The 57,176-nt window shown below is 67.9% G+C and carries 49 protein-coding genes and 3 pseudogenes (1 of these 52 only partly in view); 33 read left to right on the forward strand and 19 right to left on the reverse strand.

From position 1 onward, the window contains the following. Positions 1 to 147 precede the first annotated feature (147 nt). Together NBG84_RS14865 and NBG84_RS14870 are read right to left on the reverse strand one after the other, a co-directional pair. A complete protein-coding gene (locus NBG84_RS14865; protein WP_250919902.1) occupies positions 148 to 1,611 on the reverse strand; it encodes an SDR family NAD(P)-dependent oxidoreductase in 1,464 nt (487 codons plus the stop codon). Positions 1,612 to 1,737: 126 nt separating this feature from the next. Next, positions 1,738 to 2,466: a (2Fe-2S)-binding protein gene (locus tag NBG84_RS14870; RefSeq protein WP_250919903.1), complete on the reverse strand. Its 729-nt coding sequence runs from the start codon at positions 2,464 to 2,466 to the stop codon at positions 1,738 to 1,740. 210 nt (positions 2,467 to 2,676) lie between these two features. Here NBG84_RS14870 and NBG84_RS14875 point away from each other — a divergent pair, with 210 nt between their 5' ends. Next, positions 2,677 to 3,759: a DMT family transporter gene (locus NBG84_RS14875; protein ID WP_250919904.1), complete on the forward strand. Its 1,083-nt coding sequence runs from the start codon at positions 2,677 to 2,679 to the stop codon at positions 3,757 to 3,759. Here NBG84_RS14875 and NBG84_RS14880 read toward each other — a convergent pair. Then, complete coding sequence (locus tag NBG84_RS14880) at positions 3,640 to 4,962, reverse strand: transglycosylase family protein (RefSeq protein WP_250919905.1); 1,323 nt, start codon at positions 4,960 to 4,962, stop codon at positions 3,640 to 3,642. The genes NBG84_RS14875 and NBG84_RS14880 overlap by 120 nt on opposite strands. A 606-nt stretch (positions 4,963 to 5,568) precedes the next feature. Here NBG84_RS14880 and gndA point away from each other — a divergent pair. After that, positions 5,569 to 7,011 carry an NADP-dependent phosphogluconate dehydrogenase gene (gene gndA, locus NBG84_RS14885; RefSeq protein WP_250919906.1) on the forward strand — a complete coding sequence of 481 codons (1,443 nt, stop codon included), beginning with the start codon at positions 5,569 to 5,571 and terminating at the stop codon, positions 7,009 to 7,011. Positions 7,012 to 7,390: 379 nt separating this feature from the next. On the opposite strand, the gene NBG84_RS14890 is transcribed toward gndA, so the two are convergent. The 4 genes from NBG84_RS14890 to NBG84_RS14905 form a co-directional block, all read right to left on the reverse strand. After that, on the reverse strand, positions 7,391 to 8,101 hold the full coding sequence (locus tag NBG84_RS14890) for an aspartate/glutamate racemase family protein (protein WP_250919907.1): 711 nt from the start codon (positions 8,099 to 8,101) through the stop codon (positions 7,391 to 7,393). A gap of 125 nt (positions 8,102 to 8,226) precedes the next feature. After that, positions 8,227 to 8,616 (reverse strand): GNAT family N-acetyltransferase, encoded by a 390-nt coding sequence (locus NBG84_RS14895; protein ID WP_308312069.1) that lies wholly within the window; start codon positions 8,614 to 8,616, stop codon positions 8,227 to 8,229. Between the two features lie 67 nt (positions 8,617 to 8,683). Beyond that, positions 8,684 to 9,100: an aspartate 1-decarboxylase gene (panD, locus tag NBG84_RS14900; protein WP_250919909.1), complete on the reverse strand. Its 417-nt coding sequence runs from the start codon at positions 9,098 to 9,100 to the stop codon at positions 8,684 to 8,686. 626 nt (positions 9,101 to 9,726) lie between these two features. Beyond that, on the reverse strand, positions 9,727 to 9,882 hold the full coding sequence (locus NBG84_RS14905) for a DUF6131 family protein (RefSeq protein WP_250919910.1): 156 nt from the start codon (positions 9,880 to 9,882) through the stop codon (positions 9,727 to 9,729). A gap of 229 nt (positions 9,883 to 10,111) precedes the next feature. Between NBG84_RS14905 and NBG84_RS14910 the strand changes: the two are divergent. The 4 genes and pseudogenes from NBG84_RS14910 to NBG84_RS14925 all read left to right on the forward strand — a co-directional run. Beyond that, positions 10,112 to 10,572: pseudogene (locus NBG84_RS14910) on the forward strand (SRPBCC family protein); the annotation flags it as partial. A 364-nt stretch (positions 10,573 to 10,936) separates the two neighbouring features. Beyond that, on the forward strand, positions 10,937 to 12,121 hold the full coding sequence (locus tag NBG84_RS14915) for a zinc-dependent alcohol dehydrogenase (protein ID WP_250919911.1): 1,185 nt from the start codon (positions 10,937 to 10,939) through the stop codon (positions 12,119 to 12,121). Positions 12,122 to 12,182: 61 nt separating this feature from the next. After that, a pseudogene (locus tag NBG84_RS14920) lies at positions 12,183 to 12,380 on the forward strand (SDR family oxidoreductase); the annotation flags it as partial. A 105-nt stretch (positions 12,381 to 12,485) separates the two neighbouring features. Then, positions 12,486 to 12,932, forward strand: a complete 447-nt coding sequence (locus tag NBG84_RS14925; RefSeq protein ID WP_250919912.1) for a hypothetical protein — start codon at positions 12,486 to 12,488, stop codon at positions 12,930 to 12,932. A gap of 137 nt (positions 12,933 to 13,069) precedes the next feature. On the opposite strand, the gene NBG84_RS14930 is transcribed toward NBG84_RS14925, so the two are convergent. Continuing rightward, positions 13,070 to 13,525 carry an SRPBCC family protein gene (locus NBG84_RS14930; RefSeq protein ID WP_250919913.1) on the reverse strand — a complete coding sequence of 152 codons (456 nt, stop codon included), beginning with the start codon at positions 13,523 to 13,525 and terminating at the stop codon, positions 13,070 to 13,072. 203 nt (positions 13,526 to 13,728) lie between these two features. Between NBG84_RS14930 and NBG84_RS14935 the strand changes: the two are divergent. Both NBG84_RS14935 and NBG84_RS14940 read left to right on the forward strand, forming a co-directional pair. Continuing rightward, a pseudogene (locus NBG84_RS14935) lies at positions 13,729 to 14,295 on the forward strand (APC family permease); the annotation flags it as partial. Between the two features lie 278 nt (positions 14,296 to 14,573). Then, on the forward strand, positions 14,574 to 14,750 hold the full coding sequence (locus NBG84_RS14940) for a hypothetical protein (RefSeq protein ID WP_250919914.1): 177 nt from the start codon (positions 14,574 to 14,576) through the stop codon (positions 14,748 to 14,750). On the opposite strand, the gene NBG84_RS14945 is transcribed toward NBG84_RS14940, so the two are convergent. Next, positions 14,737 to 15,627, reverse strand: a complete 891-nt coding sequence (locus NBG84_RS14945) for an RNA polymerase sigma factor SigF (RefSeq protein ID WP_250919915.1) — start codon at positions 15,625 to 15,627, stop codon at positions 14,737 to 14,739. The genes NBG84_RS14940 and NBG84_RS14945 overlap by 14 nt on opposite strands. Positions 15,628 to 15,864: 237 nt before the next feature. Between NBG84_RS14945 and NBG84_RS14950 the strand changes: the two genes are divergently transcribed. Beyond that, positions 15,865 to 16,083: a DUF6479 family protein gene (locus NBG84_RS14950; RefSeq protein WP_250919916.1), complete on the forward strand. Its 219-nt coding sequence runs from the start codon at positions 15,865 to 15,867 to the stop codon at positions 16,081 to 16,083. Between the two features lie 271 nt (positions 16,084 to 16,354). Continuing rightward, positions 16,355 to 16,768: an ATP-binding protein gene (locus NBG84_RS14955; protein WP_250919917.1), complete on the forward strand. Its 414-nt coding sequence runs from the start codon at positions 16,355 to 16,357 to the stop codon at positions 16,766 to 16,768. Between the two features lie 98 nt (positions 16,769 to 16,866). Here NBG84_RS14955 and NBG84_RS14960 read toward each other — a convergent pair whose 3' ends face one another. Then, positions 16,867 to 17,139 carry a hypothetical protein gene (locus NBG84_RS14960; protein ID WP_250919918.1) on the reverse strand — a complete coding sequence of 91 codons (273 nt, stop codon included), beginning with the start codon at positions 17,137 to 17,139 and terminating at the stop codon, positions 16,867 to 16,869. 8 nt (positions 17,140 to 17,147) lie between these two features. On the opposite strand from NBG84_RS14960, the gene NBG84_RS14965 reads away from it, so the two are divergent. Both NBG84_RS14965 and NBG84_RS14970 read left to right on the forward strand, forming a co-directional pair. After that, positions 17,148 to 17,420: a hypothetical protein gene (locus NBG84_RS14965; RefSeq protein WP_250919919.1), complete on the forward strand. Its 273-nt coding sequence runs from the start codon at positions 17,148 to 17,150 to the stop codon at positions 17,418 to 17,420. Continuing rightward, positions 17,417 to 18,307, forward strand: coding sequence for a hypothetical protein (locus NBG84_RS14970; protein ID WP_250919920.1), 891 nt, complete (start codon positions 17,417 to 17,419; stop codon positions 18,305 to 18,307). The genes NBG84_RS14965 and NBG84_RS14970 overlap by 4 nt, the downstream gene beginning before the upstream one ends. Positions 18,308 to 18,457: 150 nt before the next feature. On the opposite strand, the gene NBG84_RS14975 is transcribed toward NBG84_RS14970, so the two are convergent. After that, positions 18,458 to 18,934 (reverse strand): GNAT family N-acetyltransferase, encoded by a 477-nt coding sequence (locus NBG84_RS14975; protein WP_250919921.1) that lies wholly within the window; start codon positions 18,932 to 18,934, stop codon positions 18,458 to 18,460. Between the two features lie 422 nt (positions 18,935 to 19,356). Between NBG84_RS14975 and NBG84_RS14980 the strand changes: the two genes are divergently transcribed. The 4 genes from NBG84_RS14980 to NBG84_RS14995 all read left to right on the forward strand — a co-directional run bounded on the left by NBG84_RS14980 (position 19,357) and on the right by NBG84_RS14995 (position 24,163). After that, positions 19,357 to 20,736: a serine hydrolase domain-containing protein gene (locus NBG84_RS14980; RefSeq protein ID WP_250919922.1), complete on the forward strand. Its 1,380-nt coding sequence runs from the start codon at positions 19,357 to 19,359 to the stop codon at positions 20,734 to 20,736. A 455-nt stretch (positions 20,737 to 21,191) separates the two neighbouring features. After that, positions 21,192 to 22,442 (forward strand): nucleotide sugar dehydrogenase, encoded by a 1,251-nt coding sequence (locus NBG84_RS14985; RefSeq protein WP_250919923.1) that lies wholly within the window; start codon positions 21,192 to 21,194, stop codon positions 22,440 to 22,442. Positions 22,443 to 22,481: 39 nt separating this feature from the next. Further along, on the forward strand, positions 22,482 to 22,655 hold the full coding sequence (locus tag NBG84_RS14990) for a hypothetical protein (RefSeq protein WP_250919924.1): 174 nt from the start codon (positions 22,482 to 22,484) through the stop codon (positions 22,653 to 22,655). Continuing rightward, entirely contained in the window at positions 22,652 to 24,163 is a 1,512-nt protein-coding gene (locus NBG84_RS14995; RefSeq protein ID WP_250919925.1) for a glycosyltransferase family 2 protein, read from the forward strand. Before NBG84_RS14990 ends, NBG84_RS14995 begins: the two co-directional genes overlap by 4 nt. 387 nt (positions 24,164 to 24,550) lie before the next feature. On the opposite strand, the gene NBG84_RS15000 is transcribed toward NBG84_RS14995, so the two are convergent. Then, complete coding sequence (locus NBG84_RS15000) at positions 24,551 to 26,020, reverse strand: FGGY family carbohydrate kinase (RefSeq protein ID WP_250919926.1); 1,470 nt, start codon at positions 26,018 to 26,020, stop codon at positions 24,551 to 24,553. Positions 26,021 to 26,363: 343 nt separating this feature from the next. Here NBG84_RS15000 and NBG84_RS15005 point away from each other — a divergent pair, with 343 nt between their 5' ends. The 3 genes from NBG84_RS15005 to NBG84_RS15015 all read left to right on the forward strand — a co-directional run bounded on the left by NBG84_RS15005 (position 26,364) and on the right by NBG84_RS15015 (position 29,309). Then, the gene (locus NBG84_RS15005) at positions 26,364 to 27,359 is read left to right on the forward strand and encodes a hypothetical protein (RefSeq protein WP_250920066.1); all 996 of its coding nucleotides are present in this window, start codon (positions 26,364 to 26,366) and stop codon (positions 27,357 to 27,359) included. A gap of 51 nt (positions 27,360 to 27,410) precedes the next feature. Further along, positions 27,411 to 28,940: an amino acid permease gene (locus NBG84_RS15010; protein WP_250919927.1), complete on the forward strand. Its 1,530-nt coding sequence runs from the start codon at positions 27,411 to 27,413 to the stop codon at positions 28,938 to 28,940. 132 nt (positions 28,941 to 29,072) lie between these two features. After that, positions 29,073 to 29,309, forward strand: coding sequence for a hypothetical protein (locus NBG84_RS15015; RefSeq protein WP_250919928.1), 237 nt, complete (start codon positions 29,073 to 29,075; stop codon positions 29,307 to 29,309). Here NBG84_RS15015 and NBG84_RS15020 read toward each other — a convergent pair. Further along, positions 29,302 to 29,721, reverse strand: coding sequence for a DoxX family protein (locus tag NBG84_RS15020; RefSeq protein ID WP_250919929.1), 420 nt, complete (start codon positions 29,719 to 29,721; stop codon positions 29,302 to 29,304). The two genes, NBG84_RS15015 and NBG84_RS15020, sit on opposite strands and share 8 nt — an antisense overlap. Positions 29,722 to 30,110: 389 nt before the next feature. After that, positions 30,111 to 30,533 (reverse strand): hypothetical protein, encoded by a 423-nt coding sequence (locus tag NBG84_RS15025; protein ID WP_250919930.1) that lies wholly within the window; start codon positions 30,531 to 30,533, stop codon positions 30,111 to 30,113. A gap of 842 nt (positions 30,534 to 31,375) precedes the next feature. Here NBG84_RS15025 and NBG84_RS15030 point away from each other — a divergent pair. After that, positions 31,376 to 32,284, forward strand: coding sequence for a glycoside hydrolase family 19 protein (locus tag NBG84_RS15030; RefSeq protein ID WP_250919931.1), 909 nt, complete (start codon positions 31,376 to 31,378; stop codon positions 32,282 to 32,284). 443 nt (positions 32,285 to 32,727) lie between these two features. Next, positions 32,728 to 32,970, forward strand: a complete 243-nt coding sequence (locus NBG84_RS15035; RefSeq protein ID WP_250919932.1) for a DUF6411 family protein — start codon at positions 32,728 to 32,730, stop codon at positions 32,968 to 32,970. 209 nt (positions 32,971 to 33,179) lie between these two features. Here the strand turns inward: NBG84_RS15035 and NBG84_RS15040 are convergent, their stop codons facing one another. After that, positions 33,180 to 34,394, reverse strand: a complete 1,215-nt coding sequence (locus tag NBG84_RS15040) for a phospholipase D-like domain-containing protein (RefSeq protein ID WP_250919933.1) — start codon at positions 34,392 to 34,394, stop codon at positions 33,180 to 33,182. 519 nt (positions 34,395 to 34,913) lie between these two features. Here NBG84_RS15040 and NBG84_RS15045 point away from each other — a divergent pair. From NBG84_RS15045 to NBG84_RS15070, 6 genes are read left to right on the forward strand one after another with little or no spacing between them, the layout of a single operon-like run. Continuing rightward, entirely contained in the window at positions 34,914 to 35,768 is an 855-nt protein-coding gene (locus NBG84_RS15045) for an RsbRD N-terminal domain-containing protein (protein WP_250919934.1), read from the forward strand. Next, on the forward strand, positions 35,765 to 36,133 hold the full coding sequence (locus NBG84_RS15050) for an STAS domain-containing protein (RefSeq protein ID WP_250919935.1): 369 nt from the start codon (positions 35,765 to 35,767) through the stop codon (positions 36,131 to 36,133). Before NBG84_RS15045 ends, NBG84_RS15050 begins: the two co-directional genes overlap by 4 nt. After that, positions 36,130 to 36,552 (forward strand): ATP-binding protein, encoded by a 423-nt coding sequence (locus NBG84_RS15055; protein ID WP_250919936.1) that lies wholly within the window; start codon positions 36,130 to 36,132, stop codon positions 36,550 to 36,552. Before NBG84_RS15050 ends, NBG84_RS15055 begins: the two co-directional genes overlap by 4 nt. Then, positions 36,540 to 37,622: an ATP-binding protein gene (locus NBG84_RS15060; RefSeq protein WP_250919937.1), complete on the forward strand. Its 1,083-nt coding sequence runs from the start codon at positions 36,540 to 36,542 to the stop codon at positions 37,620 to 37,622. The genes NBG84_RS15055 and NBG84_RS15060 overlap by 13 nt, the downstream gene beginning before the upstream one ends. Beyond that, positions 37,619 to 39,103, forward strand: a complete 1,485-nt coding sequence (locus NBG84_RS15065; RefSeq protein ID WP_250919938.1) for a sensor histidine kinase — start codon at positions 37,619 to 37,621, stop codon at positions 39,101 to 39,103. Before NBG84_RS15060 ends, NBG84_RS15065 begins: the two co-directional genes overlap by 4 nt. Further along, positions 39,100 to 40,707 carry a SpoIIE family protein phosphatase gene (locus NBG84_RS15070; protein ID WP_250919939.1) on the forward strand — a complete coding sequence of 536 codons (1,608 nt, stop codon included), beginning with the start codon at positions 39,100 to 39,102 and terminating at the stop codon, positions 40,705 to 40,707. The genes NBG84_RS15065 and NBG84_RS15070 overlap by 4 nt, the downstream gene beginning before the upstream one ends. Positions 40,708 to 40,928: 221 nt before the next feature. On the opposite strand, the gene NBG84_RS15075 is transcribed toward NBG84_RS15070, so the two are convergent. Continuing rightward, entirely contained in the window at positions 40,929 to 42,614 is a 1,686-nt protein-coding gene (locus NBG84_RS15075) for a peroxidase family protein (protein ID WP_250919940.1), read from the reverse strand. Positions 42,615 to 42,708: 94 nt separating this feature from the next. Here NBG84_RS15075 and NBG84_RS15080 point away from each other — a divergent pair, with 94 nt between their 5' ends. From NBG84_RS15080 to NBG84_RS15095, 4 genes are all read left to right on the forward strand, one after another. After that, a complete protein-coding gene (locus NBG84_RS15080; protein ID WP_250919941.1) occupies positions 42,709 to 44,907 on the forward strand; it encodes an alpha/beta hydrolase family protein in 2,199 nt (732 codons plus the stop codon). Positions 44,908 to 44,945: 38 nt separating this feature from the next. Further along, positions 44,946 to 45,200, forward strand: a complete 255-nt coding sequence (locus tag NBG84_RS15085; RefSeq protein ID WP_250919942.1) for a hypothetical protein — start codon at positions 44,946 to 44,948, stop codon at positions 45,198 to 45,200. Between the two features lie 133 nt (positions 45,201 to 45,333). Next, positions 45,334 to 46,257 carry an LLM class F420-dependent oxidoreductase gene (locus tag NBG84_RS15090; RefSeq protein WP_250920067.1) on the forward strand — a complete coding sequence of 308 codons (924 nt, stop codon included), beginning with the start codon at positions 45,334 to 45,336 and terminating at the stop codon, positions 46,255 to 46,257. Positions 46,258 to 46,790: 533 nt separating this feature from the next. After that, positions 46,791 to 47,285: a DUF5709 domain-containing protein gene (locus tag NBG84_RS15095; RefSeq protein ID WP_250919943.1), complete on the forward strand. Its 495-nt coding sequence runs from the start codon at positions 46,791 to 46,793 to the stop codon at positions 47,283 to 47,285. Between the two features lie 217 nt (positions 47,286 to 47,502). Here the strand turns inward: NBG84_RS15095 and NBG84_RS15100 are convergent, their stop codons facing one another. Together NBG84_RS15100 and NBG84_RS15105 are read right to left on the reverse strand one after the other, a co-directional pair. Beyond that, positions 47,503 to 47,736, reverse strand: coding sequence for a hypothetical protein (locus NBG84_RS15100; protein ID WP_250919944.1), 234 nt, complete (start codon positions 47,734 to 47,736; stop codon positions 47,503 to 47,505). Positions 47,737 to 48,419: 683 nt separating this feature from the next. Next, on the reverse strand, positions 48,420 to 52,040 hold the full coding sequence (locus NBG84_RS15105) for a carboxypeptidase regulatory-like domain-containing protein (protein WP_250919945.1): 3,621 nt from the start codon (positions 52,038 to 52,040) through the stop codon (positions 48,420 to 48,422). Between the two features lie 591 nt (positions 52,041 to 52,631). Here NBG84_RS15105 and NBG84_RS15110 point away from each other — a divergent pair. Next, entirely contained in the window at positions 52,632 to 52,955 is a 324-nt protein-coding gene (locus NBG84_RS15110) for a hypothetical protein (protein ID WP_250919946.1), read from the forward strand. Between the two features lie 166 nt (positions 52,956 to 53,121). Here NBG84_RS15110 and NBG84_RS15115 read toward each other — a convergent pair whose 3' ends face one another. Next, on the reverse strand, positions 53,122 to 54,159 hold the full coding sequence (locus NBG84_RS15115; RefSeq protein WP_250919947.1) for a polysaccharide deacetylase family protein: 1,038 nt from the start codon (positions 54,157 to 54,159) through the stop codon (positions 53,122 to 53,124). 750 nt (positions 54,160 to 54,909) lie between these two features. Here NBG84_RS15115 and NBG84_RS15120 point away from each other — a divergent pair. After that, positions 54,910 to 57,176: the 5' portion of an AMP-binding protein gene (locus NBG84_RS15120; RefSeq protein ID WP_250919948.1), read on the forward strand. It continues 910 nt past the right edge of the window; only the first 2,267 of its 3,177 coding nucleotides appear in the window; it begins with the start codon at positions 54,910 to 54,912; its stop codon lies off the right edge, out of view.

Genomic DNA, 57,176 nt, shown 5'->3' on the forward strand with positions numbered 1-57,176 from the left:
TGGGCGGACCAGACCGCTCAGCAGCACTGATACAGGCGGACCCCGGTGTCCGCGCGGAGCGGGATACGGGGGTCCCACGGCTCATCACCGCCTGGATCTCGGCTCTAGCGAGCCACAAGGAGGCCGGTTCGCACGAAGAGGTACGAGTTACCAGTTCGCGGGCGCGTAGTCCTTGAGGAAGCAGCCGTAGAGATCTTCGCCGGCCTCGCCACGGACGATGGGGTCATAGACCCGAGCCGCGCCGTCGACCAGGTCGAGGGGGGCGTGGAAGCCCTCGTCGGCCAGTCGCATCTTGTCGGGGTGCGGACGCTCGTCGGTGATCCAGCCGGTGTCGACGGCGGTCATCAAGATGCCGTCGGACTCGAACATCTCCTGGGCGCTGGTGCGGGTGAGCATGTTCAGCGCGGCCTTGGCCATGTTGGTGTGCGGATGCCCGGCGCCCTTGTAGCCGCGGCTGAAGACGCCCTCCATCGCGGAGACGTTCACCACATAGGTCCGCGGGCCGGCCGCCGCCGACATCGCCGAGCGCAATCGGCTGATCAGGATGAACGGTGCGGTCGAGTTGCAGAGCTGGACCTCCAGCAACTCCATCGGCTCGACCTCGGAGACGGTCTGCACCCAGCTGTTGGTGTGGTGCAGATCGGGGACCAGGCCACCCGCGTCGATCGCGGTACCCGCTTCGATGCGGGCGGGCGTCGCAGAGCCGGAGACCAGCGCGAGCCCGGTGACGTCAGCGGCGCTCAACCCCTCGCCGGCGGCCGAGGGCAACGCGGCCACGGAGTTGACCGCGCCACTTCCAAAGGTGCCGATGACCTGCGCGGGTGGCAGCTCACCCGCGGGCAGCGGGGCGCTTTCGGCGGCGATGAGCTCCCGGTACGCCTGCGGTGAGCGACGCACGGTCTGTGCGGCGTTGTTGATCAGGATGTCCAACGGCCCCGCGGCGGCCACCGAGTCGGCGAGCGCCACGACCTGCGCCGGATCACGGAGGTCAATGCCGACGATCTTGAGCCGATGAATCCACTCATCACTGTCCGGCATCGCCTTGAAGCGTCGGATGGCATCGCTCGGGAAACGGGTGGTGATGGTCGTGTGCGCACCGTCCCTCAGCAGCCGTAGCGCGATATACATACCGATCTTGGCGCGCCCACCGGTGAGCAGGGCACGCTTGCCGCTCAGATCGGTACGGGCGTCCCGGCGGGCACGGTTCTCGGCCGCGCACGCCTGGCACAGCTGGTGGTAGAAGGCATCGACCTCGGTGTAGCGGGTCTTGCAGATGTAGCAGGACCGGGGACGCTGGAGTATCCCGGCGATCTCACCCAGGACGGAGGAAGAAGGCAGCAGGCCTTCGGTCTCATCGTCGATCCGCTCGGCGGAACCCGTGGCGGTGGCCTCGGTGACCGCCCTGTCATGGGCGGTCTTGGCGGCCCGGCGCTCCTGTCGGCGGCGTTGCTTGACCGTGCGGTACACGCCGGCCGTGGCGCGTCGCACGGCAATGGCGTCCGGGTGGTCGACCTCCAGTTTGTCCAGCTCGTCAAGCACGCTGAGGCAGACGGCAAGCCGCTCGGGGTCGATGCCTGGCCCGTACACCAAGCTGTCCTCTGTCACCGTCATGACCGCAGTCGTTCCTCTATCGCTCATACGCTGGGGGTTTCAAAAGCGCAACTTTACTGAGCAAAAGGGTGACGGCAAAATGCACCGTTCGCCCCCGTGGGGAGACGAACGTCATCCTCCGGGCGATCAGGGTGTCGGGCGCACCGGCGGGTGGTCGAAGACACAGTCCCCGCAGAGCCCGCCGCCGGGGGCGCGGTAGTACAGACAGCAACTGCCCCGGCGCATCGATGAGCCACGGACGGTGCCGGCGAGGTCGGGATGGCGAAGGAGCTCACCGGCCAGGAGGGCGGCCCGCTCGGCCACATCGACTCTGCCCCCTCGACGGGCCCAGCCGTCGATCTGGCGTACCGCCCCGGCGAGCGCCGAGCCGGCGTTGCCCCACAGCAGCCGTCGGGAGACGGGGGTGTCACGGCGCAGCGCCTCGGCGAGCGGTACGAGGTGGGCGTACTGAACGGTGTCCCGAATGCGCGCCGCGGTACCCGGCATCGCGCGCGGTGCGACCGGACGGCTCGGTTCCAGCAACCAGAGGTCATCCGGTGCGCCACGGCCTGGGGCCCAGACGAGCCGCTCGGGGTCGAGGGAGGGCAGTGCCCCGTAGAGCGCCGCCGCCCCCAGGGCGATGGACCAGAGGCGGGCAGCGAGCCCGAGCTGGGCGATCGAGGCGGCGACCCGCCGCTCCGGGACGGCCAGCTTGGCCATGACCGTGTCGACACGGAGGGTGAGGAGGGAGTCATCGCCCGAGTAGATCCGAGCGAGGGGCGCACCCGTCGCCGCGGGGGCAGTCGGTGCCTCGGTGGGCGTCGAGCTTCGCAGGGCGAAGAAACCACCGATCGAACTGAGTTCCCGCAGATCCACGTGCCCTGGCCGCACTCCGTCACCCCTTACGGGTTACCCCTCGGTCACCTTAACCATGGTCGAGGTTGCCCTTTTCTCTGGCACCCCCTCTGACCTGCATAACAGTCGCGCATGGGACTTTTGGCCTACGCTCGTACTCCGTCGGCAGTACGTCCAATTGACTGCTCAAGGACGACGACGTGAGCGCCGAACAGGGAGATTGTGGTCTGTATGAGTTCCCTCGTGCTGGCCGTGCTCCTGTCGCTGGTCTCCGCGGTCGCGTACGCGGCCGGGGCGATCATGCAGGAGCATGTCGCCGCAGCCACTCCCGCCCGGCCGTACGCCCCCCTGCATCACGCCGGGTGGTGGTTCGCCGTGTCCCTCAACGGCTTCGGGGCGGTGCTGCATGTGGTGGCGCTTGCCTATGGGCCACTGAGCCTGGTCCAGCCACTGGGCGCGCTGACCATAGTCTTCGCCCTGCCGATGGCGGCCCTCTTCGTCCGGCGCAAGGCAGGCGCGACAGCCTGGCGCGGGGCACTGATGGCGACGGCCGGCCTCGCCGGTCTGCTGGCGCTCGCCGGCGACGCGGGCTCCCACACCCTGGGCACGGGTCAGCGGGGCGTACTCGCCGCGGCGACCCTCGGCGCTATCGCCCTGATCTTCCTGGTCGCCCAGACCATTCACCGGCCGGTGTTGCGGAGCGTGCTGCTGGCCGCGGCGGCGGGCGTGGCGTTCGGTATCGCTTCGGTGTTCACCAAAACGGTCGCGATGAGCTGGGAGTGGGCCCGACCGCTGGTCCAGTGGCCGAGTCTGGCGCTGATCTCGGTGTTGGCGATCGGTGGACTGCTGCTGTCGCAGGCCTCCTACCGGGGCGCGGGCCTCGCCGCCCCCTTGGCCACCGTCACCGTCGTCAACCCGGTGGTGGCCGCGGCCGTGGGGATCACCATGTTCGGTGAGGGCTTCCGCTACGGCGTACTGGGCACGGTGCTGGCGCTGGGATTCGGAGCACTGGCCACCAGCGGTCTGATGCTGCTCACGAGCGAGCGGTTGAGCGCCGCTGGTGGCACGGCTGGTCCGGCCGAGTCAGCGGCGCCGCAGGACGACCCGACCGAGACTGATCCAAGCGAGGTTCCGACCGGGCGGACGGCACTGCCCCGTCCGTCCGCCGAGCCGGAGCTGCTGGCTGTGGTGATCTCAGAGCGAGACGCCACCCGCCCTGAGGTAGGCCAGGGGGTCGATGTCGGACCCGTACCCAGGCCCCGTACGAACCTCGAAGTGGAGATGCGGTCCCGAGCTGTTGCCGGTGGATCCTGAGCGGGCGATCCGCTGACCGCTGGCCACCTCCTGGCCGGCTCGTACGCTCAGCGCCGACAGATGGGCGTACTGGCTGTATCTGCCGTCGTTGTGCCGGATGACGACCTGATAGCCGTAGGAGCCGCCCCAACCCGCCGAGATGATCCGTCCCGAGGCGACCGCCTTCACCGAGGTACCCGTGGGGACGGGGAAGTCAACGCCGGTGTGGTAGCCGCTGGACCAGGCCGAACCCGTCTTGCGGTACGGGGTTCCGGTGGAGGAGTCGACCGGGGCGCTCAGCCTGGATGTGCGGGCGGGCTTGCTCGCGCTGGCCGGCCTGGCCTCCTGCTTCTTGACCGTCTGCTTCTTGGGGGGCTGCTGCTGCGGCGCCTGCTGTTTCGACGGCTTCTGCTGCGGCGGCTGCTGCTTGGGGGTCTGCTGCCTCACCCCCGGACGCGGCTTGGTCTCGCGCTTGTCATCGGCCTTGTCGGGCTGGGTCCCCGGACGGTCCTTGGTCGGGGCCTGCATCCGGACCACGAGTCGCTGCCCGGGGTGGATCATGTCCGGGTCGGAGCCGATGACGGGCCGGTTCTGGCTGTACAGCCGCTGCCAGCCGCCCTTGACCTGCTCGCTCTTCGCGATCTTGGAGAGCGAGTCGCCATGAGTCACGGTGTAGCCCTCACGCTGGGTGGGGACCGCGGTCGGTGTGGCCTTCGGCTGTGCGGCGGGCGCGGCGGCACGCGGGGCGGCCGCCTTCTTGGGGGAGGTCCGCTCGCTCTGGGCGGCCGCACGATCGCCCCGGTCGGCCGACTGGCCACGATCCGGTGAAACCTGCGGGGCATCTCCACCGCGGGTCAGACCCGCGCGGACCGAGCAGGTGGGCCAAGCCCCGGGGCCCTGCCCCTTGAGGACCCGCTCGGCGATGAGGATCTGCTGATCCTTGCTCGCGAGATCCGCCCGCGGGGCGTACTCACGGCCGCCGTACTCCTCCCAGGTGGCCTGCGAGAACTGGAGACCGCCGAAGTAGCCGTTGCCGGTGTTGATGGTCCACTGATTGGTGGACTCACACGCGGCGACCTTCTCCCAGACATCCACCGAGGCGGCCTGCGCTGGTCCCGCCCCGATCAGCGGAAGCGCCATTCCCGCACCGCTGGCGGTGACAGTGAGGGAGGCTCGGTTGATGCGGCTCGGCTGGTATCGGCGGTGCCGACCTGTTGCGGCCATGGCAGTACTCCCCCATTGAACAGATTGGTCAGATCACAAAAAGATCACGCTCAAGCCGTCAACTTAAATGCTCCATATGGGTGATGACAAGAGCTCAGCCCGGGGCGCACCGAGGCAGAGGGGGCGGGAACACCCCCAAGTACCCGTCAAACAAAGGCCCTTGGTTCAGCGGGACGGTCAGCTGAGAGCCGAGGAGCGCATCACGGCGAGAGCGGACTCGACGGGGAGCGTACCGCCGGGACAGGCGTCGGATCGGGCGAATGATGTCTTCAACCGGTCCGGGCCTCGGCGAAGGCAGGCCCGAGTTCGGCCCAGACGGGCCGGGGCTCCGCACAGGACCCCGTGGAACCGAGGCAGCCCTGCGGAGCGGCTGAGACGTCCAGGGAGCACCGATGCCCTGGCGCCGCAGGCCCACAAGGCCACCACCGCCACGAGCACGCCTGGGCACGGCCGCAGACCACTTCCGCAGAGCACCTGGGCGATGCTCTCCTTGCCGCCCCCGAAATGCGCCGAACGTCCGGTTCCTCGAAGATCGGTGAGTGGCTGCGTCCGCGCGTACGCGTATGGGAAGGCGGACGGGTTCGCCAACGGACCGGGAGCGAAAGCATGAGTGGAACAGCCCAGATCGGTGTGACGGGACTGGCGGTGATGGGCCGCAACCTCGCCCGGAACTTCGCCCGAAACGGCTTCACGGTCGCCGTGCACAACAGGACGACCGCCAGAACACGGGAGTTGGTGGACGCGTTCGGCGGCGAGGGCGCCTTTGTCGCTGCCGAGTCACCCGAGGACTTCGTAGCGGCCCTGGAGCCCCCGCGACGGCTGGTCATCATGGTGAAGGCGGGCGATCCCACGGACGCGGTGATCGAGGAGTTCGCTCCGCTGCTGGAGAAGGGCGATGTCATCATCGACGGCGGCAACGCCCACTTCGCCGACACCAGACGTCGGGAGCAGGAGTTGCGCCGGCGCGGCATCCACTTCGTGGGCACCGGAATCTCGGGCGGCGAGGAAGGCGCGTTGCACGGACCGAGCATCATGCCCGGCGGGTCCGTCGAGTCATACGCCTCGCTCGGACCGCTGCTGGAGCGGATCGCCGCCAAGGCCCCCGACGGTACGCCCACGGTCACACACATCGGGCCGGACGGCGCGGGCCACTTTGTGAAGATGGTCCACAACGGCATCGAGTACGCGGATATGCAGCTCATCGGCGAGGCGTACCATCTGCTGCGCTCCGTCGCGGGGTTCTCCCCCACCCGCATCGCCGACACCTTCCGCGGCTGGAACGCCGGGCGGCTCGACTCCTATCTGATCGAGATCACGGCCGAGGTGCTCGCCCATACGGACGCGGCGACGGGCCGACCGTTCGTGGATGTCGTTCTGGACCAGGCGGAGCAGAAGGGCACCGGTCGCTGGACCGTGCAGATCGCCCTTGATCTCGGGGTACCGGTCTCCGGCATCGCCGAGGCGGTCTTCGCCCGCTCGCTCTCGGGGCACGCGGACCTCAGATCAGCCTCGCGCGGGCTACCGGGACCGACTCCCGCACCCTTGAGCGGGGATGCGGCGGACCGGTTCGCGGCGCGCGTGGAACAGGCGCTGTACGCGTCCAAGATCGTCTCGTACACCCAGGGCTTCCACCAGATCAGGGCGGGCAGCGACCTCTACGACTGGGATATCGACCTGGGTGCGGTGGCCTCGATCTGGCGGGCCGGTTGCATCATCCGGGCCGCGTTCCTGGACCGCATCCGCGGCGCCTACGACACACGGCCCGATCTGCCGAGCCTGCTCTCGGACGCGGAGTTCACGGCTGAGATCGGAGCAGCACAGGACGATTGGCGCGAAGTGGTGGCGACCGCAGCCCGGCAGGGCATCCCCACGCCCGGCTTTTCGGCCGCTCTCGCGTACTACGACGCGCTAAGGGCCGAACGGCTGCCCGCTGCGCTCACCCAGGGGCAGCGGGACTTCTTCGGGGCACACACCTATCGGCGCATCGACCGCGAGGGGGTGTTCCACACCCTGTGGGGTGGCGACCGCTCAGAGGTCGCGGTCGGCTGAACACGGTACTCGGGCTGGTGTGGGGGTACCGGGCCAGTTGGCCCGGTACCCCCACACCCGTTCATCTGCCGAGTCTGCGGATCAGACCGGACCCGGGGCAGGCTGCGGCTCGGGGGGCTGGGGCTGAGGGCTGGGGGTCGGCGCGGGTGGAATGGGGTCAGGTGCGGGCCCCGGTGGTGGTGACGGGGTGGGCACCGGCCCAGGAATCGGCCCTGGAGTCGGCCCTGGCGGCCCCGGGGTCGGGACGGGCGAGGGGGGTACGGGTGGTTGGGTCATACCAGACCTCCATAGTGCGAAGTCATGCGTTCCCACTCTCTCCCCATCCGCGTTCCCCCGCCTGCGGGACCCACACCCGCTTTCCCCCTGCTTCACCCATGACCTACCCCGTCGGGGTCAGGGACGGGTGCGGGCCCGTTGGTGGCACCGCTGACCGCGCGGCCAGAACCGCCGCACGCAGACCCGGGCGCGGACTGGAGAGCACGGGGACGCTGGTGGTGACCCGCTCGGCGACATCCGCCATGGATGCCTGCGCCAGCACGATGACATCGGCGGCGGGGCCGATCTCATCGACGGCGGCGGCCACGGCGTCGAGATAGCCGTCCCGATCACCTGTCTGGAACCGCTCCCAGGCCCCCTCGACCAGTACGGTCCGTAGCTGGGGCCCGCCGTCCGCCTGACCTGCGGTGGCCATGGGGCGCGGTGACCTGGTGACCTCGTCGGTGATCAGTGCGGCCGTGGGCTCGACCGTGCTGTGCAGCGCGGCGACCACGGCGATCCGGCGGGAACGAGCCGCGACAGCGGCCATCGGACGATCGACCCGCAGCACCGGCACACCCAGCTCTGACGCGCTCGCTTCGGCGATGGCCCCCAGGGTGGAGCAGGTGCAGAGGATCGCGGTCGCACCCTGGGCGACCGCGCCGGCGAGTACCTCGGCCACCTGCGGGCCGACGGCATCCGCCCCCTCGGTGACGGCTCGATCCAGCAGGTCCTGATGTACCAGGTGGAGCAGCTCAACACCGGGATGGTCCTGGTCTCGCAGGGTGTCGAAGACAGGGACATGGACCGGGGAGGTGTGCAGCAGGGCGAGCATGGACGCAGCGTAGCGGCCGCTCCTCCCCGCAACCGGGGGTGGCATCCTGGTCCAGGATGCCACCCCCGGTCAGCCCCATACGCCCTCGCGCTGGTGGCGCTGGTCAGGGCCGATGGCTTTCCGGCTCACCACTGCTGCGGGCTCTTTCCGAGTTGCTCCTTGGCCGCGGCGACAAGCTCGGCCGGAGGTTCGGGAGCCTCGTCGGGGTGTCGCTGGGCCCACTTCGCCGCGTACGGGCAGAGGGGCACGACCGGCACCGCCTCACGGGCGGCGATCGCGTAGAACTCCCGCACCAGCGCGCCCGCGATTCCCCGGCCTTCGTGCTCCTGCTCGACAACGGTGTGCACCGCGACCAGAGCGGCCGGGGCTCCCTCCAGGGTGAAGTACGCGATACGACCGATGACCTGGCCGTTCTCATACGCCTCCAGAAGGCCCTTGCTCCTGTTGTCACGAATGTCGAACTCCTGCTCCGGCATGGCAGACGGCTTCCTCGCTGTAGGCGTTGTGGCCCGTATGGACACAGTCGGACCGCTCCATACTGGTCTATTCCAGGCCCGCCAGGCGATTATCCGCGGCTCAGCGCTAGACCCGGACGTGCGGAGCGCGTCTGGTCTCACTTTCCGGCACGGGCGCTGAAGCGTCCGCACCCAACTCCACTATCCTGTTGCCCGCGTCCACATGAACGACCCGGGGCTCCAACGACCGCGCCTCCGCGTCATCCACCTGGGCGTAGCTGATCAGGATCACCAGATCCCCCGGATGCACCAGATGGGCAGCAGCCCCGTTGATGCCGATGACTCCGGAGCCCGGCTCACCCTCGATGACATAAGTCTCCAACCGCGCACCGTTGGTGATGTCAACGATATGGACCAACTCGCCGGCCAGGAGATCGGCCGCCGCCATCAAATCCGCGTCGATGGTCACCGACCCCACATAGTGCAGATCCGCCTGTGTGACGGTAGCTCGGTGGATCTTGGACTTAAACATGGTGCGCAACATCTAAGTGCTCCCCAGTCTAGGCTCCCTGCCTGCATTTTTGCAGGTCAAGGGCGTCTCCCCTACCGTACAACGAGTCATATGCCCGGTCGACCGCCCCCCAGGGTTCTCGAAGCCTGGTACTGACCGATTACCGATGTTACTGACGAACCGTCAGGCAGGTTCACAGGAGCCGCGCGACAGCCCACGCGCCCTGCCGCCACGACCGCGCGAGTCTACGCAACGGCCTTCGAGAGCCCCGCGGTTCGGCCCTCCGGGCGACTTCCACCGCGGCACGGACCCACAACGACGGGGTCAACGGACGGTAGAGCCGGAGCGGGCGTGGACCGACCGTCCCCCGCGGCGGGGCTCCGCTCCGGAGGCCCCGGGAAGCAGTCCGTGGATCATCAGAGCTATCGGCAGGCCCACGCGGCGCGGTGACATGGCTGCGGACTCCCCGTCAGCGAAAGCGAGGATGCGATTTGGCCATTGTTGTTGTCCGCCAGGCGGCACTCGGGGTGGCAGGCAGCGGGCATCAGCCAATGACTCGGCCCGTGCCCCGGCATGCCCTGAAGCCGACCCGGCGTGACCAGCCAGAAGGAGCAGACCTGCCCGTAGATCTGCGGACATTCCATGCGGGCCCCACCCGATTACCAGTAGTGCCGACGGCCTCCCACCGCGTGCCCGAGCGCCCCCAGGGCCCACAGCACCACGCCGATCCCGACCAGGATGATCCCGATCGTCCACAGAACGCCAATGCCGGCCACCAGGCCGATGATCAGAAGAATGAGGCCGAGGATGATCATTTTGCCTCCGGTCGTGGAGCGTTTCCCCTGGTCCCAGGGTTGCCCGGTTCTGTCGGCTGCACAACAGGAGCGAGCGCTCCGCTGGGAGCCCCCGCTGCATGGCAGGCGGCCCGGGGGGCCGTGAACCCGGGCCGCGAGCCCAGTCCCGGCGAGCCGGCCCATGTCGTGTCAGACGGGATAACCCGGGTATGCGCTGCCTGTCACCGACCGGCCGTCACAGGGAGTGGGTATGTCGAAGACCGAGGAGTCCGTCGAGGTCGCCGTGCCCGTTCGCACCGCCTACGACCATTCGCACCGCCTACGCCCAGTGGACGCGGTTGGAGGAGTTCCCACCGTTCATGGACGCGGTGGAGCGCATCGAGCAGCGCACTTCGACCCTGATCCCACCGGGTCACCAAGGTCGACGGCGTGGGACGGGAGTTCGACGCGGAGATCACCGGGCAGGTCCCCGACGAACGGGTCGCCCGGACCACCGTCAGCGGCGAGGTCCGCCAAGCCGGGGCGGTCACCTTCCACCGGCTCGACGACACGCACACCAGGGTCACGCTCCAACCCGACCACGACCCTCAGGGGATCGCCGACACCGTCGCCGGCAAACGCGGCTTCGTCCGGCGCCAGGCCGAGGGCGATCTGAAGAACTTCAAGCAGTTCATCGAATCCCGCGGCACCGCCACCGGCGCCCGGCGCGGCACCGCCTGGGAAACCCCGGGGCGACGGAACCCAGAGCACGGCATACGCAGACAGGTGGACCACACCCACAACCCATCGCACCCCATTTGCCCATGTTTGCCCGGCCAAGGGTAGGGGGATGCGTGGGTCCGGGACGCAGCGGCCGACAAGGGAGTCGCCACGACGGAGTCAAGCCGCTTGCGCTACCGGTGGGCGGAGGCCAACACCCCGCTCCCATCTCCGCAATCAGCGAGTCCGTCGGGCAACTCCATCAGCGACCAGAGCGCCTCAGAGTGCCTGACGGCCGCCCCCTTGAAGCCACTACTGACACGACGCCATCAGCCACCCGGCCCTCCCGGGCCGCCTAACAGCTTACGGAGGCATCATGAGGGCTCTGACCTGGCACGGCAGGCGCGATGTACGGGTCGACACGGTCCCGGACCCGAAGATCCAGGACCCGACCGACATCATCGTGAAGATCACCTCGTCCGGGATCTGTGGATCCGACCTGCATCTGTACGAGGTCCTCGGCCCCTATCTGGACGCGGGTGACATCCTCGGGCACGAGCCGATGGGCATCGTGGAGGAGACCGGACCGGAGGTCACCGCCCTGTCGCCGGGAGACCGGGTGGTCGTCCCGTTCAATGTCTCGTGCGGCACCTGCTGGATGTGCGACCGGGGCCTGCACTCCCAGTGTGAGACCACCCAGGTCACCGAGCGTGGCACCGGCGCCTCCCTCTTCGGCTTCTCCAAGCTCTACGGCCAGGTGCCCGGCGGACAAGCCGAGTACCTGCGTGTCCCCTTCGGCAACACCCTCCCCATCAAGGTCCCCCACGGGCCACCCGACGACCGGTTCGTCTACCTCTCCGACGTCCTGCCCACCGCCTGGCAGTCCGTGCGGTACGCCGACATCCCGCCCGGCGGCAGCGTCACCGTCATCGGGCTGGGCCCCATCGGCGACATGGCCTCCCGCATCGCCCTCCTCCAGGGCGCGGAACTGGTCATCGGCGTCGACCTCGTACCCGAACGGCTCTCCCGCGCCCGCGCCAACGGCGTCCACACCCTGGACCTCAACGAGTACGGCAAGGACATCGCCGACGAGATCCGCCGGCTCACCCATGGGCGCGGCACCGACGCCGTCATCGAAGCCGTCGGCATGGAGGCCCATGGAGCGCCGGTCACCAAAGCGATCCAGCAATTCGCGGGGCTGCTCCCGGACGCGCTCGGCGAGAAGCTGATGGACCGGGCCGGGGTGGACAGCATGACCGCCTTCAACCTCGCGGTGGACGCCGCGCGTCGCGGCGGCACCATCTCCGTCATCGGCGTCTACGGCGGAGCCATCGACCCCGTCCCCATGCTCACCCTCTTCGACAAGCAGATCCAACTACGCATGGGCCAGGCCAACGTCAAACACTGGGTCGACGACATCCTCCCCCTCCTCAACGACTCCGACCCCCTCGGCGTCGACGGCTTCGCCACCCACCGGCTGCCCCTCGAAGAGGGCCCCACCGCGTACAAGACCTTCCAGGCCAAACAGGACGGCATGGTCAAAACCCTGCTCATCCCCTGACGCCGGCCACCCCACCGGCTCCAAGCCCCATCAACCGGAGGTTCGATGCCCCGCGCCCTGGCGCTCGTCTGCAGTCTCACCCCGTCCCCCGACCGTTCCAGCAGCGCCCGACACCACCGAGTTCGGAAAGCAGTCACCCCTCGGCCGCCCCGCTCAACCCGCCGAGATGGCACCCGCCTTCGTCTTCCTCGCCTCACCTCAGGCCAGCTACATCACCGGTGAGATCGTCAACGCCACCGGCGGCACCCCACTGCCCTGACCGGGCCTCGACCGGAAGTGGCCACGGGCGGTCCTGACAGCCGCGTGCGCCGACCGCCAGGGCAACTCCGTCCCCGCCCCGCGCGGGACCGTATCCAGGAGAACCGTGAACAACGAACACACCGATGACAAGCCGACCGACCCGTCGCATCGCCGCCCCGACGGCGTGAGCGACACAACGGTGCGCGCGCTGGGCGCCCTCTCCGAGGCCCTGGAGACCGTGGAACGGGCCCGCGGCAGCCTCTACGCCTTCCACCAGCTGACCGGCGGCGCGGACCTGAAGCTCGACGAGGCGCTGGAACAGCTGCGTGCCGCGGGCCACGACGCCCAGGCCGACCTGCTCGAACGCGAGATCGTGGGCCGCAACGTCATCCCCGGCCATTGGACCTTTCAGATCATCGAGGCGTACAACACCCACTACTACCAGCCCTTCACCGACATCGAAGCCCGTATCCGGCGGGAACTGCTGGATGGCCGGCGGCATGTGTACGAGGCGGAGATGAAGGAAACCCGCCGCACACACGGGCGCCCCGGCCACACACCGGGCCCGTGACCGCCACGCATGACGCACATCCGCTGGTGCGCCGCACGCGTCCGGCAGCGCTGCCTCCATGTGCTCTCGCCGATCCGGGGCCGCCCGGTCGCCCTGCCGTGTCCTTCGGGGCCGTCCGGGTGATAGCAGACGTACCGTCAGACTGCCTGGTGCGCGGTCTTGGGGGCCTTCTCCACCGTGTCCGCCAATCGGGCGAGCATGCTGCGGTGGCGTAGCTGGATCAGCGCGTCCACGACGGTGTTGTGGAGCTTCCCCGCTGGTCCGCGCAGGGGGTGTTCATCGATGGTCACCAAGGCGTACTCCCCCCAAGGTCGAATCTCCAGGGCGATTCTGGCGGTGCCGAGCCGTCCGCTGTCGGCCTCCAGTTCCAACACACCAGGGGCCTCACAACGCCGGACGACGGTGCTTCCCGCCACGGACCACCGTCCGAGCCGGACGGTGTAGGCGATGCTGGAACCGACCCGCGGCCAAACACCGTCCTCGGGCCGGGACTCCGACGTTCCCACCACCCAGTCGCCGTAGCGCGTACTGTCCGCGAGGACCGCCCAGACATCGTCCACGGTACTTCTGATCAATCGGTGCCGTACGGCCATCGGTCCTCCAGATTGCATCGGATACACCGGAGCCTTCGCGTACCCGGCCCATTCGGGCCTACTCGTTCACTCTTGCAAGCAACCGAGGGATCTGCCGCCTGTCGCACACCCCACCGGGTATACGCCACCCCGTGAGAACTCCCCCCGTGAGCCCCCCGAAACCCGACTCCCCGCTACCGCTCAAGAAGGCTCTGACCACCCGCCTGCTCTACTTCTTCATCCTGGGCGATGTCCTCGGCGCGGGCGTGTACGTCCTGGTGGGCCAGGTCGCCGCCGAATCCGGCGGCGCGGTGTGGGCTCCCCTGCTCGCGGCGTTGTGCCTGGCCCTGCTGACGGCCGCCTCGTACGCGGAGCTGGTCACCAAATACCCGCGCGCGGGCGGTGCCTCGCATTACGCCACCCTGGCGTACGGACCGTTCCTCGGGTTCCTCGCCGGTTTCTGCATGCTCGCCGCCGGTGTCGTGTCCGTGGCCGCCCTGACCCGCGGGTTCGGCGGCGACTACCTGTCCGAGTTCGTCTCCCTCCCCGTGGTGCTGGTGACGATCGTCTTCCTGACCGCGTTGGCGCTGCTGAACGCGCGAGGCATCAGCGAGTCGACACGGGCCAACGTGGTCGCCACGGTGATCGAGGTCAGCGGACTGCTCCTCGTGGTCGGGCTCGGCGCCTGGATCGTGCTGCGCGGTGACGGAGACGCGGGCAGGCTCATCGAGCTGGGCACCCCTCACGAAGGACCCGCCGCAGCCCTGCTGAGCGGAGCGGTGCTGTCGTACTCGCGACCCAGATCGAATCCGGCGTCTGGCTGAGAGGACTCCTCGTACTGGCTGTCGGCGCGGCACTGGGCGCCATCGCCGCAGCACGGTCCCGGCACCACCACTGAACCGCGACCCCCCGTGCGGCGGACTCCGCCGTCCGATGTTCGCGGGAACCGAGGAGGTTGTGTTGTTGGGCTTCTCTCGATGAGCGCGCCGCGCCGGGGGTGGCGGCCGGCCGAAACGGGGTGTGGGCGCCTGATGAACGGTCAGCCCGATCTGATGTCGCCAGAGGTGCCTTGAGTGACTGCCAGAGTGCGAGCCGTCGGGACGAGAGCAGGACGACGGCGGTAGGACACACCGTTCGGGAGCTGGGTTCGGCGGGGGCGGCCGCGCTGGTCGGCGACAAGGCCGCCGAGTGGGCGGTGCGGCCCCTGCCCGCGGTCGCGGGCCCAGCCGGTTTCAGTGCTCGGTGAGCATTCCCTTCCGCAGCCTGCCGAGGGTGCGGGTCAGGAGGCGGGAGACATGCATCTGGGACAGGTTCAGTTCATCGCCGATGGCTGCCTGGGTCATCTCCTGCCCGAAACGCATCTCCAGGATGCGCCGGTCACGGGCGTCCAGATCCTCCAGCAGCGGCGCGAGAGACCGGAAGTCCTCCACCAGCTCCATCGCCGGGTCGACATCGCCCAGGACATCACCGTATGTCGGTCCCCCCAGCCCTGGGGCATCTTCGGAGTCAGCCGTCGCAAGGTCGAGCGAGCCCGCGGTATACCCGTTGGACGCCACCATGCCTTCGATGATCTCGTCGTCGCTCAGACCGAGGAACTCCGCCAGCTCTCCGACGGTCGCGTCGCGGCCCAGCTCCGCGGCCAGTTCGTCCCTGGCCTTGGCCAGCTCGGTGCGCAGCTCCTGGAGCCGGCGCGGTACGTGGACCGCCCAGGAGGAGTCACGGAAGTAGCGTTTGATCTCCCCGACTATGTAGGGAATGGCGAACGTGGTGAACTGCACTTCGCGTCTCAGGTCGAACCGGTCGATCGCTTTGATCAGACCGACCGTGCCGACCTGGACGATGTCTTCCATCTCCCCGCCGCCACGATTGCGGAACCGGCCGGCGGCGAAACGCACCAGGGAGAGGTTCATCTCGATCAGGGTGTTGCGAGCGTACTGGTACTCCGCCGTGCCCTCCTCCAGGATCCGGAGGCGGGCGAAGAAGACCTCCGACAGGCTTTTCGCGTCCCTGGGGGCGATCCGGGAAGGGTCGGCGACCTGCGGGAGGCCGGTCACCGGCGCGGTGCCGGTCGTTTGCCCGTACAGGGTGCTGTCACAGGGCGGTGCGGATAGGACGCTCGTCATCGCGGCCAGGCTCCCTTCGAGCGCGGATGTGAACCTGCACCTGCCCGAACCCCCGGTGCGCACACCTGGCGCGGCCCCCTCACCCGCGCATGGCCCGAATGCGCTATCCCCGAGACCTGTACCCCCAGGTCCGTACCTCAGTGCCCCACCCTCGGAGCTGGGCCGAACGGGTAGCAGGTCGGCACATCGGCGGAGCGTTGCGGGTGTGGACGATCTCTGCCCAGGTACACGGGGCGTATGAGCGAACATGACCCGCACCTCGTCCTGGCCGCCGGGAGTTCGGCGTCGCTGTTTCTGATCCTCGTCGGTGTCGTCCTCGTAGCCGGGCTGCTGACCGCCTTCTGGGTCGGCAGCCGACGCACCCGCCGCCAGCCGAAACCGCCCCAGGGCCCCCAGCCCCGCTCCGACTCCTGGCAGCCGCCGGACACCCCCACCGACCCCGACCGCCATGACTAGGACCGGGCCCTTGCGGCCCGATCGCGACTGCGGTGGCGTGGCCTTTGCCAGGTACAGGTGTCTCGGAGGAGGTAAGTGAGCGGGCACCGCGAATCCCTGACCTCGACGATCCCCGCGTCGCCCGTCCCGGTGGTGGGCGAACGGGAGGGGTGGCGCATCCGATGCGACACGTGTCGAGCCGGAGCTCGTCGATCAGGAGGTGTGGTGGCGCCCGAAACGGGCAGGCGCGTCTAATCGGAGCGGTACGACCAGCTGTGAAGGGCGCGGATGCATGAACGGCACCAGGAACATCACAGCGCCGGCGCGGGCCGCCGTGGCGGTGGAAGGCGACCACTCGGCCCTCATCCATGACGCCCGCCAGGCCAGCCGGGCCTTCGCAGCCGCGCTCACCCCCGCACCGGGCGCCGACGCCACGGACAACCTGCTTCTGGTTGTCTCCGAACTCGTCACCAACTCCTTGCGCCACGGCGGGGGCAGGTACACCCTCGCCCTCGCCGCGGACCCGGACTGCATGACCGTGTCCGTCAGCGACCCCAGCGCGGAGTTGCCGCACGAACGCACCCCCGACCTGGGCGGCATCGGTGGTGGCTTCGGTTGGCATATGGTCAACCATCTCGCGGACCGGGTCACGATCGTTGCCAACCCCGGGTCGGGTAAGACCGTCCACGCCCGTCTGCTGCGATAGCAACCGATCAGCCGGGCTGTCGACGCCCACTCCGCGCGCCCCGTTCGAGGAGTGCCGGGGAGTGCCGTTCGGGATGGCGCGGAGGTTTCTCGATGCCGTCACCGCCCGGTTCGTGCGGATCTCCACATGGTGAACAGGCCCACTCCGACTCCGGTGATCGTGGTGAGGGCGGTCGGGCCCGCGATGGCGAACACCAGCGTGGCCAGGGTGATCAGCACGAGTAGCGCGGCCAGATCGAGTAGTTCCCTGTGGACAGGCCGCGGGGGAACCGAGCCCGGCTCCATTGACCGCCCTGGGACCGAGCGAGGGAGCGGCGGAAGCGGATCCGGCTGCGGCAGGGGTGGGTGCCCATTGCTCTCTTCGGTGTTCATGTCCACCAGTGCAGCGCTCGTTCGCCGATCTCGGTAGGAGTCACGTACGGACCCGTACGGACCCGTACGGACCCGTACGGACCCGTACGGACCCGTACGGACCCGTACGGACACGACCGTTGTCGGCCGGCGCCGTACACCGCGAGCGTCCGCAGTTGTCCGGGGGCGTACGGAACAGCCCGGTCGCGGCCGATCGACCGGCCGTGCTCGTCGACCCTCGTACGGGCGGCGAGAGCATCGTCTACGGTGGGTCCCTCACCTGTCGTCAGGGGGATCGATGACCGGCCTAGCCGCCGAAACGGGGCATGGCGAGCCCCGGGGATACCACACGGAGCTCGCCGTCTTGGCCCAGGGGCTGAGCGACCTCTGGATCGGATGCGGCAGACCGTCGATGCGGGGCCCGCTCACCCGGTCGACGGGACTGGCTCCTTCGGTGATCAGCGATGCCATGAACGGGAAGCACCTGCCGAGCCGGGACAATCTGATCTGCATCGTCCGAGCCCTGCTCACCCATGAGACCGGTGCGCCCGTGGACGATGGGGATCCTCGTGTCCGGAGATGGCGCTCTCGCTGGGAGGAAGTCGCACGGCTGAGAGTGGAACACCAGCGCAGGCACGGCAGTCTGAAGCAGCCCCCTCCGACCACCCGCTCCGCCGCCCCCATGAGTCGCAGCCTGCCCCCCACCGCCACCATCTCGGACATCGACGCCGCGCAGGGGGCGGTGAAGGACGATCTGTCCCAGATCGATCAGTTGGCGACAGCCGCGAGCCAAGAGCTCCTGGTCAGCATTGATGCGCGGGACCAGATCGCGGACGAGATCGCTGACTTGAAGCGGCAACTCCGGCAGAAGCACATCCGCAAGGACGAGTTGCGCCGCGAAATCGTGTCGCTGGAGCAGGAAAGGGACGAACTAAACCAACGCATCGCACATCTCCGTCAGGAGCTCATGCTGATGCGAGAGGACCGGCTGGGTCTGGTCGAGGAGGAGAGTGAACTGAACGACAGAAGAGCCCGGTTGTTCTTCGAATGGGCCCGCTCGGAAGAGGCGAAGAACGCTGTCTCAGCAAAGCAGCTGGAACAGCTGAGCGCCCAGCTGACCACAACCGAGGCCATGCTGAAGGCCGCGGACCAGCTCATTCTGCGCCTACGGCCGCCCGAGACCCCCTGACGCCGGCTGCCGCACAGCGCACGCCCCTCGTCACCCTCCTCGGCGGTTTCGGCGTCGCCCAGTCGGGCTCTGCGCTCCCGGACACACCGCGAGGCACAGCGTCGGCGCCATCGCGCCCATCGACCTCGGTCATCGGTCATCGGTCATCGGTCATCGGTCCAGGGTGAGAAGCACCTCGTCGATCTCCTTCCCCCGGGCGTTCGCGAAACCCCGTTCACCACCTGTCACCACGAAGCCGCACTTTCCCAGCACCCGGATCGAACCCTCGTTGTCCGCAGCGGCACGGGCGTACAGCGGGCGCTCCGACACCAGGCCGAGGAGCTCCCGCAGGGCGGCGGTGGCCACCCCACGCCCCCAGTGCTCCCGCCCGATCCAGTAGGTCACCTCGCGCTCCCCGGCCGGGCCGAAGACGGCCACATGCCCGAGAACCCCTCCCGACTCCCCCTCGACAGCGCGCACAAGGACCGCCGGATCCTGCCGAATCCGTGCCCAATGGGCATGGAATCGTGCCCGGTCCGACGGTTCCTCGGCGGTGAACGCCGCCATCCGAAGCCCCTCGGGATCAATCGAGTGTGCATAGAAGACGGGCAGATCGCCGTCCCGCACCTCTCTCAGGGATACACCCATCGCAGCCGCCCTCATCTCGTCACGAGCACTCCCCCACACCCTGTCACCCAGGCCTGACAACGACCACGCGCCCAGGACCACGGGCCCGGTCCATACGGTCCCCCCGTCGGGCCGGCCACGCCGAGTCCACAGCCGAGTCCACAGCGGCCGAAGGCGCGTCAGGGTGCCGGAAGGCACGGACGGTCGAGGGTGCGGTGGAACCCCCGTTGGCGGCTTCGGCCCGCTCACCGAGGACTGCGGTGATCCATCGCGCTCCAGCACGATCGGACCGGAGGGAGGCCGGGTGCGTACCGACCGTCAGCGGCCCGCCGGTCAACCCTTCCCACAGCATCACCCCGAACGTCGTACGTACTTGCGCACACTGTGCGGCCGTACGTACAGTGTGCGAACCGGAAGAGTACGCACCTCTGGAAGGAATCGCGATGACGTTCAACCCCGTTCTCTGGCAGGCCCGCCTCAACGAACTGCGCGCCACCCACCACGTACCGGGTGCCACGCTGGCGGTACTCGCCGACGGGGAGATCCACGAACTGGCGAGCGGTCTGCTGCACCGGGGGACCGGCGTGGAGACCACCACCGACTCGGTGTTTCAACTCGGCTCCATAGCCAAGATCTACACGGCCACACTGGTGCTGCAGTTGGCCGAAGCGGGCGAGCTGGACCTCAACGCCCCGGTCCTCGATGTACTGCCCGACTTCTCCGTCGCCGACTCCGATGCCACCGAGTCGATCACCATTCGGCAGCTGCTCAGCCACACCAGCGGCCTCACCTGCGACTTCACCCATGACAGCGGACGCGGCGACGACTGCCTCGCACGGTATGTCGAGGCCGCCAGAGACGTGGCCCTGGACTGCCCGCCGGGGGCCGCGATCTCCTACAGCAGCGTCGGCTACAACGTACTCGGCCGCATCGTCGAAGTGGTGACCGGCGGGACATGGGACCAGGCCCTGAAGGAGCGGCTCGTCGCGCCACTCGGCCTCACCCACACGATGACGCTGCCTGAGGAGGCACTGAGCTTCCGGACCGCCATGGGCCATCTCCCCGGCGAGGGTCCGGAGCCGGATCCGGCGCCGGCCTGGGACATGATGCCGCGTTCGGCAGGTCCCTACGGCCGGGTCCTGGCCACCGCCGGCGATGTCCTCAGGCTCGCCAGGATGCACCTGGCCGGCGGCACGGCCGAGGACGGCACCCGCGTACTGGACAGCGACACCGTGGCCACGATGCAGCAACGGGTGGTCGACGTACCCGACAAGTGGACCGTCAGCGCGGACGGCTGGGGTCTGGGCTGGTCGCTGTACGACTGGTCCGGCACCACGGGGTACGGTCACGACGGCGCTTCGATCGGCCAGTACGGCTATCTACGCGTGGTACCCCAGGCCCAGGTGGCAGTGGTACTGCTGACCAACGGCGGTGCCGCCCGGCTGCTCTACGCCGATCTGATGCGAGAACTGCTCGCCGAACTGGCCGGTGTGCGCATGCCGGACGCCTTCGGGCCCGCAGCCCAACCGCCCGTTGTGGACATGGCACCGCTGGTCGGCACCTACCGGCGTGAAGGAGTCGTCATCACCGTCAGCACCCAGGGGGACGGGACGCCACACCTGCGGTACGAGTTCGTCGACGGCATGAAGGACTTCTCCCCGCCGCTGGACATGGAATTGACCCCGCTCTCCGGGACGGTCTTCGCCGCGTCCGGCGCCGGCCCCTCCTTCAGCGAGGACTGGATGCCCGTGGTCTTCGCAACCCTCCCCGACGGCACGGCCTGCTGCTACATCGGCATGCGGTGCGCCCCGAAGACCAGCTAGGGACCTGCCTCGCCGGGCGCCCGGTCAAGCCTCGATCGAGGTCGACTGCCCCTCGCTTGCCGATGACGCGCGCAGTCCTTCGACGGACCGGACCGGTTACCCAGTGCAACACAGGGGGGCTCGCGGTGGGAGCGGACCTCATCGGTGCCACGAGCAAGCATCACAGGGCTACATGAGAACGAGCCAATGTGTGCCATGGAAAGGCAAAAAAGCGCCACAGGAGACTCCCTGTCCGCTGGAATCTCCACAGCACCAACAGCTACACGGCGTACATCAGTTGCCATGACATGGGCCCGCACGCCCTTGAACGAGAGGCCGGCCATCACCAGGCAGACCATCCACCCCGTGAGCCGCATTCTGAACCGCTGCTCCGGGCTCGACGATCTCTTCAGTCCTCCCTCTGGCCGAAGCAGCTGGCGGAGATCCGCGTCGCGAGCAGAGAGACCCCCACCCCTATGAACGTCACCGTACTCGGACAAGGCTATGTCGGGCTTCCCCTGGCCATGCGCGCGGCTGAGGCCGGGCATCAGGTCATCGGCTACGAACCGAATCCCGCGCGATGCTCACGTCTGCTCTCCGGCGAGTCCTATGTGGAGGACATCTCCTCTGCCAGGCTGCGTCAAGCGATCGACTCGCAGGGCTACCGAGCCACCTCCGACCCGCGCGAGCTCAAGGGCTTTGACATCGCGGTCATCACGGTCCCGACCCCGCTCACCAACCGGGCACCGGATCTGACCTGCATCCGTGATGCGGCGCGTGCCCTCGCCGGCTACATCGAGCCCGGCTCCACCGTCGTGTTGGAGTCGACCACCTACCCGGGCACAACGCGCGATGTTCTGATCCCGCTGCTCGAAGAGGGGTCCGGACTCGTCGCAGGCCGTGAATTCTCCGTGGGCTTCAGCCCGGAACGCATCGACCCCGGCAATGCCGTCTGGCAGTTCGAGAACACACCGAAGGTCGTATCGGGTCTGACCGCCGACTGCCTCACCCAGGTCCAAGCGTTCTATGACACTCTCGTCGAGGTAACCGTGCCCGCCCGAGGGTTGGAGGAGGCCGAACTCGCCAAGGTCTTCGAAAACACCTTTCGCCATGTGAACATCGCCTTGGTCAATGAACTCGCCAAGTTGGGGCACCTACTGGGAATCGATGTGGGTGACGCCCTCGATTGTGCCGCCACCAAGCCCTTCGGCTTTATGCGGTTCACTCCCGGACCAGGAGTGGGCGGGCACTGCCTGCCGATCGATCCGGTGTATCTCTCCCACCATGTGCGACAGCAGCTCGGTGAGACCTTCCGCTTCGTTGAACTCGCGCAGGAGGTCAACGAACGTCAGCCCGCCTATGTCGTCGAACGCCTCCAGAACGCTCTCAACCGGTACGGCAAGTGCCTCAAGGGCGCGCGAATTCTCGCTCTGGGCCTGACGTACAAGGCCGGCACCGCCGACGCCCGCGAGTCGCCGGCCCGGAGTGTGGTCGATTTGCTGACCGCGAAGGGCGCCCACTGCACCACCGCCGACCCGCATCTGGCCAGCGCGCCCGGCTCGGCTCACCTCACCGCGGTGACCCCGCAGGACATAGCGGCAGCGGATGCGGTCGTGGTGCTGACCGATCATCCCGAGTTCGACTTCCACTCCGTGCGTCAGAACGCCTCGTACGTCCTGGACACCCGCCGTGCGGTGCCGGCCGGCGACCACATCGAGCACCTCTAGCAGTTGCCGTCCGAGATCCCAGAGAACAAGCGAGGAACCGTGTCCGAGAACTCCCAGCTCGCCCGTACCGGCTCGGCCGCCGGTGCCATCATCGTCGGTGGGACCATCGTCACCGGTTGGTGGCTCCTCGGCATCGCCGCCCTGGTCGTGGGTGCGGGTGCCATCCTGATCCGGGTGGGATTCCGCCGCGATCGCACGGCTGATCAACGATGACCCCAAGACCCCTCGCCGCCCACCCCCACCACTCCGGTACGGTCCTCGCCGGGGCCATCGCCCTCACCGCGGCGGCTGCGTGGGCGGCGCAGCACGCCATCGCGGCAACCCACTTCGGCGATGCGACCCGCGGCCGGCTCGGCGCGGTCTGGGCGGTCACCTTCGTGTTGTTGATGGCCCAGACCGTGATGTACCACTTCGACCGGCCCTACCGGGCAACCCCACGCAGTGCTCGCCGGCTCGCCGAGCTGCATGTCGCCGTCCTCGTCCCGGTCTACAACGAGGATGACGGATATCTTCGACTCGGTCTCCAGTCCCTGTTGCACCAGACCAGGCGCCCCAACAGCGTGCATATCGTCGACGATGGTTCGACCAGCACGGAGTATGGCGCGGTACGGCAGTGGTGGCTGGCGGCCGCCGAAAGCGCTGGCGTGCGGACGACCTGGCGGCGCGTTGCCAATGGAGGCAAACGCCATGCTCAGGGCCATGGGGTGCGGGTCAGCCCGGAGGCCGATATCTATGTGACGCTCGACAGCGACAGCTGTCTCGCGCCCAACGCCATCGAGGAAATCCTGATTCCGTTTCGACGTCGGTCGGTGCAGTCGGTGGCAGGGATCGTTCTGGCCACCAATCACCGTGCCAATCTGCTGGCGCGGATCACCGATCTCTGGTTGTTGACGGGTCAGTTGGTCGACAGGTCCGCGCTGTCAACGGTGGGAGCCGTGCTGGTCAACTCCGGCCCGTTGGCCGCGTACCGGGCTGAGGTCATTCGGGACAACCTCGACGCCTATCTGGGTGAGACATTCCGCGGCCGTCCGGTGACCATGTCGGACGACAGTCTGCTCACGCTGTACGCCTTGCTCCGGGGAAAGACGGTTCAGCAACCCACCGCGGTCGTGTTCTCGGCGATGCCGGAGAAGTTCGGGCATCTGTGCCGTATGTATCTGCGCTGGATGCGCGGCTCAACGATCCGTTCCCTGTGGCGTATGCGCTATCTCCCCCTGGAGGGTGTGGCCTACTGGATTCATCTGCTGCGTTGGTTCCAGGTCGCCCTGTCCACCTCGGTCCTGGTGTGGCTTCTGGTGATCGAGCCGCTGAAGTACGACAATGCTCCGGACGCCTCCTTTCTTCTCATTCCCTTTCTCATCGGCTGGGCGCAAGGACTGCGCTATCTGAGCATCGTCCGCTCCGATGAACGCATCCGAAATCGCCTGGTCACCTGGCTGCTGATGCCGCTCGCGGTGGTGTTCGCCTGGACCGTGCTGCGGTTTATGCGCTGGTACGGGGCTGCTACCTGTGCGAACACCGGGTGGGGGACCCGGCAGGGCGGCGCGGAGGTGTCCCTCGGTGGAGAGACGACGCGGGGCGAACCCGACATACCGGCTTCCGTACCCGCCCCGTCCGGCTTCCCCGTCCATCCACCCCGAACGGCGCCCCCTGTCGCCCTACTGGAGCCCCTTACCGAGACCACCCTTGAGCTGCGTATTCGCAGAGCGGACTGGGAGTGAGTGGCCCCCTCGGGCTGGCATGACGTCTACCGCCGGGTCCCGGCGTCACACCCTGATACGGGCCTCCCCCCATCGGGGGCCACCAGGGCCCCACTGGGCCCGCAGAAGCGGGATCCACCGGGAGGAAACCGCGGTGACCAGCGCTGTTGGTAGAGCTTTCGGCCGTCTTGGAGGACGGCGATACGGGGCGTCGCCAGCAGTTGGGAGGCCCGCAGCGCAAACCCGACCGAGCCGGGGTGCACTCGTTGGGGGCGACCAGAGCGGTGGCTTCTCCACCTGGAGCACAACGCCCGCGCCTGGCCGGCCTCCGCCGCCGGATGCCGCAGTACCCGCCGAGTGACCTGCTGTCCTTCAGCTCCGCTGTCCCCTCTGGCGTTGCGCTCCCGCTCAGATACCGCTGACGGCGTCGCGGCGCCGGGCCGCCGCGCCGCGGTCTAGCAGCATGTCGACCTCGGTACGGAATCGGCCACGGCGTTCGGCGGCCTCAGCTGCGCCGATGGCGGGCTCGTAGACGGTGGACGGCTCCCAGCGGGGTACCGCCTGCGCGGGGGTGAGGCCCGGTTCGATGCCCATCCGGGCGAGCGCCCCGACACCGAGTGCGGTGACGTCCGGCAGCGAGGAGACCTCCACCGGAATCTGAAGGAGATCGGCCTGTGTCTGCATCAGCAGGGCGGAACGGGTCAGTCCTCCGTCGACCCGCAGCACGGACAGCGGTCGACCGAGGTCGAGGGAGACCGCGTTGACCAACTCGGCCACCTGGGCGGCGATCCCCTCACACAGCGCACGCACCAGATGCCCCGGGGTGGTCCCGAGCCCGAGTCCGCTGAGCGAGCCGCGAACATCCCCGCGCCACCAGGGGGCGGCGAGTCCAGCCAGCGCGGGAACGAAGGTGACTCCGCCGGCATCCGGCACGGACGCGCCGACCGGGTCGAGATCGGCTGCCCCCGAGATCACGCCCAGCTCGGTGAGCCAACGCACCGCGGACGCGACGGTGTAGACCTGACCGTCGAGGCAGTAGTCGGTGCGCCCGTCCAACCGCCAGGCGACACAGCTGACCAGTCCGCTTCGGGTGCGGCAGGGGGTGTGTCCGGTCTGAGCGAGGAGGAAGGCACCGGTGCCATAGGTGCATTTGGCGGCTCCGGGTTCGGTGACACTCTGTGCGAGGAGGGCTGCCTGCTGATCGACGAGCAGTCCGGTGAGGGGAATCTCCCGGCCGAAGGCGTGCGTCATCCCCACGCTGCCGGCCGCGTCCACGATCTCCGGCATCCTTTCGTCGGTGAGCGCGAAGACCTCAAGGGCCCGGGGTGACCAGGCGACCCGTTCGAGGTCGAGCAGTTGGGTGCGGCTCGCGGTGGCGGCATCGGTGACAAAGGCGCCGGTCAGCCGGTGGGCCAACCAGGCATCGGTGGTGGTGACCACGCCTTCCCTGGTTCGCTCACGCCGGATCCAGGCCATCTTGGGGGCGGCGAAATAGGGGTCGAGCGGCAACCCGGTGAGCTGGGTGAGCTCATCGGAGTAGCAGGAGAGCGCGGCACAGATCGGTGCCGAACGGCGATCCTGCCACACAACGGCCTCGGTCAGGGGGGTGCCGCTGACGGGGTCCCACGCCAGCACGGTCTCACCCTGGTTGGCCAGGCCGACCGCGGCCACCGGCTCCCCCGCCTCGGCGAGGGCCTGCCGACCGGCGTCGATCACGGAGGTGAGAAGGGACTTGGGGTCCACCTCCACGCTGTCGCCCGGACCGTAGCGGGGGCGCACCGGAGCAGCACCCGAGCCGATCACCCCGCGTTCGGGGCAGATGACCAGGGCTTTGGTGCCTGATGTGCCTTGGTCAACGGCGAGTACGGGGCTTGACATGGGTCACCACGTTCTTCGGCTGGAGGGACCCTCGATCATCACGAATGCGTCAAGAACCCCTTGATCATCGATCATTGACGACAAGCCAGGGTGGAGCAGGTCACGGCATCCGTCAAGGCGGATTTCCGGTGGGGAGGTCGATCCCGATCGGATCTGACTTCATGGATCCGTATCAATCAACTTCTTGTCGTCATCGCAGGGTTGAGTAAGATCGGCGCGCATACGCCGGAGTGGATCGAGGCATCCACTCCACATCCACCCCCCACCCGTCCTTATGAGGACCCATGACAACCTTTTCTCGACATCCGTGCCGACGCAGACCGACGGGGTCGGCGGCGGACTGATGTCCCAGGACCAGTTTCGCCCGGTTTACCACCCGGCGGGCCATGACAATGAACTGCGCACCGCCATGCAGGATTTACGGACGGGCCGCTGGTTGTCGATGCGAAACCTGCTCCACTCCACCTCGAACTGGGGGATGTGGACGCAGCGCACCCAGGTGCTCGCCGCCGTGGCGGCGGGCTCTGACGCGGTACAGGCCTGGCGGAGCGAAGAGCCGGCGTCGCTCGCCGCCATCGTGATGCAGTGCCGGGTGTCGGTCGAGCGGGCGCTCAGAGCGCACCGGGAAGACCATCAGCGCACCCAGGAACTGTGGCACGAGGCGTGGGACGCCTGCCGTATTGCCGCCCATCAGGCACCGGACGACCCGGTGCCCTGGGTGTGCCTGCTGGCGCTCGCCCAACTCGACGAGAAGCAGCGACTGGAGGAACACCGACAGGTACCCCCCGGACCCATGCTGTTCTCAGGTCCTTGGGGGCTACTGGCGGAAGCCCACAAGCGGGACCCGTTCAATCGCGAGGCGTACCATCGGATGCTCCAGTTCGTATACGCGCGCAAGTCCGGTGGACACCTGTCGGAGGCAGTGAACTTCGTCCAGTGGGCCGCTTCGGCGGCCCCGACCGGTTCGGCCCTCCTGGTACTCCCGCTCTACGTCCGCGTGGAGCGGTACCGCAGGGACAACGGCCACGAGCGGGCACTCGATCTGCATTGGGTCACCGACGACGCGACCCGAGAGGCGGTCCTGGCACTTGAGGCGTGGTTCGACCGTGTCGATCCGGCCCAGTCCTCACTGTTGGACCTCAACCACCTCGCCCACGCGCTCTGGGGTGCGGGCCGATTCATCGAAGCGGCGCGGGTGTTCAGAGCCCTCGGCCCGTACTACACCGCACCCCCTTGGCTGTATCGCTCGCAGAGCCCCAATGACGCGGCTCTCGCAGAGGATGTCTACCTTCGCGCCCGTACCCGATGCCTCACGGCCGCTCGTGACGCGGGTCTCTGACCACTCTCCGATCACCGTTCAGTTTCATCACCTTCCCCCGGAGGCATGTGCATGTCCATACCCGGACCAAGATGGTCAAATTCATCCCCCTCGTCCCCTGTCGATGAGGAGGAACGACTGAGAGAGCTCGGCTATCAGCCGGTTCTCGCCCGCCGTATGGGAGGCTTCGGCAACTTCGCCATCAGCTTCTCCGTCATCTCCATCCTCTCCGGATGTATGACCCTGTACGGCTTCGGCATGAACACCGGTGGACCGGCCGTCATGCTCTGGGGCTGGCTGGGAGTCGGCTTGTTCGTGCTGTGTGTGGGCATGGCACTGGCCGAGGTGACCAGCGCCTACCCCACATCCGGCGCGCTGTACTACATGGCGGACCGGCTCGGCGGACGCAAGTGGGGCTGGTACACCGGCTGGCTGAACCTCCTGGGCCTGCTCGGCGCGATCGCCGGCATCGACTACGGTGCAGCCCTGTTCACCGGCGCGTTCTTGAACCTCCAGTGGGGATTCGACCCCACCCCCGGCTCCACGATGGTCATCTTCCTCTGCATCCTGCTGCTGCACGCCACCTTGAACCTCTTCGGTGTGAAGTTGGTCAGCGTGCTGAACTCGATCAGTGTCTGGTGGCACCTGGGCGGAGTCGCCCTGATCGTGGGGGTGTTGACGGTCGTTCCGAAGAACCACCAGTCCCCGGAGTTCGTCTTCACCGAGTTCGTCAACGGCACCGGCTGGGAGAACCCCATCTATGTGGCCGCCATCGGTCTGCTGCTCGCCCAGTACACCTTCTCGGGCTATGACGCCTCAGCCCATCTTTCCGAGGAGACCTCCAATGCGTCGGTCACGGCGGCCCGGGGCATCGTCCGGGCGATCTGGGTCTCCTGGATCGCCGGCTTCGCGCTGCTGGCCGGTCTGACCTTCGCCATCCAGGACTACGAAGGCGCCCAGAACAGCGCCACCGGTGTACCGCCCGCCCAGATCCTGCTTGACGCACTCGGCACCGGCGGAGCCACCGCCCTGCTGCTCGTGGTCATCGTGGCCCAGTTGTTCTGTGGAAACGCCGAGGTCGCGGCGGCGAGCCGGATGGTGTTCGCCTTCAGCCGGGACAACGCGCTCCCCGGTTCGGCCCTCTGGCGCAAGGTCAGCAGCAAGACGCAGACGCCCGTCAACGCCGTGTGGCTCTCGGTGGGCTTCGCGGCCGTGCTGGCGCTGCCGTCGCTGTACTCCACGACCGCTTACGGCGCGGTCACCGCGATCAACGTCATCGGCATCACCCCCGCCTATGTGATCCCGGTCTATCTCAAGCTCCGGGCCGGAGACCGCTTTGAGCCGGGACCCTGGAACCTGGGCAGGTGGAGCAAGCCGATCGGGTGGATCTCGGTGGTGTGGGTGGCCATCGTGACCGTCCTCTTCCTCCTGCCCCAGTCCAACCCGGTCACCGTCGACACCATGAACTACGCCTCCGTGGCGCTGGTGGCGGTACTCACCCTGGCCACCATCTGGTGGTTCGTCGCCCGTGGTTCCTATGGCACACCGAAGGCCTACGGATCAGCCCGTGAGCAGGCGGAACTTTCGGACCACATCGTGTAGCACCACGCACAGCCCATGGGGGTCCGGCCCACTCGGACGGAGGGCCGGGCCCCCATGCTGCGCCCTGCGGGGAATTGTCAGTGGGACGCGAGATGCTTGGCGCTCAGACACCTCCGTGACAGGGAGCCCGATATGACCCATCGTGAACTCGCCGCTGCGCAGGCGTATCTTCGACTGCTCCAGACCACCCGGGCCGTTCTCAGCGGCCCACCGCACTCGCCATCGTCGCTGCCTCTGCTGGCCGCACCGATCGCCGAGGCCGACGCCGCCCTGAACGAACTGGGCATGGCGGGCAATGAAGCGGCGTTCTTCCAGTTGGTGTCCGGCCTTCAGTCGGGACCGGGACCGAGCGTCGATCACCTCAGCTGATGTCAAAGAGCGGCCTGGTGATCGTCAGCCCGAGGTCTCCTCCGACAGAGGAGAAGAAGGCCATCAGCATCAGCGCGGCGCCACCCAGGGACACATCCTTGAAGAAGGCGCTCATCTCGATCTGGCGGGCCCCCGGATCTGTCTCCTTCCAGAAGGAGTGCATCAGCAGGGCCGTCGGAAAGAGGAAGACGGCGAGGAGCAGCGCTCCGAGGTCCGCCCAGATGCCGAGAAGTACGCTCAGCGCACCTGCCAGCATCAACACTCCGCTGCCGATGACGGCGGGACCGGGTGCGGGCACACCCCGCGCGGCCGCGTACCCGGACAGCGCTTGGGTCTTGACCAGATGCCCCACGCCGGAGTTGAGGAAGAGCAGTACGAAGAGGATGCGTCCGATGAGTACCAGGACGTCCATGGTGACCTCCCGATCCAGGCAGTTGAACCGGTAACCGCCTGCGACCAGATTACCCCTGATCAGGCGGTAGGGCCTGTTGTGATCGGTCCCGTTGAGACATGCTCCCGCCCCATCAAGCGGTGCAGTGCCGGTATCGCGGACACTCCACGGTGGGTGGGAGCCGTGCGGCACAACGCGGTGAGAGTGAGCTCGCCGCGGCCGCAGTGGCTATCTGGCGCCCAGGGACCGTTGTGAGCCCCAGTGCACATCAGCGGGCCTCTGCGAGCCGACCGGACACCAGCCACCAGACACCGAGAAGGTACGACAGGGGCCTCAGCGATCCTGGAGCCCCGGTAGTCGACTCCGCGCCACATATTACTGATCAGTAGGTTCCGGCTCACGCGGAACGCTCAGCCGCTGAACAGATCCCGCTCCCAGCTGGCGAGGCCCTCGACCTCCTTGACCGGACGGCCCGCGGCGTACCCCACCCCGTGGACGGATGCCTCCAGCACCTGGGTGGTGAAGAACAACAGGCTGCGCTCGTTGAAGACCCTGGCCCGGCCCGAGAAGATCTGGCTCAGCAAATCGGCGACGTCTTCCGTGGCCACCTGGTCGAACACCCAGTCGTCGAGGAGCAGCCGTACCGTGTCCGACGCTCGCCCGAACCCCATGAGCGCGATCCACACATCCGCCCCACGGAGCTCGCCGCCCCACTCGGCCCACCATGGCCCCCCTTCGTCGCGCTGCTCGAAGTCCTCGTGCACCACACCGAGGGACCTCAGCGCCGCCTCGACCTTCAACACCGGCTCGGCCTTGCACCGAGAGGGGTCCACTCCGTCTCCTCACCCATCCATGGCGGTGTTGGGAGACCGCTTGGCTAACACGAACCTCGCCTACAACCATCTGCACCATACTCACCGCTGCCTCCAGGGCCACCAAGGGCCCATCCGCTCCGACCGGGTGGGGCGGCACCCCTGGCAGTAACTTTCACTTTTCCGTATGGCTCTATCCATGCTTCTTGATCATCGATCTTGACACATCCAGCCACCCCGCCGCCCCTCAGAAGTCGCACACACGCCACCGGAACCAGCGCCTCGGCTACCCCTACGAGCAGCGCCGAAATATGTACGGGACACCCCTGCCGTGACGCCATGCCCTGACGGGTCTTCAACTGGCTTGCGCAAGAAGCAAATTGCACTCCTGGTTCACTCCGGCTGGGGCCATCCTGCGGGGACCCACCCCCTCAACGTAGTCGACCTGCCCATACAGCCCACCAAGCCATGTCACACCCTTAGGTGGAGTCAGCCATCGGTACCGCCGAAACCTTGCAGTTGGTCGCAGACGCAAATGCACCGGGGTGCGTACTCATGCCCCTTCCCGGGCCCCTCCCGACCCCTAGGGGTCGACCCTGAGATACCGCTCCGGGGTGATCAATCCCGATGCTCACCGAAGCACCACAGAGTGAGCGCACCCACCCGGCCTCCACACCGGACGCAGGCCAACGGCCGCAGGAATGTGGCTCGTTGTTTCAGAAATAACATTGGTCTATACCTTGACTCGCCCCCTCTCGGGGCGATTCAGTGTGCGTTACCAACCCCCGCCACGGAGTGCCTGAACATCCCGGTTCCCACTGGGCAGATCAGGCGCGTCCGTTGACGCACGAAAGGGATAGCTCGTGCTCAAAGACCGTATGAAGACCCTGATGGTTGGCGTGGTCGCCGCCGGATCATTGGCAGCGACGATCCTTCTGCCCACCGCCACGGCTTCTGCCACCTCGCCGGTGGATGAATGCGCCATCGCGCCGAGTTGGGTCGCCGGCGCCAACTACCAGGCCGGTGACATCGTCAAGTACACGGATGGCGAGGTGTACATCGCCGAGCGCAACAACCCGGGCTACAACCCGGTGGTGAGCACCTACTACTGGGACGCGTACACCTGTGGCACGGGCGGGAACCCGAACTCCAACACCTTCGTGGTGAGCGAAGAGCAGTTCAACCAGATGTTCCCGCGCCGGAATCCGTTCTACACCTACAAGGGACTGACGGACGCCATGAAGGCGTTCCCCAAGTTCGCCCACACCGGTACGGACACCATGCGCAAGCAGGAGGCCGCCGCCTTCCTCGCCAACATCAGCCATGAGAGCGGCGGGCTGTTCTACATCACGGAGATCAACAAGGACAACTACCCGCACTACTGCGACACAACGCAGCCCTACGGTTGCCCCGCGGGTGGATCGGCGTACTACGGCCGTGGCCCGATCCAGTTGAGCTGGAACTTCAACTACAAGGCCGCGGGTGACTGGCTCGGCATCGATCTGCTGAACCACCCCGAGAAGGTGGAGACGGACCCGGCGATCTCCATGATGACGGCCCTGTGGTACTGGAACACCCAGGACGGTCCGGGCCCGGTGACCGGTCATGACGCCATGGTGAGCGGGGCCGGATTCGGCCAGACGATCCGCTCGATCAACGGTTTCCTGGAGTGCGAGGGCAAGAACCCGGCCCAGGTCCAGAGCCGCATCAACCGCTACAAGAACTTCACCCAGATCCTGGGCGTGCCCACCGGAGCGAACCTCTCCTGCTGACCAACTGACCGACAGGCGAACTCGAAAACAGTGCGCCGAACAGCGGGCGGGCCGGAGAGCACCTTCTCCGGCCCGCCCGGCTTGCTGGTAGTCCGCCACGCGCCAGCCTCCCGTCGGATTCCGACGGGAGGCTGTTTTCGCCGGGGCTTCCCTGGCCGACCTGCCGACCTTGCCGGGTGGGGAAGCCATGGATCTCCACAGCGGAGAAGCGGTAGCACCACCCAGCGCGGCCATCAAACGCCAGCAGAAATCCACCAGGCCATCCCCAAGTGAGTGCGGCGCGACATTCGGGGCAGATGCAGCTCAGCGCAAGGGGTCAGCCCCTGCGCCCGGTACCGAAGGCCGGCCCTTGTCCCTTCGCCGCCTCTTCTCACTCGGACAACCGGAGTTTCTGGTCGGTTCGGGGGCGTGCGATATCAACGATTCGATGTGAGGAGTCACTGGTGATCGCTGTTGGCATCATCGCCGTCTGCATCGTCCTGGCCGTCCTGGCCTTCTTCGTGCCCCGGCTCTCGCGCCATCCCGAGCGCGGCACCCAACGCACCCTCGGACTCGGTTCACGCGCCGGCGGAAAGGCCCCCGGAGTACTGGGGCGTCTCTTCAGCAAGCCCTTCCGCAGCAGTTCGCGTGCGGTGGGCCGCAGTGGTTCGGCCGGGCGTCGGGCCCGCTGGCGGATGCCGTTCTAGGTGTGGTGTCTCAGGACGCTGGACCAAGACACCCAGGACTCCCTGGGCCCGCACCCTCCTGAGATGAGGTCGGCGGTGGACGGGATGAAACACATCCCGTCCACCGCCGACCTCAGAACAGCTCCCCGGTCATCGCCCATCAGATGACTGGGGAGCAGTTCGTGCCAGGCCTTCTTACGCGGCCATGCCCCGCAGGGCTGTCGATGGGGTCACAGATAGCGGCGGATGGGTCGAACCGCGAGTTCCTGGCCCCGCTGGAGGAGAGACCGTCTCTTCCAACGGCCTCGTTGAATCGGTGTGCTCACCTTGAGGTCTTCCTCGAAGTGCTCGTCCAGAGTCGCCGCGAACGCCTCGTCCAGGACCGCCAGCATGACCTCTTCGTCATGGTCAAGCGAGCGGCGGTTGAAGTTCGTTGAGCCGATGAGCGCGGCGACCCGGTCAACGGTGATGATCTTGGCGTGCATCATCGTCGGCTGGTAGTGGAAGATCTTCACTCCGCAGTCGGTGAGATCCTCGTAGTAGTGCTGCCCGGCCAGTTGGCAGACCCTCTTGTCGGTGTGTGGTCCGGGGAGCAGGATCTCCACCTGCACACCGCGCCGCGCGGTCGCGCAGAGAAGCTCGATGAAGTACGCGTCGGGGGCGAAGTAGGCGGTGGCCAGCCGTACTCGTTCCTCGGCGGACTCCAGCATGACCCGCAGCAGGGTCTGCATGTCCTGCCAGCCGAAGCTCGCCGAGCCGCGCACCACCTGGACCACTGATTCACCGTGGGACTTCTGCTCCACAAAGCGGTCGTGCCGGTCGAAGAGCTCGTCGTGGCACTCAGCCCAGTTCTGGGAGAACGCGGCGGCGATCCCATCCACGGCCGGTCCCTCCACGCGGACATGGGTGTCCCGCCACTCATTCTCATTGCGGGCGTCGCCGCACCACTCCTCCGCGATGCCCACTCCCCCGGTGAATGCGGTCTCCTCGTCGACGACAAGGACCTTGCGATGGCATCGGTGGTTCTGCTTGAGGGGAGAGAGATAGAGCGGTTTGCGAAACCACGCCACGGTCACTCCGGCCCGCTCCATCGACTGCAGCAGATCAGTCTCGATCAGCCGACTGCCGAAGCCGTCGAGAAGTAGCCTCACCCGCACTCCGCGCCGGGCACACTCGGACAGCGCTTCGGCAAACTGGCGGGCGATATCGCCCTTCCAGTAGACAAAGGTCATCATGTCGACCGTGTGTTGGGCGGAGCGAATGCCCTCCAGCATGGCGTCGAAGATCGCATCGCCATTGCGCAGCGGCAGCAGCGCGTTGCCCTCGGTCATCGCGATTCCCAGCAGCCGCTCCAAGCGGCGGCGCAGTCGTTGGACCCGCTCAGCCACGACGGGAGCGGGAAGGTCCCCCGACAGGGGGAGGGACTGAGCGGTCTGTCCGGACATTCATTGACTCCGATGGTGGATTGCGGGCAATGCCGGGGATGGGTGCCGGCGCCGGCCGGGGGTGTACTGGATTCGGTGGTGAGTCAGTGCGACGTATCCGGATTCCCCATCACCGGCGGGAGAAACCCGCCCCGAGCCCGAGGAACGCATCGCACGCATGATCGATGTGACTGAGTCGCCACCAGGCAACTGTCTCAGGCGGCTGGCCGATCTTCTTCATGGTCCGCGCCCAGCCCGGCGAACACGGACACTCCCGCCCGTCCACGACGGACCGCCCCAGCTCCTTCCGGTGCGTTCCCCCAGGTGGAGAGCGTCCCCCCAGCAGGGGTCGACGCGTGTGAGCACCGCCACACGCATAAGAGGGGAGAAACACGGGGTACCAGCACCTACATCCCCGCGTCGCGGGGAGCGGCCTTCGGTAAGTGACCGGCCAGTAGGAATTGTCGGACGCTCATAGGCCATGCCGTACGCTGCGCAGGATCACATGATGTCATCAGCGGATTTACAAGGGGAGTGGCCATGGTCGCGAAACAGGACGGTTCGGCCAGGCTGCTGAAACTGCTCTCGACAGGTGAACAGGATCTCGCCGCACAGTGGATCACCCAGGTCTCAGCGGGGTTGGCGGGCCGGATCAGCAGGGCCGAGCTCGATCGTGAACTGAATGAGCTGTTCACAGCACTGGTGGAGGCGTTGCGCGCCGGGGGCCAGGACGCACATGGGGAAGAGCTGTCGGAGCTGCGGGCGCTGCTCACGGAGCTGTCACGCAACCGTGCCCGCCAGGGGTTCACCCCGAGTGAGACCGCGCTCAGTGTCTTCGCTCTCAAGCATGTGCTGGAGCCGGTGCTGGAGGGCGGGACCAAGGACGATGTCCTGGCGTATCTGCGGCTGAGCCGGCTGCTGGATGACCTCGGCCTGTTCACCATCGAGACCTACACCCGGGCGCGCGAGGAGATCATCGCCGCTCAGGCCGATCAGCTGCTGGAACTCTCCACTCCCGTGGTGAAACTGTGGGACGGGGTGATCGCCGTTCCCCTGGTGGGCACCCTGGACTCGGCGCGCACCCAGGTGGTGATGGAGAAGCTGCTCCAGGCGTTGGTGGACACCGGCTCGGAGCAGGCGATCATCGACATCACCGGGGTTCCCGCGGTGGACACCCAGGTGGCACAACACCTCCTGAAGACCATTGTGGCGGCGCGTCTGATGGGCGCCGAGTGCACCGTGTCCGGAATCCGGCCGCAGATCGCCCAGACCATCGTCGCGCTGGGCATCGAGTTCGGGGACATCGTGACCAAGGCGAGCCTCGCCGATGCCCTGCAACTCGCCCTGAAGAAGGCCGGCGTCGAGATGATCTCCCCCGCGGGTGGGCGGCGATGACCGAGCGCGTACCCATTCTGCGCATCGGTGAGGTTCTGCTGGTGTCGATCCAGGTGGACCTGGACGACCAGACCGTGATGAATCTGCAGGAGGACCTGGCGGAACAGATCGTCGCCCGATCCGCACGCGGTGTGGTGATCGACATCACCGCCGTGGAGATCGTCGATTCCTTCGTCGGACGGATGCTGGCGACCATCGCCGCGATCTCGCGGATGCTGGACGCCGAGACCGTGGTGGTGGGTATGCGACCGGCGGTGGCCATCACCCTCGTCGAACTCGGGCTGTCCCTCGGGGGCGTACGTACCGCTCTCGATCTTGAGAAGGGGCTTGCCCTCCTGGGGCGAAGCAACGCGGGCCGGGCATGAGCCGGCCCTGGGCAGAAGAAGGAGAACCGCAGTCGTTGCCGATCGTGGCCAATGACGATGTCGTACGCGTTCGACGACTGGCGCGAGAGCTGGCACAGCGGTGCAAGCTCTCCCTGGTGGATCAGACGAAGTTCATCACCGCCGCCAGTGAACTGGCGCGCAACACGCTGGTGTACGGCGGCGGTGGGGTCGTCCGGGTCGGCCTGGTGCGGGGAAACGGACGGCTTGGCGCGTTGGCGGTCTTCGAGGACTCCGGCCCCGGAATTCCCGACATCGACCTCGCGTTGACGGACGGCTGGACCTCCGGAGGAGGGCTGGGACTGGGCTTGAGCGGCGCCCGCCGCCTGGTCGATGAGTTCGCTCTCGACACCGAGGTCGGCCGTGGGACGACGGTGACCCTGGTCAAGTGGGCACGGTGAACGCGCTGACGCTGCTGGAGTGCGAGGACATCGCCTGGTTCCGGGACGATCCGGCGCTTCCGGCCGCTGCCCGAGGGGCGGCCGCGGCCCTGGCACGTCGTATCGGTCTGGACTCCCACCGTGCGTCCGAGGTTGCGCTGGCGGTCACCGAAGCCGCCACGAACCTACAACGGCACGCGGTCGACGGGGCCCTACTGCTGCGGGTGCTGCGCACCGAGAACAGCGCGGCCGTGGAGTTCGTCACCGTGGACGCGGGCCCGGGCATGGCCCATGTGGCGGACGCGCTCTCCGACGGGATGTCCACGGGCGGGACCCTGGGCATCGGGTTGGGGGCGGTGGCCCGGCTCGCGGATGTCTTCGACATCCACTCGACCCCCGGCAAGGGAACCGTGGTGGCCGCCCAGTTCTGGCCCCGGAACAGACGAGATCCGCTGACTCCAGCACACACCAACGCCATTGCGGCCGGCCTCACCCGGCCCATCAGCGGGGAGAGTGTCTGCGGCGACGCCTGGGCCGTCCGGATCGACGGGGGCTACCCATCCGCGAGCATGGCGGGGTCCGCTGCCACTCCCGCGGTACTCGCCATCCTCTGCGACGGATTGGGGCATGGACCGCTCGCGGCCCGTGCCAGTGCGGCCGCCATCGACGCCTTCCGCCGTACCTCGGCGGGCGATCCCGAGGCGATCCTGCGCGAGGTCCATGGTGCGCTGCGGGGGACCCGCGGCGGTGCGGTGGCCGTCGCCCGGATCGAACCCGCGCGAGGGCGCGTCCTGCTCTGCGGGATCGGCAACGTCAGCGGTTTCGTCATCGGCCCGGGGACACGGAAGAGCCTGCTGTCGGCCCCCGGCATCGTCGGCCACCAGATGCGCACTCTGCGCACCTTCGAACAGCCCCTCGTCCCGGGTAGTGCACTGGTCCTCCACTCGGACGGGCTGACCGAGCGCTGGAGCACCGACACCCTGCCCGGGCTGTTCCACCGCAGCCCCACGGTGATAGCGGGACAGCTACTGAGGGAAGCGGCGGTGCGGCGCGATGACGCGGGGATCGTGGTCGTCAAGGGGGCGTGGTGACCGCGACCCCCCAGGACCCGCTCCACCCCCTCACGGTCGATATCGTCTCCGTCCAGGACGTCTTCTCCCTTCGGCGCAGCGGCCAGGAGGCCGCCGAATCGCTGCGGATGGAACGGCAGGACCAGGTTCGACTGGCGACCGCCCTCAGCGAGTTGGGCCGGGACAGACTCGGCGCCACGGACCTGACGGCGACGTTCGACCTCCACGAGGAGGGTGAGCCGAGGCTGGTGGTGACGCTCCAGTGGGCCTCCGGCACGGAGCCCTCGCCGGAGGCCTTGGAGCTGGCGACCCGGTTGGTGCATCGGGTGCGCTACCAGCCGGACATCCCGCACAGCCAGCTCGTCCTTGAGCAGCCGGTGCCTTCGAGCGAGATCATCCCCGGTCGCCGAAGAAGACTCAGTGACGCCCTGCGACGGGCCGCTCCGGCAACCATGGCCGAGGAGTTGCGTGCCCAAACACGCGATCTGATCGCCACGTTGGAGGAGACCCGCGCCCAGCGCGAGGAGCTGCGCCGACTCAATGAGGAGCTCGAAGAGACCAATCGGGGTGTCCTGGCCCTCTACACGGAGCTCTCGCAGGAACTGGAGACCACCAACAGCGGGGTGGTCGCCCTGCACACCGAGCTGGACGACAAGTCCCGCCGGTTGCGCGAGGCGAGCGAGGCCAAGACCCGTTTCTGGACCAATGTCAGCCACGAGCTGCGCACCCCGGTCAACTCGGTCGTCGCACTCTCCCGGCTGCTGCTCGACCCCGGATCGGCCTACCTCAGCGAGGAGCAGCATCGGCAGCTCTCCTTGATCGCCTCTTCGGGACAGACCCTGCTCGACCTGGTGAATGACCTGCTGGATGTGGCCAAGGCGGAGTCCGGACAACTTGAACCCCGGCTTGGCCCGGTGGACCTCCACGCACTGGTCGGCCAGCTCGGTGGCGCACTGCGCAACACGGTGTGCGCGAGCCGGGTGGTCTTGAAGATGCCGGATCTGGAGAGCTTTCCCGCCGTCGTCACGGACGAAGTCCTCCTGACTCGGATTCTGCGCAATCTTCTGTCCAACGCTCTGAAGTTCACCGAGGAGGGCGAGGTCAGCCTGACGGTCGGCACCAGCTCCGGCCCTGCGGGGGCCTGGCTGTCCTTCACCGTCGCTGACAGCGGCATCGGTATACCCCTGGCTGAGCAGCAGCGGGTCTTCGAGGAGTTCTACCAGGTGCCCGGTCTCCATCAGCGGGGTCGCCCGGGCACCGGCCTCGGTCTGCCCTATGCCCGTACGCTGGCGGAGTTGCTCGGCGGCTCACTGGTGCTGACCAGCGCTGAAGGACAGGGAACCCAGGTCGATGTGCGGCTGCCGAACCTGTTCCCCGACCAGGTCGCGGACCACGAGAGTGCGGGCACGCTCACCGGGCATTCGTCGGCACGGCAGCCGTCCGATTCGGGACCACGAACTGATACGTCCGGGAGAGCCGATCGACAGGAGAACGGCGCGTGAACGAGGACGCGGAGCACGATGCCGCACCCGCCAGGGTGCTCATCGTCGATGATGATGCGACCAATCGGTATGTGCTGGGCAGCTGGCTTCGCCGCGCGGGTCACACCGTTCTGGAGGCGCCCGACGGGACCGCCGCGCTGGAACTGCTGGACATCGCCGACGCGCCTCTCCCGGAAGTCGCGATCATCGATGTCAATCTTCCCGATGTCAGCGGTTTCCAGGTCTGCGAGTCGATCAAGGCCAACCCCCGCACCGCGGGCGTACCGGTGATCCACGTATCCGCCGTCATCATGAGCCCCGAGGATCACGCCCGGGGACTTCAGGGCGGTGCGGCCGCCTATCTCAACCAACCCATTGACCGCGATGAGCTTCTGGCCACACTGACCGCGACGCTTCGCTACACCCGAGCGCAACAGCGCGCCGAGTGGCTGGCAAAACGACTGCGGACGCTGAACCACACCACCCTGGACGTGTACAAGGCGGTGGGTTTCCACTCCTTCGCGAGCGCGGCGACCAGCGGCGCGGCGAATCTGATGTCCTGCGCCGCCACCGCGGTCTTCCTGACTCCGCAGGGACATGTGGTGCACAGCATGGCCCAAGGCCCCGGTGAGACAGCCCGACTGCTGCCGACCCACCCCAGTGTGCTGAACCGACTCGCCGTCCAGGCCCTCGGCTCGGGAACCGGCACCGAGACCGCGCACATCCCCCAAGCCCTCTGGCAGACGCTGTTGCCCTCTGATCAGCTGGGCGGGGATGTCTTCTTGATCGTGGTGCGCACCAAGCGGGGTCGGCCGCCCCTCTGCTTTGCCGTGCCCGCCGACGCCTTGCACGGTTCCGATGACCGCGAGCTCTTCCAGCAACTCGCCATCGCCAGCTCGCTGGCACTGGAATCGTTGCGCAGTTACACCGAAGAGCACTCGCTCGCCCTGACCCTCCAGAAGACCTTCCTCCCCGACGGCCTCCCCTCGGTGCCGGGGATTGAGATGGCCTTCCGCTATGTCCCCGCCGGTGCACAGGCCGAGATCGGTGGTGACTTCTACGAGGCACTCGAAACGAGCGATGGTCTTCTGGTGGCCATCGGCGATGTAGCAGGGCATTCGCTGGCCGCCGCCGTGGTGATGGGTGAGCTTCGGCATGCGCTGCGCGCCTATGCGCTGGAGGGCCATCCGCCGCATCGTCTCCATGACCGGCTGGAAACACTCCTCGCCCATTCACGGCCCGGGGTCACCGTCACCCTCTGCCTTGTCCTGATCGAGCCTGGTGGGCGTCGTATCCATCTCTCCAACGCGGGTCACATCCCACCGCTGCTGGTCGAACCGGACGGGCAGGCCCGATTCCTTCATGAGCACGGCCCACTGCTGGGCCTCGGTCTTCCGCATCCTCCGGCGACGATCTATTCAACGGCCCCCGAGACGCGCCTGGTCCTGATGACCGACGGACTGGTGGAAGAGCGGACCAGGGACCTTGACTCAAGTCTGAGTGAATTCTGTGCCGCGGTGACCTCGGGGCCGGACGATCTGGAGGAGCTGAGCGACATGCTGCTCCAGACATTCGGCAAGGACAAGGACGACGACATCGCGCTCCTGACCGTGCACCTGAGCTAGTCCTGGGCCGGTCACCGCCTCAGTGCGGCGTGAATGGGGCGGCCGGCGTACAAGACCGGGTTCGGCGCGTCGACTTCGCCCCCGCGCCAACCGTTGTCCTGGCCGAGCCCCCGGGGCGGAGGATGCCTGCGCACGGCTCATCCCCAACAGCGACCCGCCGGGGATGGGAAGAGGGCGCCCGCCCGGGAGAACCCCCCGGACGGGGGCGGTCATTGCGGCTGTCACCTGGCCGTCTGACGGGCGGCCATACCGATGAAGAACTGCTCCGACTCCTCGGGAATGTTGCGGTGCACGACATCCGACAGAGTGCCCGTCGTATGGATCAGCCGCATGCCCCAGGCGGTGAACGTCCCCTCATGGAAGACCCGAGGGGACAGCAGCGGGTTCACCACCATCTGGGAGAAGGCCTCGGTGGACTCCATCCGCTGGAGCAGCGGTCCCAGGATCGCGCCGGGGGCGGGGTCCTCGGCCATCAGCCCCACGAAGAGGTCGATGTCATCGGGCGTGCGGTAGACCTCGCTGAGCAGTTGCTGTGCCGCGGGGTCGGCGGTGATCTGCCGAAAATCGGTGATACGGGGGAACTGGCTGTAGGCGCGGTAGTCGTTGTAGGAGGCGAGCTGTACCTCGCGGCCGACCGCGATGGACTGCGCCTCCAGCATTCCGAGGCCGGCGTCCGTGTTCAGCAGCCCGAGCCGTCCGGCGCGCTGCTCCGAGGCGTCGGCGATCAGCCGGCCCAGTCCGACCTCTGGTAGGAGCGGGCTGCGGTGGATGGTCTGGCCCATCGGCATCTCCTGACCGCCGACCTGCAAGGTGGACGGGATCAGGCTGTGCCAGCGGTACATCAGATTGAACTCGATGGAGATCCACGCCTGCCGGTGCCAGGCGGGGTTGCCCAGCCCGTGCGGGTCCATCCTGAAGCGGAACCGGAAGTTGGCGATGTGGTTGACGTACTCCTCGATGGCGATCTTGATCAGCATCGCGGTCAGGATCAGCCGGGTGGTCTGGAAGAGTCGTTCGTCATCCCAGCGAGGCTGGCGTTCGGCGAGTTCTCCCGCGATGCGGTTGTGCTCCCGAAGGAAGAGCACGGTCATCATGGTGAAACCGATCTGGCCATTGGCGCGGTCGCTGCCGCAGGCGAAGAGGCCGTCCTTCTGCTCGTTCGACAGGGTGTCGAAGCGAACCGGCGTCAGTCTGCTGAACTCCGGCTCGATCTTGCCGTTGCGGCAGAGGTGGGGTGGGAACTCACCGCCGTTGATCTGCTGGCTCTTGAGACGTCCGCCTTCGAACGCACGTAGCTGTGCCAACACATCAGGGTTAAGGCCGTAGAGCTGGTTGACGTCCATGTCGTACGTCGAGGTGTTACGGCGAGGGTCGCGCGGCTCCTCTGACTCACCGCGGAGGAATCCGTCCGTGAACCACTGGGCGAAGTAGGGCAGCAGAACGGTCGAGCGCGAGCAGAGCTTGGTCCGGCCGGGCTCGCGGGTGAAGAGCGATGCGGTGCGCTCGACGCTGGCGCGGCCGGATTCCTGGTCCTCGACCGGGGGCAGATGGCGGCCGGTGTAGGTGCGGTCCACCAGTGCGGGCCACGAGGTGTAGGGCGCGATCGTGCTCAACGGACGTGGTCGAGCGGGGAGTTTGGTCACCGCCAGGTTGACGATCGTACGGTTGAGGAACCGGTTCAGTGGTGGCACGGCCTGGGCGGCCTTCCACAGAGCGTCGCCGTGGCTGAGGAAGTACTGCTCGGCGTGGTTGCGCCAGCCGTCGTTACCCGGCGTGCGGACACGGGCACCTGGCTGACCCACGACGGTCTGCGATGGCGCGGTCCTGGCGGGCGGCACCTCCCCGGTCGGCCCGGGCGATCGCCGCACTTGCCCCACCAGGGAACCCTCTTCGGTGGACTTCGTCATCTTTCGCTCCCACTCCACATCGACTCATGGGGCGCCGACCCCCCAACTCGCGACGGACAGTATCAGTTTGAGTGCAGACGGTAAGGTCTCCGCCATGAGTGATCAGCCACCGGTCCCCTCGCCACGGCGTGATGACCAGTCCCCTCCCCCAACGGAACTGACGGCCCCGCGCGAGCGGCGGCGCCTGTACATGGACGCCGCACGGGAGATCGCTGGGACCGCGGACGACATCCGCGCCGTAGGCGCCCGGGTGACCGCCACCCTCCTGCACCCGGCGCTCGCCGCCTCCGCGCTGCGCACCGGACCGCGGGTACACACCGCGCTGCTGCGTGCCCTGACCGACACACACGGTCTGGGCAACGCGGCTGTCGGGCCAGGACCCGTGCAGTTCGCCACCTATCTGGCTCAGCTGACCGGCCGGGAGAGCCTCGGTACGCTCACCGCGGTCACCTCGCTGCGGCTGCGGATCGCAGCCGTGACCCTCGACCACCCCGAGCTCACCCGGGAACCCGCCCTGCGCCGTCTCATCGACGCCGTGACATCCGACAGCGATCTGGAATCGATCCGTGCATTTCGCGCGCTGGTGAAGGACAAGGGCGCACAGAACGCCATGGCGGCGGTCAGCCCCGTCTTCACCGAACTGCTCGCCCTACGGGCGCTGATGGACGAGAACCCGCTGAATGACAACGCCGGATGGGCGATGGCCACCGGCAAGGCCATCGACGGCGAGCCGCTCATGGGCATGGGTTCAGCCCCGATCGCCGCCCTCGACCAGGGTGAGGGGTCCGCCCGTCCATGCGAACCGACGGCCACGGAGGCCCTCGGCTTGGCCAAGGAGGGCTCGTTGGTCTCCTTCCTCGGCAACATCAAGGTACTGGCGACGACCGGCCGCATCATCATCCAGTCCATCGAGGGCCCCGACGGAGCCGTTCGGTACGCGTTGAGCGTGCCCGGCATGTCATGCCAAGGGGCGCGGAACGACACCCCGCAGGACTTCGTGGGGGCCTGGCGCAATCTCTTCCGACCCGATTCCCCGTACACCAGGGCCATCCACAAGGCCATCGCCGACTACCCGATCCCCGCAGGTGCGGAACTCGCCCTCATCGGCCACAGCGAGGGCGGCATCGCGGTGATGAACCTGGCCCAGGACCCGGATTTCTGCCGTCGGAACAAGCTCACCCATGTCATCGCGGTCGGTTCGCCGGTGGACAGCAAGGTCCCCGCCGACCAGCGGACCTGGGTGGCCAGCATCACCAACCAGCACGACATCGTGCCCTCACTCGACGGACGGGGCGCCGGCGCCTGCTTCAATCCCCACCCCACCTGGTACGAGGTGGACTTCGTCGACACCACCCATGAGTTCCCCCTCTGCCACGGCATCGACAACTACCTCCACAACGTGGTTCACGAACTGCATGAGGCACGCCAGGACATCGATGCGGCCCTCGCCCCGTATCGGGGCAGAGTCATCCGCAGCCAGGTGTACGCGCTCCGGGACCGAACCGCCCTGCCCCAGAGCTATCCGTATCTCAATGTGCCCACCCAGAAGCGGACGACAACGGCCGGGCCCATCGGTCTGCCAATCCTCTATCAGGACACCTCCAACATCGTCTGCCTGTTCCGGGCTGACGCCGCAGCGGCTCGGGATCTGCTGGAGACAGCGTTGCCCGGTGCTCACCCGGTGCTGTTCGGTGACCGGGCCATGGTGGTCGTGACCGGTTCCCGGCATGGCACGAGCGGCATCGGACCCCACAAGGAGATGTCGGTGGGCATCGCGGTCCAAGACCCGTTCGGTCGCCGCTCCCTCGGCGCCCTGGTGGATCTGCTACGCCGCCCTGACCTGCGTAGAAGCGGAATCCATCTGCTGGGCGTGGTCTCCTCCACCCACGCTGCGACCACTGCGGCGGCGGAGATCTGGGGCCATCCGACACCGGCGGTGGACCTGGGGCTCACCCTGCGCGGCGGGCGGGTGACCGCGGAGGTCGGCGATCTCGACGGGCACCGGGTGCTGTCCCTGACCGGTCGGCTCGGTCCCGCGTTGCCCTTCGGCCCACGGTATGGCGAAGTCCGGCTCACCGCGGTGGACGGGAAGACCGTGCGAGCCGTGCATGACGGCGCCTCCCGGATGCGACCGCACCCGACAGCCCGCCTGCGGCTGGCCGTGGGTGACTCGTCCCAACACCTCACCGGGCAACTGCGCTCGCTCGGGCTGGACGGAGCACGGGCGTGGATGACGCTCAGTTCGGTCTCCGGACCCGCCCGCCGCTGGGCAGGCGCTTCCATCGACCACTGAGGGCTCGGCCCACGACCGACAGACGAAGGAGACCGAGGATGGGCGCCACCCAGGTCAGCCGGACCACATCGCTACAGACACTCGTACAGGGATTGGAGGATGACGCGGCACGCATGGCTCTCTACGCCACCCAATTGGATGCGGTCGCCGACCGGCTCGGCACCGCTGGGCAGGCCCCGCGATGGTGTGAGACCACACTCAGGGGCCAGGCCGCCCGCTGCTCGGAAGCCGCTGCGGCACTGCGCGAGGCCGCGTTCCAACTCCAACAGCACCTCACGGCGGTCCATCTCTAGAAGCCGCGGCGACCGTCCGTCCAGCCCGGCCCGACGGCCCGCCGCCTTGACCACTCCGCTCGTTCACACAGCAGACACATGACTGCCATATACGACGGGAATGGGTCACCAACCACCCCTGTTCCAGGCTGATATGAATGTGGGAGTGGCACTCAACGCCATCAATTCCGATAACCAAGTCGACGCCACCGTACGCCTGGCCAAGGAGGCCGCAGCCGCCGGGCTGCGGTCCGCCTGGTTCGGTCAGGGCTTCGGTGTCGACTCACCACAGCTGGCGGCGATCGTCGGACGCGAAGTACCAGGCCTCCAGGTGGGCACATCCGCAATCCCCGTCTTTGGACGTCACCCGCTGATCGTCTCCAGCCAGGCCCTGACCGCGCAGGCGGCCACCCACGGGCGCTACCACCTGGGCCTGGCCCTGGGCACCAGACTGCTGACCGAGGACGGGCTGGGGATTGCCTTCAGCCGCCCCATCGCCCGGCTGCGTGAATTCCTCACCGTCTTACGTGAGTTGCTGGAGACCGGCACCGTCGACCACCACGGCGAACTGATCACCGCGACCACCCCGCTGCCTGCTCATGTGCCGGGCGCCGAGACCGGCGTACCACTGCTCGTCGCGGCCATGGGTCCACAGGCCCTCAAGGTCACCGGGGAGTTGGCGGACGGGATTCTGCCCTATCTGGCCGGGCCTCGCGCTCTGGCCGAGCACATCGTCCCAGCCGTCACCGGGGCCGCGGCGGCTGCCGATCGGCCCGCGCCCCGGATCGTGGCGATCGTCCACGGTGTGGTCACCGACGACGTTGACTCCGTACGAGAGAGGGCCACCGAACAGTTGGCGTTCTACGAGCAGATTCCGTCCTACGCGCGCGCCATCGAGCTCTCCGGTGCCAAGCGGGCCGGCGATGTGGCCGTGATCGGCGACGAGGAGACGGTCCGGGCCGAGATACAGCGGTACCTGGACGCCGGGGCGACCGAAGTGGTGTTCGCAGGGACGGAGATCGCCGGCGAAGCCGAGCGGCGACGCACCTGGGCGCTGCTGGGCGAACTGGCCGGCTGACCGGCGAACCGGGGCGGGGCGGGGCGGGGATCGGACGCTCTGGCCACGTCTGCCGACCCGTTCGGCTGACCGCTTCTGCCGGGCTCGGTACCTCAGCACCCGGGTGGTGCGGGTGCTCGCCTTCACCCGTGCAGGCTGTTCCGGGGCGCCCCGTTTCCACGAGGGCGTCCCGGCCCGGGGCGGAGCGTCCCCGGGCCAGGGCAGAGCCGGTGGTCGAGGGTCAGGCAGCGCGCTCATCCGGGCAGCACACTCGCTCCCACCCGGGGCGTCCGCTTCCCCCACTGGGAAACACGGTTTCGCTTGATGGGGGGGCATCCCCTGGCGCCGAATCCAACCACTGGGGCCGTTGTCACCCAGGGTGATGATTTTAACGGGTTCGGATCGGTCCCCGGGAGAACCACCGAGAACGCCCGCTACCGAAGGTGACCGCGCTTGCCGGGTGCGTGTCGCCTTCATTGAGAGGACGATGGAGGGAGTCCTGGCGTGTCCCTGAGCGCGTACACCGCAGGCGTCCGCTGAAGAAAGGCGCAACCATGGCCGGCAACGACATGCCTGACGACACCACCATGGGCGATGAGGTCTACCAGCCCGGGTCGCCGGATGACAACGAGGTCCCGGACGACGAAGGTCTCCTCGACCCGGAGGACACCCTGCTCGACCGGGGTGTGGACCCGTACGACGAGGGCTACTCTCCGCCGGATCGCCCGCTGGGCGTGGACCGGACCGGGACCACCGCACGAGAACAGCGCGAGGGCGAGACACTGGACCAGCGGCTCGCGGAGGAGGTACCGGACACGGGGGCCGACGCCCTGGATGGCGACGGTATCGGAGACACATCCGATACCGATGGGGAACTCCGCGACGACGAGGTGGGAGATCGCCGGGCGGGGCGGCTGGTGGCACCGGATGAGGGAGCCCACGAGGACACCGAGAAGGATCTCCTGGCCTGGGACGCGGGGATCGATGGAGCTGCCGCCTCGGCGGAGGAGGCAGCGGTACATGTGGTTCCCGACGATGAGCCGCTGTGAGCGCTCGCCCTCGCGATCGGCTCCGGTCCGGCCCGAACCGGCCGCCGCCCAGCGGCTGAACCGGCCCGGTCGCACCGTCGCGCCGGACCGCACTCGGGCAGCGGACCCCTACGAACACCCGGGCTCCCGCCCGCCCCACGGGCGCGGGTGGCAGCGCCGGGTCGTTCTCCTCGCTGCCGCCCCCGCCCTCACGAGCGATCCGCCGGCCTGGGACGCATCAGGGATTGAGGTCGGCTGCCGCCTGCGGCCCCCGGAAGACCAGCGGCGGATATCCCTTTGCCACCGCCTTCGCACTGATGGCCTGGGCAATTTCCAGTGCGGTCACGGCGGGCGCCGGGTTGGTCTGGTCCATCGGGTTGTTGGTCACCGAGAACTCGACCTCGACGAAACCGGTGTTGCCGGGAAAGTCGACCATTGCACGGAACTTGGTGCCTTCGTCGAAGACGGCCATGTCTCACTACCTCCGGGACTGAGCGAAGAATCCAGACAGCACACCACTGCCAACGCCTCAGCAAGCCCTACTGACGCATCGTCAAGGTCAGTGAGTCCGGGCGTTGGGAGTGGAGCCGGAATGCAACCACGTGAACCGGGGAGCGGCAAGCCGCGTCCCCTCCACCCCGGCGATCCGACCCGCCCTTCCACCAGGATCTGGTCCGTCGGCCTGCCCGGCGCACCGAGCGAGTGGAAAGGGGCCGGCCAGGGGACCGGTTGTGGACGACAGTCGGTCCTATCAGCGGTGATCCCCGGATTCCCGGGACATGAGGAGGTGCTGAGCCATGACGAGGCACCCGTCGAACCCGCGCCCGCCAGCCTTCGACCGTCATCCCCGGGCTTCTGACACCCAGGGTGACAGCTGGTAAATACTGCGAGAAATCACGTGATCCCGGGCAGTCATCACCATCCCGTAGTCAGCGAGGGAGAGGAATCGCTGTCGTCTTCGCCGGCGCCTCACGCGGTAGCCGGCCACGACCCTCTTGGACTGGCGATGCGCCCTTCTCGCGCCGGGTAGGAGCCAGCCTGCGTACGGCTGCCGCAGCGTGGCGGCCGACGAAGTGAGCGTGCTTCGCTACGCCGAGCACGAGCAGGGCCTGTCCGGTGGCTGCCGGGCAGGCCCTGACCGTCGGTGCGGAGGTATCAGCCGGTGAGATCGGGGCGTTCGGTGATTCTGATCGCGTTCACCGATGTCCTTCCGGCGTTGGCGACGAATCGAAGGTTGAGCTGTCCGTCGGTGACCTTGACGGTGAAGGCCCGGTCATGGGCGGTGCGTACGCCCGCGACCGCCGTGAGATCGAGATCGGTCACATACTGCGTGCCTTCGGCCATGACGTCGAAGACCCGACTGCCCGGCGGTTGGGAAGCAGTCTCGGCGAAGCCCAGCTCAACCCGGTAGGTGCCGTTGGGAACGGCGTCGAATCGGTATTCGAGCATCCCCTGGCGGGCGGATCGATAGAGGGCGGGATCGCTGGTCGCCGGTACCCCGGTGATGGGTTGGGTGGTGGTGCGCGTGGTCGTGGCACCGAGATAGCCGTGGCTACCGGCGGTGTACGCGCGGTCGGCGGCCCAAACGTCGCCGAGCGGGTCGGTCAGGGCCCGGCTCGCACCGGTGTCGATCGCCGTCTGGTACGCGGGGACGACCACACTCACCGGTATGTCGGTCACCGGTTGGCGACCGCTCTGGGACGAGACCCGCAGGGTGCCGGTGAGGACCGTGCCGGGGGCCACCCCGGTGGTGTCGACCTTCACCGTCAACGTCCGCCGGCCGTTCGCCGCAACCACACCGCTCGCGGGGGTCGCACTGAACCAACTCTTACCGTCCTTCTCCGTAGCCGTGTACGGGGTGGCGGCGCCGGTGTTGATGAGATCGACCGAGCGACCGCGCTGCTGTCCGGCGGGGGCGACGATGTTCAGCGAGGCAGCGTCCGCGGAGACCCGCCCGGTGGATAGCACGAAGTCCGCGGAGGCGATCCCGCCCGGGTCCTGGGGCAGGCTCTTGCCCAGCGTTGTGTAGCCGGGCGCCGAGGGAGTGACCTCGGGAGCACCGGGCGCCGGGACCTGGATGAGGTACCCACCGTCGGCGCCGGTGGTGTCACTGCTTCCGCCGCTGGCGGCGACGGTCGCGCCCGCGACGGGCTTGCCGTCGTTGGCGTCCGTGACGGTTCCGGTGACCACCGCGGTCTTCGTCGTACGGAAGTGGATGCTCATCCCGTCATGGACGGTGCCTTCGTTGTACGAGTACATGAAGGCGTCGGTACCGGTGGCGTTCTCGATGCCGATGGTCGCGTTGGACGCGTTCTCCAGACCCGTACCGGAGATGTCCTTGTAGTGGAAGGACACGGAACCGTCCTCACCGACCACGGCGGCGAAGGAGACCCGGTCGTGCGGTCGTCCGACGGCGAGCGGTGCGTCGCGCCATTCGACGACGAGCTTTCGGTGCGGCGCGGTACCGGTGGTGGACCAGTACACACCCGAGTTGGCGTCATGGAAGTAGTCATCCCAGAAGGGGTAGAGCGCACCATTGGGCCGGACCGGGTTCGGCAGGGTCTCGTTGCTGGACTTGGTGGTCATCTCCCCGAAGCCGAGCACTCCGCCGACCGACACGGTGGCCTTGCGGTAGGTCTTGCCGTAGTGAGGCACCGGGAAGGGCAGATCGATGGAGGCCAGGGCGTAGCTGGGATTGACGAACGCCAGCTTGGTGGTTCCCCGCGGGAACGGAGCGCCGGTGGTGACACTGCACTCGGTACCGAAGGCGTCGGTCCGGGCCGCGAGGACGAAGTCCTTGACCGTGTTGGCGGCCGTCTCGATCCGAGCCGCGCTGCCCGTCGCACAGCGATGGCTGGGGGTGGCGGTGATGTTGTACGTGCCCAGCGGCAGTTCCAGTGTGTAGGTGCCGTCAGCGGCGGTCTTCACGGAGGTGGGGGCTTCGTCGGCCTTGATGGTGACATCGGCCTGGGCTCCGCCCGGACCGGTGACCCTTCCGGTGATCCGGCCGGTCGGAGCCTCGGTGAGCGCAAGGTCCCTGACGGAGGTGCCGTTCGCCGTGACCGTCACGGTTCCGGACGCGGTGCGGTAGCCGAACGAGGTCGCCGTGACGGTGTAGTCGCCGGGCTGAACCCTCGGCACGGTGTAGCCGCCGGTGGCGTCGGTGACGGTGTTGGCGGCCGTGGGGCCGGTAAAGCTCAGGGCGACATCGGCGAGGGGCCCGGTGGGTGAGGTGACGGTGCCGCTGACGCTTCCAGCCGTACCCCGGGGGGTGGCGGTGACGGCCGCGTACGCGTCGAGCCGGCCCTCCCCGTAGACATTGTTCTTGGCGGCGGTGCCGCCGCAGCTGGTGTCGTCCACATCGGTGGCGGAGCCGTCGAGGAGCCGTTCGGTCTCGGTGATGTCGCCGCGCAGGGCGGGATTCACCGACCACATCAGGGCCACCGTACCGATGGTGTGCATGGCGGCTGCTCCCGAACCGCCAACCTGCGCATAGCCGCCGCCTTTCCAGGCGGTGCGGATCTGTTCGCCGGGAGCGGAGATGTTGGGTTTGATGCCCCCGTTCTCACCGGTGCCGCGTGAGGAGTTGGGGTCGATCAGGCCGTTCTTCCAGAACCCGGCGGTGGTGTACGCGTTGGTGAAGGTGCTGGGTGAGTCGAGGGTGTTGCAGCGCGGGCCCGCCATGGCGTTGCCGTACGAGGTGAAGATGCCGGCGTCCCGCCAGGCCTGGACGACCGTCTTGAACCAGGTACCGGCGACCCCGCCCCAGGCGTGTTGCACCACATGCGGGGCGAGGTCCGGGCGGGGGTTGGCACCGTGGAGATCGGTGGGCGCGATGACCCACTGAGCGGCCCGCAGCACCGTGTCGGGGGTGCAGGCGATGCCCCCGCAGCCTTTGACCGTCATCCATTTGGCCCCAGGGGCGACACCGATCCGATTGCCCACTCCGCCGTCGCCGAGTATCACGCCCAAGCCGTAGGGGCTGCCCTCGCCGGGGGTGCAGGGCAGCCCGCCGGGGCAGCTGCGCTCGGCGTCGAACCAGTTGTAGTTGTGGTCGTAGCCGCCATCGGCCTTGAGCCCGCGGTACTTCGACCTGACGGCGGGATGGGTGAGATCGCCTTCCGTGCCGACCGAGGCGACAACGATTCCCTCGCCTCGCAGGCCGAACTCGGACCAGACCTTTGATGCGTTGATGCGGTCAATGTTCCACTCCACCGCGTCCGTGCCAGAACTCTTGGCTCGGGCCTTCTTCGCCTGGGGGGTGGTGGCCTTCGGCTCGCTCTTGACCGGCGACGCCTGGAGGAGGGGGATCTTCTCGTCGGCGTTCAGTGCGGCGACCTCCGGGCGCGCCGCGATCTTCTCCGCGAGCGCCTTGTCCGCGGTGACCTTGACCATGTTGGCGATCCAGAACGACTCATAAGTGGCGCCGGCACTGTCCAGCAGGGCCTTCAGCGGAGCCTGGGTCTTCTGGGCGTGTGCCCGCTTCGCCCGGTAGAGCGTGCGTCCTCGGTCGGTCTTGGTCCGCTGCTTACGTGCGACCGAGGTGTCCGCCTCAGCGGAGAGGGCGACCCAGAAGGTCGCCCTCTCCTTGCTGTCGAGCTGGGCGCGGACAACGTTCTCCGTCTTGGCACGGAAGAGCGAGGGCGCGGCGGCAGAACCGCTCGTGCCGTCCGATAACGCCTGGGCGGGTGCGGCGCCCAGGGCTAGGGGAAGCGCCACCGTCGCGGCGGTCAGGGCGCCGAGCAACCTGCGCTCCCCCTGTGTACGTCTGGCCACAAACTCTCCTTGACTGTGAGTGTGTCCGAACTGGCAACGGCATAGTGGACCCCTGGCATGGGCATGTAAAGAATTCCTCACGAGTAAGTTAAGAATGCTTACGACTCATGCATCACACAGACCTCAGAGAACCCCAAGGACTCAGAGCCTCATGAGCCGTCGCATAGGCCCCACTACCCCCTACAAGGGTCGGCGCCTGTCTGGTTGCTTTTCGGACATGCCGCTGAAGGAGGTGCCGACTCCCTGTAGTCACTCGTCGACCGCGGCTCCCCCAGCGCCCCGCACCGGCCCACGGCGCGAACCCTCCCGATCCCCCGCAGAAGGCCCCGGAGCTCGGGGTTCCAGAACCCGATCGGCGTCGGATCCCCCCTGCCACCGCACTCTGCCCGCTGGTGCGGCGGTCGGGAACGGGTCACTGACAAACAGGCGGGAGCCCGGTGACTTCACCGGTGTCCTGGGCGAGACTGGTAGAACCGTCATCACCGGGCCTCCAACCGCCAAGGCTGGAGCGGCGGTTGCGGAGCCCGCCGGCCGGCCAGCGGGCGTCGAGTACATCCGGGGTGTCAGCCCCCGTACCAGAGAGAGGCAGTGATGAAAGGCAGATTAGGTAGTGCGCTCGGCGTCTTCGGTGCCGTCGCCGTGTTGGGTGTCACATTTCCACTCGCCGCACACGCCGCCACGGGAGACTTCACCTATCACACCCAGCCCGGAAACGTTCCGCACACCCTGACCAATCCGATCGACGGCCGCTGCTATCCCGTGGGTCGTCAGGTTCAGGGGCTGACGGTCAACAACACCGACCGCCGGGCGGTCATGTACGTGGAGAAGAACTGTCGGAACGCCACCGCGGAAGAACTTGATCCGGGCCAGTGGGTCGACAACAGCAGTTTTATGTCAGTGCAGTTCAGCAGCTGAGCTACCCGGACATCCGAACGCCAGATCCCGGGCGGGGCGCATACCCACCCGTCCGGCCGGGTGTCGGCTTCGGGTATCGAAGACCAGCCTCTCGCCCGCGCCTCCCGCCTCCGGCGGCGAGAGGCGAGAGACGAGAGGCCGCGCCTCACTGGTCCCGCTACGACGCTCACACGGCCCGGGATCTCAGGTCATCGGCGGACACGAAACGGAGGTTGCGTTCCAACAGTCCCTCGATCACCGCGGGCAGTGCCTGCACGCTCTCGCGGCGATCCCCTCCGCCGTCATGCATCAGGATCATGGAGCCCGGTCGCGCGTGATCGAGAACAGTCTTGGTGATCTTGTCAGGTCCTGGCCTGGCCCAGTCCCAGGAGTCGACGTCCCAGAGCGCGAGAGCCGGCCCTTCGGAGCGCAACTCGCCCAACACTTCTGGGGTGCGGGACCCGTAGGGCGGACGGAACACCGTCGGCACTGTGCCCACCGACCGGTCGAAGGCCTCGCTGGTCCGCTCGATCTGGAGCCGGAACTGTGCCGCGGTCAGATCCGGCAGGAAGGGGTGTGACCAGGTGTGGTTGCCGAGACTGTGCCCGGCATCCGTGATCCGCCGCACCTCGTCGGGAAGCGCGTTCACATGCGCGCCGACGCAGAAGAAGGTGGCCTGCACGCGGTAGCGGTCAAGGATCTCAAGGACCTGCCGGGTGAACACCGGATCAGGCCCGTCATCGAAGGTCAGGGCGATCTCCCTGCGCTCACGTGAGCCGTGCCGAAAGCAGCGTCCCGCCCGCGTGAGCTCTGCCTCCAACGGCTCGCTGCGGCGTATTCCGTCGTGGTAGTCATCGTCCCGCCCGGTCTGCCCACCGCCTTCCGCCGTCAGCGGGGAAAGAGACGCAAGGTCGTTTCTGGCCCGTTCCGCCAGGGCATGGGCGGACACCGAACCGAAGGCCGGACGCTCGGGGAGCACCCAGGGATCGGCCCGGTAGACATCGAGCCTGGCTGCCGTCAGCAGACCGTCCACCAGCCCGTTCGTACTCTCCAGAACGACGGCGCAGGGCACATCGGCCTCCCGCCCCATCTCGCCGAGCCACCGGGTCAACTCGGGCACCCGCTCCGCACCCCAGCGCGCCGGAGCGGCTGCCCGATTTCCTTCAGCGTCGAGCACCTCGACGTGGTAGCCGTCGACGGACCAGGCGATTCCCGCGTACAGCATGCGTTCTTCCTCACTCGTTCGCCCGGGCGGCAGGGTGCGCCCGGGGGGCCAGATGAAGGGCGTCGGGCATCGACGAAGCCCGAGCCGGAGCAGTGCGCGTCAACGAACTGGCTTTCAATAGCAGGCAACTTGAAGGGCGGTGAGGGTTCGATCACGCCCTTCTCGCGCTGGGACTCCACACCGGAGGCCGATGCCCGACGCGAACCGGGGCAGCCATGACCCGGTCGGTCGGCGCCCATGAGCCGCGATCGCACGGAGTAGGTCCGGTGGGTCGTGGTCCGCCATCTCGCGTGGTGCGTCGCCGATCCCGGTCTCGCGCCGCGCCCGGCGCATGGCGGGCAACTCCCTTTCCACCGGGCAGCCTTGGGCCGGCTCGGCGCAGAACCGTTGGGGTGCCGGCCAGGGCAGGTGGTAGCCGGTCCGGGGCCGACGGCGGTGGTCGGTGTTGAGGTGCGGATGGGTGCGGGTCGTACACGATCTCACCGGAGTCATGGCCAGGCCTCTGCTGAATTCGAGGACCCCCCACGAGACCTCGTCGCACACGTGCCCCCTCGACTGAGGGTGTTGCCGTGCCGCCCGTTCCGGGTGCTTCGGGACCGGTGCATGGCCTGGCCATCACCGATTTCCACGAACTCTCCATTAAGGCGTCACAAGTACGACACCGGCACGCTATTCTTCGCCATGCCCCGCCGATTGGTCCAGACCATACCTATGTGCGACAGCTGCGCGCTATGCCCGTGACCGTCTCTTGTGCCACCGAGTTCTCTGGATCAACTCCCCACCCGGCCACCACTCCTGGAGGGCACCATCAACGCCTCGCCCACACCGCTGACCGTCCCCGACCTGCTGGATTCCAGGGCTGCGAGTCAGCCGGACAGCATCGCCATCCAGGTGCGCGGTGGCGGCACGCTCACCTATGGCGCCTGGCGCGAGCGGGCCGTCCGGGCTGCCCGCGGGCTGGCAGCCGGTGGGGTGCGGCCCGGCGATCTGGTGGCCCTGCGGTTTACCGACCGCGCCTGGGATCAGTACGCGGTGGCGTTCCTGGCCGTGCACTACGCGGGAGCGGCGGGGTTGCCACTCCGTGCCGACCTGGCCGAACCCGAGGCCGCACGACTCGCTGAGCTGTGCGGGGTGGGCGCGGTGCTGACGGAGGCCGACCTTCCGGGTCTTCCCGGAATCATCCACCACACCCTTGCGACCGTCGAGGCGAACCCAACCGGCAACACTGAGAACAGCGACAACACCCCACCCGCCCCACCGGATCCATGGGACCCCGCCCAGGTGGTTGGCACCTCAGGAACCACCGGCCTGCCCAAGGGAGTTCTCGCCTCCCACGCCAATCTGACAGCAGGCCTACGCCTCAAGCCGCGCCCACGCCCCTATGCCCATTCGCGGCATGCCGTGCACGCCTTCCCGATCGGCACCAACGCGGGTCAGATGATGTTGCTCGGCGCCCTGACCGGCGCGCCCAGTACCGTCGTCCTGCCGCGCTTCGACGCCGAGGAATTCGGCCGAGCCGTGGCGGAGTTGGGGATCGGCACCGCCTTCCTGGTGCCCTCCATGGCCATTGAGCTACTCAACTCCGGGGTGCCCGCGCGCCATGACCTGTCCAGCCTGCTCCTCCTCAGTTCCTCCGCCGCCGCCCTGCCGGTACCCGTCGCCCAGGCGCTGACCGAAGCGCTACCGAAGGCCACCGTGGTCAATGTGTACACCTCGGCGGAGGCCGTGCCCGCCCAGATCTCCATGGTCGTCGACCTGGCCAGGCCCAGCTCGGTGGGCCGGCCCGCCAATCCGCAGGACCTGCGCATCCTCAACGCCGACGGCGGAGCCCTGCCGGTCGGCGATGCCGGCGATGTCTGGCTGCGCCAACCGGGACCCTCGCGTAGCTACATCGGCGATCCCACCGACGCGACCACCGTCTTCAGCGACGGCTGGGTGCGGATGGGCGACCTCGGGCGGCTGGACGCGGATGGCTATCTGCATCTGGTGGACCGGGAGAGCGATGTCATCAAGTCCGGTGCGCTGAAGGTCTCCACCCTACGAATCGAAGACGCGCTGCACGAGCACCCGGGGGTCGCGGACGCGGCGGCGCTCGGCGTCCCGCACCCCGTGATGGGCGCGGTTCCCGTCGCGGTGGTGGTGCCCGCGGCGAAGGGCCTGGACCTCGATGCGCTGAGGCTCTTCCTCAGCACCCGGCTGAGCCGACCCGAACTTCCGGTGCGGCTGTTACTCGCCGGGGACCTGCCGCGCAACGCCACCGGGAAGGTGCTGAAGCATCAGCTCCGTTCTCTCTTCGAGACCACCGAGGCGTCGCCGTCCGTGCCGGACGGAAGGCCACCCGCTACCGCTGTGGAGATACAGCTCGCGGAGCTCTGGCAGGAGGTGCTGGGCCGTCCGGTGCGCAGTGTGGCCGAGGAGTTCTTCGCGCTCGGCGGTGACTCCTTCCGCGCCGTCCAATTGGCGGCGGCGGTCTCGGAACGGTTCAGGGTGGAGGCCGGTTCCGCGCTGGTCTTCGGTCGTCCCTCGCTGCGGGCCCAGGCCGCCTGGCTGGAGGATGGCGTGCCGACCTCCGCACCTGAGCAGGTGGACCGGCCCGACGAGAACGCTGATGACGGCGATAAGGAAGCCTCGATTCCACCCTTCTTGCGCGCTCTACGGGCCCAGCAGCACAGCGTTCCGCTGACCAGCCAGCAGGAGAACTTCCTGGACTGGATGGCCGAGGAGTCAGGGCGGGACGTGGGCGCGGTCACCGCGTTGTTCCGGGTGACCGACCGGCTGGACCAGCAGGCGCTCGGCCGGGCCCTGACTGAGCTCGTTCGACGGCATCCTTCACTGCGCACCAGGTTCGTACCGGTTCCCGGCGATGTCCCCGGGCTGGTCCGCACCGTACTGGACGAGGCTCCCAGGGCACGGATCTCCCTGCTGGACGCACCCGGTGCGAGCGACGCCGAGGTGAATACCCTGCTGATAGCCGAGCGAGATCGGCTCACCGATCTGGGCGAGGACCCAACGGCCCG

This window comes from Streptomyces albipurpureus (genome assembly GCF_023701525.1).
Lineage (GTDB): Bacteria > Actinomycetota > Actinomycetes > Streptomycetales > Streptomycetaceae > Streptomyces > Streptomyces albipurpureus.

What these genes read in the sequence shown, in the direction of transcription:
- NBG84_RS15080 (WP_250919941.1), top strand. Translation starts at nt 42,709, where the DNA reads ATGAGTGATCAGCCACCGGTCCCCTCGCCACGGCGTGATGACCAGTCC.
- NBG84_RS14955 (WP_250919917.1), top strand. Translation starts at nt 16,355, where the DNA reads ATGAACGGCACCAGGAACATCACAGCGCCGGCGCGGGCCGCCGTGGCG.
- NBG84_RS15115 (WP_250919947.1), bottom strand. Translation starts at nt 54,159, where the DNA reads ATGCTGTACGCGGGAATCGCCTGGTCCGTCGACGGCTACCACGTCGAG.
- NBG84_RS14945 (WP_250919915.1), bottom strand. Translation starts at nt 15,627, where the DNA reads ATGACGAGCGTCCTATCCGCACCGCCCTGTGACAGCACCCTGTACGGG.
- NBG84_RS14930 (WP_250919913.1), bottom strand. Translation starts at nt 13,525, where the DNA reads ATGGCCGTACGGCACCGATTGATCAGAAGTACCGTGGACGATGTCTGG.
- NBG84_RS15005 (WP_250920066.1), top strand. Translation starts at nt 26,364, where the DNA reads ATGTCCCAGGACCAGTTTCGCCCGGTTTACCACCCGGCGGGCCATGAC.
- NBG84_RS14950 (WP_250919916.1), top strand. Translation starts at nt 15,865, where the DNA reads ATGAGCGAACATGACCCGCACCTCGTCCTGGCCGCCGGGAGTTCGGCG.
- NBG84_RS14980 (WP_250919922.1), top strand. Translation starts at nt 19,357, where the DNA reads ATGACGTTCAACCCCGTTCTCTGGCAGGCCCGCCTCAACGAACTGCGC.
- NBG84_RS15110 (WP_250919946.1), top strand. Translation starts at nt 52,632, where the DNA reads ATGAAAGGCAGATTAGGTAGTGCGCTCGGCGTCTTCGGTGCCGTCGCC.
- NBG84_RS15085 (WP_250919942.1), top strand. Translation starts at nt 44,946, where the DNA reads ATGGGCGCCACCCAGGTCAGCCGGACCACATCGCTACAGACACTCGTA.
- NBG84_RS14865 (WP_250919902.1), bottom strand. Translation starts at nt 1,611, where the DNA reads ATGACGGTGACAGAGGACAGCTTGGTGTACGGGCCAGGCATCGACCCC.
- NBG84_RS15055 (WP_250919936.1), top strand. Translation starts at nt 36,130, where the DNA reads ATGAGCCGGCCCTGGGCAGAAGAAGGAGAACCGCAGTCGTTGCCGATC.
- NBG84_RS15050 (WP_250919935.1), top strand. Translation starts at nt 35,765, where the DNA reads ATGACCGAGCGCGTACCCATTCTGCGCATCGGTGAGGTTCTGCTGGTG.
- NBG84_RS14880 (WP_250919905.1), bottom strand. Translation starts at nt 4,962, where the DNA reads ATGGCCGCAACAGGTCGGCACCGCCGATACCAGCCGAGCCGCATCAAC.
- NBG84_RS15075 (WP_250919940.1), bottom strand. Translation starts at nt 42,614, where the DNA reads ATGACGAAGTCCACCGAAGAGGGTTCCCTGGTGGGGCAAGTGCGGCGA.
- NBG84_RS15045 (WP_250919934.1), top strand. Translation starts at nt 34,914, where the DNA reads ATGGTCGCGAAACAGGACGGTTCGGCCAGGCTGCTGAAACTGCTCTCG.
- NBG84_RS14960 (WP_250919918.1), bottom strand. Translation starts at nt 17,139, where the DNA reads ATGAACACCGAAGAGAGCAATGGGCACCCACCCCTGCCGCAGCCGGAT.
- NBG84_RS15090 (WP_250920067.1), top strand. Translation starts at nt 45,334, where the DNA reads ATGAATGTGGGAGTGGCACTCAACGCCATCAATTCCGATAACCAAGTC.
- NBG84_RS15040 (WP_250919933.1), bottom strand. Translation starts at nt 34,394, where the DNA reads ATGTCCGGACAGACCGCTCAGTCCCTCCCCCTGTCGGGGGACCTTCCC.
- NBG84_RS15020 (WP_250919929.1), bottom strand. Translation starts at nt 29,721, where the DNA reads ATGGACGTCCTGGTACTCATCGGACGCATCCTCTTCGTACTGCTCTTC.
- NBG84_RS14875 (WP_250919904.1), top strand. Translation starts at nt 2,677, where the DNA reads ATGAGTTCCCTCGTGCTGGCCGTGCTCCTGTCGCTGGTCTCCGCGGTC.
- NBG84_RS15015 (WP_250919928.1), top strand. Translation starts at nt 29,073, where the DNA reads ATGACCCATCGTGAACTCGCCGCTGCGCAGGCGTATCTTCGACTGCTC.
- NBG84_RS14970 (WP_250919920.1), top strand. Translation starts at nt 17,417, where the DNA reads ATGACCGGCCTAGCCGCCGAAACGGGGCATGGCGAGCCCCGGGGATAC.
- NBG84_RS15095 (WP_250919943.1), top strand. Translation starts at nt 46,791, where the DNA reads ATGGCCGGCAACGACATGCCTGACGACACCACCATGGGCGATGAGGTC.
- NBG84_RS14995 (WP_250919925.1), top strand. Translation starts at nt 22,652, where the DNA reads ATGACCCCAAGACCCCTCGCCGCCCACCCCCACCACTCCGGTACGGTC.
- NBG84_RS14975 (WP_250919921.1), bottom strand. Translation starts at nt 18,934, where the DNA reads ATGGGTGTATCCCTGAGAGAGGTGCGGGACGGCGATCTGCCCGTCTTC.
- panD (WP_250919909.1), bottom strand. Translation starts at nt 9,100, where the DNA reads ATGTTGCGCACCATGTTTAAGTCCAAGATCCACCGAGCTACCGTCACA.
- NBG84_RS15000 (WP_250919926.1), bottom strand. Translation starts at nt 26,020, where the DNA reads ATGTCAAGCCCCGTACTCGCCGTTGACCAAGGCACATCAGGCACCAAA.
- NBG84_RS14905 (WP_250919910.1), bottom strand. Translation starts at nt 9,882, where the DNA reads ATGATCATCCTCGGCCTCATTCTTCTGATCATCGGCCTGGTGGCCGGC.
- NBG84_RS15010 (WP_250919927.1), top strand. Translation starts at nt 27,411, where the DNA reads ATGTCCATACCCGGACCAAGATGGTCAAATTCATCCCCCTCGTCCCCT.
- NBG84_RS14915 (WP_250919911.1), top strand. Translation starts at nt 10,937, where the DNA reads ATGAGGGCTCTGACCTGGCACGGCAGGCGCGATGTACGGGTCGACACG.
- NBG84_RS14985 (WP_250919923.1), top strand. Translation starts at nt 21,192, where the DNA reads ATGAACGTCACCGTACTCGGACAAGGCTATGTCGGGCTTCCCCTGGCC.
- NBG84_RS15100 (WP_250919944.1), bottom strand. Translation starts at nt 47,736, where the DNA reads ATGGCCGTCTTCGACGAAGGCACCAAGTTCCGTGCAATGGTCGACTTT.
- gndA (WP_250919906.1), top strand. Translation starts at nt 5,569, where the DNA reads ATGAGTGGAACAGCCCAGATCGGTGTGACGGGACTGGCGGTGATGGGC.
- NBG84_RS14890 (WP_250919907.1), bottom strand. Translation starts at nt 8,101, where the DNA reads ATGCTCGCCCTGCTGCACACCTCCCCGGTCCATGTCCCTGTCTTCGAC.